Source organism: Granulicatella sp. zg-84 (assembly GCF_010892375.1).
Lineage (GTDB): Bacteria > Bacillota > Bacilli > Lactobacillales > Aerococcaceae > WM01.
On the sequence record NZ_WNJX01000006.1, the window covers coordinates 1 to 57,671 of the forward strand.

Genomic DNA, 57,671 nt, shown 5'->3' on the forward strand with positions numbered 1-57,671 from the left:
CCGTATGTACAGATACATTGTGTTGTTTAGCGATGTAGGTTTCTGAAATGGTTTCTGTTAAAGTATCCATTATCTTTTGTTTTAAACGGTTTGTGATAAAACAATGCTTATCCACAATAGGTGTTTCAGCTGTAAATGATGATTGACAGGATTTACAATAAAAACGTTGTTTAGTGAGTGATAAATAGGCGTTTAGTCCTGAAATTTGGCATAAAGACAGTCGCGATTGACGTGTCCCATTTTTTACAATGCCATTGGTTGCGTGACAATTTGGGCAACAATCTGGTGTATAGGTTAATTTACCGTATAAGACTAATGATTTTTTATGTCGAATGTCACACTCTGATACGTTTTCATGATCAAATGTGATGTTTTTATCCTTTAATTGTAGTAAGATTTCTGTTATATTAGACATAGGCAATTTCTCCTTATTATTTGGTCGTACTTTTAATTTAAGAGAAAATTGCCTTTTTGTCTACATAAAATTAGGGTTGTTGGCTTATGCCATCAACCCTAAAAATTATACAGCCTGTAAAAAAGCATTAGCACTTTTTTGTGCTATATTATCTCGTATTTTATATAAATTGTTTCTTTTTGATATTTTTTGTATGCGTTATCAGAAATGTGTTGACATCCTTTGTCACTAGTGGTACTATCACTTTATAAAGTTGTTCAACCAATTTTATATTTTGTTAGACAAATTATCCGAGTAATGACATTGAGAGAAAATGAGAGGAGGCACTATATTGTTATGTATCTAGACAATGTGATTTCATTGGATAATAAAAAACTTAGAGGAGAATAATTATGTCAAAATCTTTAAAAATGGTCTATAAAGTGGTAATTGCATTATTGGTTGTGGTATTAGCAGCGTGTTCTTCACAATCAAGTGAGAAAACGGATACAAAAATGATGTCTGATAAAAATGAAAAATCATCTGTACGAGTAGGCGTTGTATTTACGACTGCTGGATTAGGGGGAGAGTCGTTCAATGATTTAGTATTTGAAGGTGTAAAACGTGCTAAAGATGACTTAGGCGTTGAGTTTGATTATGTAGAACCAAAATCTGTTTCTGACCAAGAAATTACATTAGATGAAATGGCAAGTTCTGGTAAATATCAACTTGTTATTGCCGTAGGATTTGAACAAGTTGACGCTATAAAAGTCGTTGCTAAAAATTATCCAGAACAAAAATTTGCTTTGATTGATGCTCAAGTAGATTTACCAAATGTTTCTTGTTATGTATCACGTGAAGAAGAAGGTACTTTCTTATTAGGTGCATTGGCAGCGCTTGTAAAAAAAGAAGGCACTCTTAATATGTTGAATAAAGAAAAAGTAATTGGTTTTATTGGTGGTGTTGAAAGTCCTCTTATTAATAAATTTGCAGCAGGATATACAGCAGGTGCAAGATATGTTGATAAAGACTTAACTGTATTAGTTGATTATGCAGGTAGCTTCAATGATCCATCTACAGCAAAAGTTATCGCAGAAACAATGCACAGTAAAAATGCAGATATTGTTTTCCATGCAGCAGGTGCATCAGGTATGGGATTATTCCAAGCAGCTGAAGAAAAAGGATTTCTTAGCATGGGAGTTAACTCAAATCAAAATAAAATTAAACCAGACTATATTATGGCAAGTATGTTGAAATTAGCAAATCAAGCATCTTACGAAGTAATTAAAAGTGTTGTAGAAAATGCTTATAAACCTGGTATTAATACACTTGGTTTGAAACAAGAAGGTGTTGGTATTACATTAGATAAAAGTAATATCAAAGTATCTGAAGATATTGTGAAAACAGTTGATGACATTAAGAAAAAAATTATTGATGGTTCAATTGAAGTGCCTACTGCATTAGATAAAGTAGACAGTTTTATTGAGAGTCATCAATTAGGAAAATAACAGAACCTCTCGTGTAAAGGAGGAAATAAAATGGCTTATGCTATTGAATTAAGAAACATTACAAAACAGTTTCCCGGAGTATTGGCAAATGACAATATTACTTTAAAAGTTGAAGAAAATACAGTCCATAGTATTTTAGGAGAAAATGGTTCAGGGAAATCAACATTGATGAATGTTTTATTTGGATTACATAAAGCTGATCAAGGTGAGATTTATATCAATGGACAAAAAGCTGTCATTCACAATCCAGAGGATGCCTATAGATATGGTGTCGGAATGGTACATCAACATTTTATGTTGGTAGAACAAATGACTGCTTTGGAAAATATTATTTTAGGAAAAGAAGTCGGTAACTTTTTTATTGATAAAGAGCAATCTTATAAGGAAGTCAGTGCATTAGTTGAAAAATATGGTTTCCAATTAGATTTGAATGAAAAAGTTGCGAATTTATCTATCGGTATGAAGCAAAGGGTAGAAATATTAAAAACATTATACCGAGGTGCTGATACTGTAATATTAGATGAACCGTCTGCTGTATTGACCCCACAAGAAGTATTAGAATTATTCGATATGATTCGTTCATTAAAAGAAAAAGGAAAAACAATTATTTTTATCACACATAAACTTAATGAGATTATGGAAGTAGCCGATACAATTACGGTTATAAGACGTGGTAAAGTCATCACGTCTATTGATAAAAATAGTACAAATACGGAAAAATTAGCGAATGCTATGGTGGGACGCGATGTCACGATTATTCAGTCGGTTGAACAAGAGATACAAGGTGATGTCGTGTTAGAAGTGAATGCGTTACCACTATTATCTCATACGAATAAAACAGTGTCATTTTCTATTCGAGCAGGTGAAATTTTTGGTGTAGCAGGTGTTGAAGGAAATGGACAACTTCAATTAGAAGAGTCAATTGTCGGATTGATTAAATCATCAGAAAATCAAGTGATGTTTCATCAACAAGATATTGGTCAATTAAATCCGGCTTCACGGAAAAAATTAGGGATTGGATATATTCCATCAGATCGCTTTAAACGTGCTATTTTACCAGATTTTTCTGTTTTAGAAAATATTCTATTAGGTTTTCAAGATAGTGAGCCGTTTGTGAAAAATGGAGTTGTTCAAGAAAAAGAATTGTATAAGTATAGCAACGAATTGATCGAAAAATTTGATATTCGTTTACCAAATGCATCTGTACCAATTAAAACATTATCTGGTGGGAATCAGCAAAAAGTTGTTGTTGCCAGAGAAACGAGTAGACATCCTAAATTAGTAGTGGCTTGTCAACCAACTCGTGGATTAGATGTTGGTGCGATTGAGTTTATTCATGAAACATTATTAAAACTACGTGATGAAGGAAAAGCGATTTTACTCATTTCGGCTGAATTGACAGAAGTCATGAATTTAAGTGACCGTATAGGTGTGATGTTTGAGGGAGAATTCCAAGATATTTTAACGCGTGATGCATTTGATCAAGAGCATATTGGAAATCTTATGGCAGGAAATAAGAAAGTAGGTGAATCATCATGACTAAAAAAACATTTATGAAATATTCGATATGGTATGACTTATCAGTATCTTTATTTGCGATTGTTGTGGCATTAGTCATTGGTGCTATTGTTATTGCTGTTATGGGAGAAAATCCTGTTAAAGTTTATCAATCATTGCTAGCAGGAGCATTAGGTAGCCCTCGTGATATTGCCAATACAGTAAGTAAAACCATTCCGCTCATTTTTACAGGTTTAGCTGTTGCTGTAGGTTTTAGAAGTGGTGTTTTTAATATTGGGGCAGAAGGGCAATTAACTTTTGCTGCTATGGTATCTGTTATCGTTGCTTTAGCCATGCCAAATATGAGCCCGTTCATTGCTTTACCAATTATTTTTATCTCTGGTATTTTAGCAGGAGCATTGATCGGTGCTATTTCAGGTGTTTTTAAAGCTGTATTTCAAATAAACGAAGTAATTGTTGCGATTATGTTGAATTATATCGTTAAACATTTTACGTCATTTTTAGCAAACGGTCCTTTAAAAGCACCTGGTACTGTGGCACAAACAGAAATGATTGCTGAATCGTTTCAATTACCAAAATTGTTACCAAGAACACAACTAACAAGTGCTTTATTTATTGCTTTAATTGTTGTAGCAGCTATTTATATTTTATTATGGAAAACGAGTATTGGTTATAAAATTCGTGCCGTAGGTTCTAATAAATCAGCTGCACAAGCAGCGGGGATAAATAGTAAAGCAACTATGATTTTTGCTATGGCACTTAGTGGAAGTATCGCTTCTTTAGCAGGTATTACCGAAGTGTTAGGAAAGCAGTATCGTTTCATTGAAGGATTTTCTCCTTCGTTTGGCTTTACAGGAATTGCAGTTGCTGTTTTAGGGAAAAATAATCCTCTTGGTGTTATTTTATCAGCTTTCTTATTTGGTATTATGGATAATGGTGCTTTGAGAATGAGCCGTGAAACAGCTGTTTCAAGTAGTATTATAGTGGTTATTCAAGGTTTGGTTATTTTATTCATTTCAGCACCTAAAATTATTAGTTTTGTATCGAAAAGAAAGGAGATGATTAAAAAATGAATCATGTCACATTTGTACTCGATATTTTGTATCTTGCTATTCAACTATCTATTCCCATTGTATTAGGTGCTTTGTGTGGAACTATTGCGGAACGTAGTGGTGTTATTTTACTTGGTGTAGAAGGATTGATGTTATTTGGTTCTTTCTTTGGTGTATTAGGCGTATATTTAACAAATAATCCTTGGATAGGTGTCATAGCCTCTATTGTAATTGGTGGATTGATGGGATTATTGTATGGTGTATTTGTTTTACGTTACCGTGCCCAACAATCAGTTGTAGGTGTTGGTTTTAATTTTCTAGGAAGTGGTGTAACGGCTGTATTATTAAAAATGATATGGGATGCAGAAGGATTATCAACAACTGTTCAAACTGTTCCTACAGTTACTATTCCTATTTTGAGTGATATTCCGTTTATAAACCGTTTGTTCTTAGATCAAAGTCCATATTTGTACTTTATGGTTATCATTGTCGCAGCGACATATATTATCATGTATAAAACAAAAGTTGGTCTACGTTTACGAGCAATGGGAGAAAATCCTTATGCAGTACAAACTGCAGGTATTTCTGTAAATCGTTATCGCTATATTGCGTTGATGATAAGTGGAATGATTGCAGGTCTTGCCGGTTCTTTCTTATCTATTTCACAAAATAATTTATTTGTAACAGATATGGTTGCCGGAAGAGGATTTATGGGATTAGCGGCAAATATTTTTGGTGGATGGCATCCACTAGGCTCACTAGGTGCAAGTTTTATTTTCTCAACAGCGCAAGCAGTGCGTTTTAAATTAGTTGATGCAAGTATTCCAACGCATTTAATATCGCTTTTACCATATATGACGACATTATTTGTATTGTTAGTCGTTGGATTAAAATCAAAAACACCAACAGCTCCAGAGGGACTTGGAAAGTTGGTGGACTAAAGATTGAGTAAAACTAGACAATATATATACCTAATCACTGGACTATTGGTGATGAGTTTAGGAATAGCGCTTTTTCTAAAATCTGGGCTAGGAGCTAATCCGTTAACTACTTTTACTAATGGCGTTTCTTTAACAGTAAACATTAGTGTGGGAACTGCTTCTCAACTAATTATGTTATCGTTATTGATTGTTGTGTTTGCTTTAGATAAAAGCCGCATAGGAATAGGGACAGTGATAAACGGGGTATGTGTTGGCATATTTATTGATATGTTTATGAAATTACCACTTGAAGCAACTCATTGGAGTATACAGTGGATACTTTTGATAATAGCTTGTGTGCTATTTTCAATGGGGTTGGGCTTATATGTATCATCTAATTTAGGTGAAGGAACAGTCGATGCTTTTATGATTATTATTAAAAATAAATGCCATGTTCCAATAAAAATTGCTAGAATTATTTTAGATATGATTTTAGTAGGATTAGGATTTTTATTAGGAAGCAATATTGGAATCGGAACAATTATAGGTATGGTAACGACTGGACCAATAATGAATCAAACAATGAAATATATAAAGAAAAAGTGAGGTTATGATAATGGACGAAAACATGAAAATGTTACATATTGCATTAAAAAAAGGAGATGTAGGAGAGTACGCTTTTTTACCTGGTTCTCCAGAACGTGCATTAAAAATATCAAAATATCTTGAAAACAGCGAAAAAGTTGCACAAAATAGAGAACATACAACATATTCTGGATATTTAGACGGTGTAAAAGTAACCGTTACATCAACAGGTATGGGAGGCCCATCAACAGCCATTACAGTTGAAGAATTGGCTAAATTGGGTGTTAAAACATTTATACGTATAGGAACATGTGCTTCTGTTTCTCCAAAAGTGAAGAGGGGGGATGTTGTTATTCCTAATGGATGTGTTAAAATGGAAGGAACAAGTCTACATTACACACCAGTTGAGTTTCCAGCTGTTCCGGACTATTATTTATTGAAAGAACTTGAAAAGGCAGCAATTAAGTTGGGGTATGAATATAATATTGCACCGTCTATTACAAAAGATTCTTTCTACACACAAACAGAGCCTGAAACAAAACCAGTTAGCTATGAGTTAATTAATAAGTGGAATGCTTATGAGCGAAGTGGTGCAACAAGTACAGAAATGGAAAGTGCAACATTATTTTCTGTGACAGGAACAATAGAAGGTTGTCGTTCCGCAACAGTACTTGTTTCTGCGACTAATTATAAAAATTATAGTTCAGATGCAAAAACATATCCTGGTGATTTAGAAGAGCGTGCGATCTTAACTGCTATTGAAGCAATGAAAGAAGTCATTAAGGCAGATTCGCAACAAAAATAAAAAATACAGGAGTTTATATTATGGTAAAAGAACAAACAGAAGTATCTAAATCAAAAGTCCCTTTATATGTCAGTGCTTATGAAACATTATATAGTTTGATGGCAGATGGGCATTATTTACCAGGAGATAAACTCCCGAATGAAAACGAATTGGCTAAAATGTTAAACATTAGTCGAGGTACTTTACGACAAGCGTTACTTCTTTTTCAAGAAGACGGACTTATCATTAATAAACATGGCTCGGGTAATTATGTCACAGAAAAAATTGCTAAAACATCAGAAGGTTTAGAAAAAAAGACCGTTATTTGTGATCGCTTTTCGAGAGAAAAAGGAAAATGGACACTGACAAATATTTCTTATCAACCTGCAACTAAAATTATTAGTGAAACTTTGCGTATTGATAATGAAAAGTTGGTTGTTCTCTTTGAATTGATTTATTGTGTCGATGATAAGAAAATCAGTTGCATGGATATATTTTTACCGTATGATATTTTACAACATGAAAATATATCATTAAATAATTATGATGACATGCAAACGTTCATTTTTAATTATATTGCCCAAAAGACAAATGAGTCTTATGTTGATTTGCGTGTTATTGATGTTAGAAGTCGTATCGCAAAACGATTAGAGATTACAGAAGGCAGTTCATTGTGTTGTTTTTATGAAGTAATGTATACAGAAATGGGCATACCAACTGTTTATACAAAATCATATTGTGTACCGTCTGAATATAATTTTTATATTCATTCTAAAAGATAATATTCTTTTAAAAAGATTGAATTTTGATTTTATTATATTGAGAAAAATTTTGGTAGGAATGGATCATATTCATTCCTACTTTTTGGTGTTGATGGCTTCCAAAAGGAAGCTATCAACACCTTTTTATTATTTTATAGTGTTTATAAAGTTTTATTGAAATAGAGGCATAGAAGATTTTTTAATCATACGTTATTTTTCTTAGTGGGAGAAAAGTACAAAAAGATTTCTTGTTTTTATTAACTCATATTATTTGACAGAGAACTTTTTTATGTTTAGAAGATAGTTTCAAAGAATACGTTAAAAATACGACTATCCTATTTGTTTTTATTTTCCTTTCCTAATAACATAAGCTATAATAAACAAGCGTAGATGAAACAGTAAATAAAGGAGTTGCAAATATGAGCACAATTCAATGGTTTCCAGGGCATATGGCAAAAGCCAAGAGGGAAGCAATCGAGAAATTAAAATTAGTGGATATTGTCATTGAATTATTGGATGCCCGCATTCCTTATTCAAGTCGTAATCCGATGATTGATGAGATTGTGGGTGAAAAAAAGCGTCTTGTAGTATTAAATAAAGTTGACTTAGCTGATGACAAACTCACAAAAGAATGGGTATCCTATTTTAAAGAACGAAGTATTGATATTTTAACTATTTCTGCAAAAGACGGAAAAGGATTAAAACAAATTCAAGAAAAACTGAAAGACATGATGTCTGAAAAGTTTGAAAAATTACGTGCAAAAGGCTTGAAATCACGTCCGATTCGATTGATGATTTTAGGTATCCCAAATGTTGGAAAATCAACGTTAATCAATCGCTTTATTAAAAAAAATAAAGCTGTGACAGGTAATAAACCGGGAGTAACAAAAGGACAACAATGGTTAAAGTTAGGAACAGAATTTGAATTGTTAGATACACCGGGGATTTTATGGCCGAAGTTTGAGGATGAAAGTATTGGGAAAAAATTAGCCTTAACAGGTGCCATTAAAGATACGATTCTTCAACTAGAAGATGTGTCTTTATTTGCGATTGACTTTTTTGCTCGTTATTATCCTGAATCATTCAAAAAATCATTTGGTTTAACCCAAGAAAACTTAGACTTACCAAATGCAGAATTATTGATGTATATGACGGAACGTATGGGACTAAAAGACGATTACGATAAAGCAAATGAAAAAATTATTTTTGATATTAGAAGTGGCAAATTAGGTGGCTATACATTGGATCATGTATCGGATATGTTATTGGAAGAAGAGGATATGTAATGACAAAATGGACAACGTCGCAAATTAAGGATGCATTGAACAGTATACAACATAAACAGGATATACCTGTGGAATGGTATCAAGATGAGAGAAAAAGTGTTCAACAGGCGTTAAAAAGTTGGGAAGACAAGCTAGTAAAATTCAAGAAACTTCAAGAAAAATTAGATAGTATGCTATCTTTTGAAAAAGCATTGACAAAAAATGGATACAAAGCTATTGCAGGAATTGATGAAGTTGGACGTGGACCACTAGCAGGACCAGTTGTTGCAGCGTGTGTTATGATGCCAATGGATACCTTTATTTTATCAGTGAATGATTCAAAACAATTATCTGAGAAAAAAAGAGAGAAATTATATAAAGAGATTATGGCAAATGCAATTAGTGTTGGTATTGGCATTGTTGAACCGAATGATATTGATACATTAAATATTTATCAAGCAACAAAAGTAGCTATGCAACAAGCCGTTGATAAAATGTCAATAAAACCAGATTTCTTATTGATTGATGCGATGACATTAACAAATGATTTACCACAAGAAAGTTTGATTAAAGGTGATGCAAGAAGTTATAGTATTGCCTGTGCAAGTATTATCGCTAAAGTAACACGAGATAGAATGATGTGTGAGTATGCTCAACACTATCCACATTATGCTTTTGATAAAAATGCTGGATATGGCACAAAAGATCATTTATTAGGTTTAGAAAAATATGGTATAACGCCTATTCATCGTAAAAGTTTTGAACCGATTAAAACGATGTTAAACAACAATTTTCACCAATAAAGTGAAAATTGTTGTTTTTTGCATATATAGTATATAAAAAAGAAAAGGAGAAAAGAAATGTTTCAAGATGTACTTTTACTTTTTATTCATGCGTCTTACGGTACTTGGAAAGACGGTATTGATTTGGTGAAGTGTCTATTACACTATCAACATATACAAACAGCCATTTATCATGTGTTGGATAAACAGAAAGCACAGCAGTTTTTAGTTGATTTAAAGCAGATTGAACAGATTAGGGCAATGTATCAACAACATCAAATAAAAATTATAACGATTTTTGATAGTGTTTATCCGATAGATTTATTACGAACACGTAGACCGCCTCTCGTTTTGTTTTGTAAGGGACAGATTGATTTGCTTAAGGATAAAAAGATAGGTGTTTTTAGTTCTAGGTATTTTGATCACTATGGTGAACAAGTGCTTTCAAATGTGTTAATGAAAAGTCATTATGACGTATTTGTGAGTAGTTTATGCGACAAGCATATTGGTCAATTATATGAACAAACGTTAATAGCACATAAAAAATGTATTGCTGTTTTGGCAACAGGTTGTGATGTGTCCTATCCTTTAAAATATATTTTCTTACAAAGACGCTTACAAGAAAAGGGCTTGATTATTACAGAATATCCGTTAGGAACATTTTTTAATAAACAAGTATTAAAGCGACAAATGGAGTTAGTTGTAAGTTTGTCGGATAAAATCTGTGGTATTCAAACTTGTTCACATCATATTGCGGTTGAGTTTACACTCGAGCAAGGAAAATCTTTATTTGTACCACCGCATTCATTATTTTTAAAACAGGGTGATAATCAACTCATAAAAGAAGGTGCTATTCCATTATTAAGTCCAACAACATTAAACGAGGAATGAGAGTACCTATTTAGTTGTGTTTATGGTATAATTTTTTTATAAAGGACATTTTTGGAGGTTATTATGACACAAAATTTATATGATATTGCTAACGAATTGGAACGTGCTTTACGTGTATCAGAACCAGTGAATGCATTAAGAGAAGTAATTCAAAAAATTGAAGGAAATGCACAAGCAAAAGAACAGTTTGAAGCATTTAAAGCATTGACAGAAAAATTCCAAACAATGCAAATGACAGGTACACAGCCAACAGAAGAAGATTTAAAAGAAGCTGAGGAAGTATCTAAAAAAGCACAAGATAATGAATATATTATGGAATTGGTGAAAGCTGAGCAAACATTAAGTGTTCTTATGGAAGACTTAAATCGTATTATTACAAAACCACTTTCAGAATTATATCATCCAGAGAACGCATAGTTCTCTTTTTTCTTACAATATGGAACGGAAAGGTACTGTATGAGTATTCAATTTTTACACATTTCAGATATACATTTGGATAGTCCATTTCATCATATTCGTAATATTTTTCCAGAGTTGATGATAAAATGCCAAGAGGCGAGTAAAATATCTTTTCAATATTTGGTAACGTATGCTATTGAACAGCAGGTTGATATTGTGGTGATTGCAGGGGATAGTTTTAATAGTGTATATCCAAGTGTGTCTGCACAGTTATTTTTTAAGGAACAATTACAGCGATTAGTGGATCATCATATTCAAATTGTGCTATGCCATGGAAATCACGATTATGTACGTCTGCCTAAAATTGTTGCTTTGCCAGAGAAAGTGTATGTATTTGATGAACATGTTGAAACATTTGTTTTAACGACAAAATCTCAAGAAAAAGTAGCCTTTAGTGGTTTTAGTTATCATCATGTACATGTGCAAGATAGAAAAGTAACGCATTATCCAGTACGGTTTTCAAATGTTGATTACCACGTAGGTGTGTTACATGGTGCATTAGAAAGTATCGCAACAGAAAAGGGATTGTATGCACCTTTTTCTTTAAGTGAATTAAACAGTAAACACTATGATTATTGGGCATTAGGACATATTCATAAACGATCTATTTTACAAGAAAAGCCTCCTATTGTATATGCTGGTAATATTCAAGGATTAAATTGCAAAGAAACAGGAAAAAAGGGAGCATATCTTGTGACTTTAGACAAAGGCAAAGAGGCAGTACTTGAATTTATTCCTGCGGAAACAATTTTATGGGAACATGTGACACTTTCGTTATCTGAATGCTCTACTGTAGAAGATGTGCAATCTTTACTAAAAAAAGAGGAAATAACATCTTCACAGCAAACAAAAATTATATCGATCGACTTCATAGAGCATGCACATATTCCAGAAGAATTACGACAATTTTTACAAACAGATGAGGCATTACAAGTGTTATCACAAAACGCTATGTATATATATCGTTTAACATTTTTATCATCCCATACACATACATTAAATTTAAATGTATCCATGGAGAAAAAATGGGGGAACATACAACAATATGGTGTTGAAAATAAAGAGTATCAGACGGCTCTGCAATCATTGTTTAAAAATACAACGATAAGAACGCTCTTTCCTGATTTATTACATGATGATGTCTTTAAAGAAGAAGTTTTCTCAAAAGCAATAAATACTGTTGAACAGCAGATAAATCATTAAAGAGAAAGGAGGTAATTCATGCGTCTGTCAAAATTACATATATATGGATATGGGAAATGGAGTAATAAAATCATTGATTTAACGGAAGATTTGGTGGTTTTTACAGGTCATAATGAAGCGGGTAAGTCCACTTTACAATCGTTTATTAAGAGTATTTTATTTGGATTTCCAACAGCACGTAAAAAGGATATTAACCAATATATTCCAAAAACAGATACGCAATATGGTGGACAAATTGTACTAGAAGATACCCAATATGGAACGGTTATTGTTGAACGAGTTAGACAGTTAAAAGGTTCAGCCAGTGGCATATTAACAATAAAAAATGAAAAAGGTGATACACTTCCAGATAATGTATTAGATGATATATTAGGGAATGTCACACAAGATATTTATGATAGTTTTTATGCACTACAATTATCTCATTTACAAGAGTTGACAAAAGTAGATGCCAATGATTTAAATCGTTATTTTTTAACGATTGGTACAAGTGGTAGTGATACATTGTATCAATTAAGAGATATGTGGCTATCTAAAGCACAAGGATTGTATAAACAATCTGGAAGCAATCCATTACTCAATCAAAAATTAACATTATTGAAAAAACTAGATGAAAAATTACAATATTTACAAAATCAACAAGAAACCTATGCACAATTATTAGCGGATAGACAAGACGTTTTATCTTCTAAAGAAGAATTATTTCAAAAAGAAACAGCATTGAAACAAGATATTCAATCCATTGAAAAAGGACTTGCACTATATGGCATATTAGTAGAATCTCAACAAATAGAATTAGAATATGGACAGTTTAAATCAGTTTCGATACCGGAGCATGCGAAAGAAACATTGCAGAAGATTGATGAACAAATCGCTTATTATGATAAACAGCTTGGGACATTAAAACAACGTACAGTGAGTGCAACACAAGAAGTTGATTTAACTTGGTACAAAGAACAGGCACATTTGATTAAACAGACCATTCAATTATTGCCAAAAATTGAACAGTTTATGCAAGTATTATTAAAGTCTGATTATGAAAAAAGTGTGAAAGAAGATGCTTTGTTATTAGAATGTCAACGTTTTGATATAGATAGACTACCAAATGAGGCTTACCAAAAAGATGATACATTTGAAATGCTGTGTCAAGAAGAGGAAGCTATTTCACAAGAAAGAATCCCTTTAGAAGAACAAATAAAAACTCTTAAACAACGTTTGTTAGATAAACAAGATCGACTAGAACAACTTAGAAAATCACCTATTTCTAGACTGAAACAAGAAAAACCAAGTGCGATATGGTGGATAAGTGCTTTGTTTGGATATATTTTGAGTATAATTGCCTTTGTTTTTATGCCTGTTTATATTGGTATATTAGTAGCCGTTTTAAGTAGTGGACTAATAGCATATTTTGCGGTAGAGCAACGGCATTATTATCAAGCAAAAAAAGAGCAGGATACAAAAAAATACTATATTAACGAACAAATAAAAGAAGAAGAACAGCGTCTAAATATAGAGGTAACAGCTTTAAAAGATTTACAGAATGAATTGCGTTTATTGCAAGATAAACAACAAATCTTTGAGAATAAAGCTATATCATTTAAACAAGCCTATGCTATACCTGAAGTACTTTCTTTGAAGCAGTTAAAATCTCTTGACTATGCATATGACTTAAAACATTCTCTTGAGAATATTCAAGCTCAACAAGATATGTATCATCAACAAGTTCAAAAATGGTTAGCTTCTTTTTCATTTTATGAACAACAGTATCCATTACTCGAAACAGATTTAGATGATGTGTCGCATTTAAGACAAGTATTAACAAATTTTAAAAAATATGTTGATACAATGAATATTGTCGTTGCAAAAGAGCATCAAAAATCAGAACAACAAAAGCAATTAGCTTATGATATAGCAACTTTAAATCAAGAAATCACACTTTTAAAAACGAATCGTCAGCATTTATTGGATGAAGTAGGTGTAAAAGATACAGCAAGTTTTTATGAAAAAGTCATGTTGTATGAAAAAGCAAAACGTTTTTTAGATAGACAAGTACTTTTACAAGAGCAATTACAATCTTCGACGGTGGATTTAAGTGTCTATGCAGATAAACAAGCTATTGAAGAAAATCTCCAACAAAAACAGGTATATTTAAACGACATAATACGTCAGCAAGCTGATGTTTATAAACAGTTGGCATCTGTTGAGGAGAGCATGAAGCGATTAGAAAAGGATGGGGAGTACACACAAGTTTTACAAGAATATACATCGTTAAAAGACGAGGTGTATGACTTGATGAGTGAGGTTGGAAGTTATTTGTTGTCAGCAAGATTCATTGAAATGTTGTTGAGTGTTGGTACTTCGGGACATTTAGATGATTTATTAGTTGAAGCTTCGAAACTATTTGCAAAGCTGACACATCAACGTTATGTTGCATTAACCTTTGATAAAGAAACAATTCGAGTGGTTAAGGCAAATAGCGATGTTTATTTATTACATGAATTATCGCAAGGAACTTTGGAACAATTATATGTTTCTCTACGATTTGCTTTTATTCGATATATTTCAAGCCGCTTATCCTTACCTGTTTTGATTGATGATAGTTTTGTGAATTTTGATAAAACAAGATTGACTGTTGTATACGAGTTATTAGAAGATTTGTCAAAAACAAATCAAGTCTTGTATTTCACATTTGATACAGATATAGAAAATCAATTAAAAGAAAAGGTACAAATAGAAAGATTACACGCATAGATGGGAGGAGTGTGTGATGACGAAAAAATTATATGATTATGTTGTTGGGGAAGACATGAATTTACCTGTTTTGATTAAAGCGGCAGATGTTCGTTTAACCAAAATGGATAAAGAATACATAGCTTTTACCTTTCAAGATAAAAGTGGACAAATGGATGCAAAATTTTGGGGAGCATCAAAAGAAGATATTGAGGCATTTCAAGTGGGTAAAGTTGTTTTATTGATAGGACAACGTGATGTCTATAAAAATACCCCCCAAATAAAAATAACAAGTTTAAAACTAGTAGAAAATGCTCGCGTGGAGCATTTTATGGAAAGAGCCCCTATGGATGTGTTAGAAATAGAAGAAGAAATGAATGTGGCTTTGTGTTGGATAGAAGACGCTATTATGGCACGTATTGTACGCTATATTTATCAAAAATATAAGCAAGTATTTTATGAATACCCGGCTGCTAAAAGACATCATCATGCTTTAGTCGGGGGATTGAGCTACCACACTTTGTCTATGCTTCGATTGGCAAAATCTGTATCAGAACAGTACCCAGAAATTAATTTATCATTATTAGCAGCAGGTGTTGTCCTACATGATATTGGTAAAGTTGTTGAATTATCAGGTAGTGTTGGAACAGACTATACATTAGAAGGAAATTTGATTGGGCATATTGTCATTATGTCAGATGAAATTACAAAAGCGTGTATTGAGTTAAATATTGATGATAAAAAAGAAAGTGTTCTATTATTAAAACATATTGTATTATCGCATCATGGTAAATTAGAATACGGCTCTCCAGTTGTACCTAAAATACTAGAAGCAGAAGTATTACATCATTTGGATATGTTAGATGCAACATTAAATATGATGACAAATGCTTTAGAGAAAACAGAAGCAGGGCAATATTCTGATAAAATCTATGGTTTAGATAATCGAATGTTTTATAAACCCAAATGATGCGTTGATAATATATCGAGTTAAAAAGAGTGAACTAGCAGCGACTAGTTCACTCTTTTTAGTATAAAGGAAGTATAAATAAAATTTGTTATAATCTAAATTACTGTGTATATCAAAGAAATAACTAAACAGATACAATACTGCTTTTTCTATATAGCTATACAGGAATAACATCGATGAAAAGATAGTTATTCTAAAAGGTTTAATCCCTTGATATGACTGTTTTTTGATGTTTTTATTTTATAGTAAATCTTCTTATGATACGCTTCAAGTTTAAGACATGTTTTGATAGTTACAAAAGGTAGCCTTTATATTAGTTGTTTTTTATCAATCCATAAAAATATTATCTGTAATACAATAAAAACACTTGTATAGGCAAAGATATATGGCATAATAGAGATTGAAAGCGTTGTAAGGAGGATTGTATCATGAAACGATTATTTGATATTGATCAATGGCATATTATTTCAAATAAATTAGAAAAAGAAGATAAACGTCTACAAGAAAGTTTGACGTCTATTGGAAATGGTTATATGGGTATGCGAGGTTTTTTTGAAGAGGGGTATTCAGGAGATACGCATTTAGGAACTTATATAGCTGGTGTGTGGTATCCAGATAAAACACGTGTTGGTTGGTGGAAAAATGGGTATCCGCAATATTTTGGGAAAGTCATTAATGCAACAAATTTTTTAGCTATAGATATTAGTATTAATGGTAAGCCTTTGGATTTAGCAGTGGATACTATTGAAGATTTTAGTTTAGATTTAAATATGAAAAATGGTGTATTAACACGTTCATTTACGCTAATAAGAGAGGATGCAAAAGTACGGTTTTCATTTGAACGTTTTTTGAGTATTGTGCAACAAGAATTGGCACTTATTTCTCTAAATATAGAGGTATTATCAGATAATGTAAACATAGATATAGCATCTAAATTAGTAGGTGATGTATGTAATGAAGACAGCAATTATGATGAACATTTTTGGGAAAGTGTTTCTTATGGTGTCGAGCCATTATATCTTCAAACGAAAACAACGCATAATCCATTTGAAGTACCTCGTTTTACAGTTTTAACAGCGATGAAAAATGAATGGTCTACCTCTTTTGCGACAGAATATGATGCGACTGATTTTTCTGCACATGAGATATGGCGAGGTATGTTGCATACTGGAAATACATTAAAGTTGATAAAATATGTGTCAGTTGTAACAAGTCGAGATGTTGCCGAAGAAAATCAGCTAGATGTATCTCAGGCTATTTTAGAAAAGGCAAGCCGAAAAGGATACAATGTATTAAAACAAGAACATGAACAAGCATGGAAAAAACGTTGGGAAAAAGCAGATGTGCAAATTTTTGGAGATGATGAGGCACAACAAGGCATTCGTTTTAATATTTTTCAACTATTTTCAACTTATTATGGAGAAGATTCACGATTGAATATTGGTCCAAAAGGATTTACTGGAGAAAAATATGGAGGGGCTACTTATTGGGATACAGAAGCCTATATTATGCCGATGTATTTATCAGTAGCAGATGAGCGTGTAACAGAAGAATTATTAGTGTATCGTTACAACCAATTAGACGGAGCGTATCATAATGCTGCACAACAAGGACTACAAGGTGCGTTGTATCCAATGGTAACATTTACCGGAATAGAGTGTCATAACGAGTGGGAAATTACATTTGAAGAAATTCATCGTAATGGAGCTATTGCTTGGGCAATTTATAACTACACCAATTATACAGGAAACACACAATATTTATTGAATAAAGGAATTGATGTTTTAGTTGGTATTTCAAGATTTTGGGCGGATAGAGTACATTATTCAAAACGGCATGAACAATATATGATACATGGTGTGACAGGTCCAAATGAGTACGAAAATAATGTGAATAATAACTATCATACAAATAATATAGCGAAGTGGACCTTGTCGTATACACTAGAAACAATAAATCAGTTGACACAAGATAAATACAACGCATTAGCATTGACGAAAGAAGAAATGAATAAATGGCAGGATATTGTCAATCGTATGTATTTACCTTATGACGAAACATTGGGTATTTATATCCAACACGATACATTTTTAGATAAAGATTTAACGCCAGTTTCTGAATTGAAACCAGAAGATAGACCTCTCAATCAAAAATGGTCATGGGATAAAATTTTACGTTCGCCATATATTAAACAAGCAGATGTTTTACAAAGTATTTATTTCTTTAATGATACATATACATTTGAGGAGAAAGAGCGTCATTTTAATTTTTATGAACCTTTAACGGTACATGAATCATCGCTTTCTCCATGTGTCCATGCTATTTTAGCTGCTGAATTAGGCAAAGAGAATAAAGCTGTTGAATTATATGCACGTACAGCACGCTTAGATTTAGACAATTATAATCATGATACAGAAGATGGGTTACATATTACGTCTATGAGCGGTAGTTGGTTATCCATTGTACAAGGCTTTGCTGGTATGCGTGTATATAAGAACATGTTAAGTTTTCATCCTTTTGTTCCGAAAAATTGGCAAGGCTATTGTTTTAACATTAACTTTAGACAACGATTATTACACATTTCTGTGGATAAAGAGTACATTACTGTTAAACGTGTTAAAGGAGATGCGCTATCTATTTGTATAAAAAATGAAATCGTTCGATTAGAAGATACTATACGTATTTTATTGTAGTTTGTTAAAGAAAGGGAAGTACAATGATAAAAGGACTTATTTTTGATTTAGATGGTGTCATTACAGATAGTGCAGAATATCATTATCAAGCGTGGAAAGCATTAGGGCAAGACTTAGGCATTCCATTTGATAGAGCATTTAATGAGCGATTAAAAGGAATTAGTCGTATGGAATCTCTTGAATTAATTTTAGAGCACGGTCATCAGTCGGAGCAGTATACACAAAAACAAAAGGAAATATTAGCCGATAAAAAGAATATACATTATTTATCTTTTGTTGAGAAGATGACAGAAAAAGATGTTCTACCAGGTATTCGCGATTTATTAAAAGAGGCAAAACAAAGACAATTAAAAATAGCATTGGCATCTGCTAGTAAAAATGGGCCGATGATTTTAAATCGTTTGGGTGTGCAGTCCTATTTTGATGTCATTGTTGACCCTTCGTCTTTAATACATGGTAAACCAAATCCAGAAATTTATATGAAAGGTGCAGATATGCTTGGATTGCAGCCAAGTGAGTGTATTGGATTAGAAGATGCACAAGCAGGTATAGAAGCGATACATCGTGCAGGGATGTTTGCTGTTGGCATTGGGGATTTCATTGTATTAAAAGAAGCAGATTATATCGTATCAGATACAAGTCAATTACAGTTAGATAAATTATTAGAAAATGCTAGAAAATGACTGAGAGAGGAAAAAAGAATGGAATTAGCATCTTTATATCATAGACCAGAAAGTGAATATGCTTATTTATATACAAAAGATACCATGCACATACGTTTTAGAGCCAAAAAAGATGATGTTAAAGATATCGTGATTTTTTATGGAGATCCGTATTTAATGAGTGAAACGATTGATGCATTACAAAATAAATCTATGAGAAAAATAGCTTCTACTAAGTTATATGATTATTTTCAAGTCAGTGTATGTGCCCCTCATAGACGTTTAGCATATTTATTTGTTGTGACTTCTGTGAATGATACACGGTACATTTATAGTGATAAAGGTGTGAATATTTATTCTGATAAAGGATTACAAACGATTTCTCATTATTTCAGATTGCCTTATTTTCATGAAAAAGACATGGTTAAAACACCTCAGTGGGTAAAGGAAACGGTTTGGTATCAAATTTTTCCAGAACGTTTTGCCAATGGTAATCCTGATTTATCTCCTCAAAATGTGCTATCTTGGGATAGTAAAGAACACCCTAGTCGTACCGATTTTTTTGGTGGGGATTTACAAGGTGTTTTGGATAACCTAGACTATTTAGAAGAACTTGGTGTCAACGGATTATATTTTTGTCCGATTTTTGAAGCGAGTACCAATCATAAATATGACACTATTGATTATATGCAAATTGATAGACATTTTGGTGATAAATCTTTGTTTAAAACATTGGTTGATACTGCTCATCAAAAAGGAATGAAAATTATGCTAGATGCAGTTTTTAATCATCTCGGTCATCACTCAAAACAATGGCAAGATGTTTTAACGCATCAAGAACACTCTAAATATAAAAATTGGTTTCATATTTTACGATTTCCAGTTGGACAAACAGAAATTATAGATATTGAAAATACAAAAGATTTAGAGTATGATACCTTTTCTTTTAGTGCCAATATGCCAAAGTTAAATACAGCTAATGAAGAGGTACAAAAATACTTATTAGATATCGCAACATATTGGATTCGTGAGTTTCACATTGATGCATGGCGATTAGATGTTGCCAATGAAGTAGATCATCATTTTTGGAAGAAATTTTATGAAGAAGCAGTTGCCTTAAATGAAGATTTTTATATTTTAGGAGAAATTTGGCACTCTGCTCAAGCGTGGTTAAATGGTGATGAATTTCATGCTGTGATGAATTATGCTTTTACAGATAGCATTAAAGAAGGTATTCTCACTAAAAAAATAGCACCAGAAGAGATGATAAGTCAACTTCAAGAGCAAATGATGATGTACCGCCAACAGACAAATGAAGTGATGTTCAACTTATTAGATTCCCATGATACACCTCGTGTATTAACTGTAGCAAAAGGAGATAAAAAGCGCGTGATGTGTGCTTTGGCATTTATGTTTATGCAATTTGGGACACCATGTTTGTATTATGGTACAGAAGTAGGAATGACGGGGGAAGGAGATCCAGATTGTCGTAAGCCAATGTGGTGGGATACAGCCAAACAGGATAAAAAAATGTTGAATTTTACCAAACAGTTAATTCACTTTAGAAAGAGTTACGCTGATGTATTAGGAACAGGAGATGTTCAGCTTACATGTGAACATCATCTTGTGACGATAACACGAACATGTGGAAAACGTATGCTAAAAGGTTATTTTAATTTAAGTGAAAATCAAATTGCTTTAGAATGCACGTCAGTTTTTTCAACACAAGAAAAAAAGGGTATCTTATCTCCTAATGAATGTACTATAGAATATGCTGTCTTTTAAAGGATTTATGTCAAAAGTGCATTTTTATGTACATCAAAACCGTTATTTAAACCATTACTTTCATGAAAAACAAAAAAGAAAAGTCTATGCAATCGTATTTTTGCGATTTATGATATAATAAAGCTATCTTAATTTTTGGAGGAAAAAGTATGAAACTAGTAGATAGAAAAGATGTTAACCAAGCACATACATGGGATATGAGCTTGTTGTATCAAACAGATGAAGCCTTTCGAACAGAGTTAAAAACATTTGAGAAAGATATTGAAACATTTAAAGAAACATTTGAAAATACATTAAACACAATCGAACAAATGGACTTAGGTGTGAAAGCGTACGAAGTGTTGCTTGAAAAACTTTATCGCTTATCTCACTATGCGGAATTACCAATGACAGTAGACCGTTTCAATGATACTGTTGTGGAAAATGCCACATTATTTGAAGCAGTTGCTTCTAAATTTGCAGCCTATACAAGTTTCTTTGAAACAGAATTATCTGGATTAAATGACGATATATTAGATACATTTGTTGCTGAAAAACGTTCAGATTTAGCGTATTTCTTTGAAAAAATTAAACGTGCAAAAAAACATACATTGTCTAAAGATGTTGAACAAATCATTGCAAGTTATGAAAGTCTACCGTCCTTTTATAACTTATACGAAGTGACAAAATTTGAAGATATGCAATTTGATTCGTTTGAAGTAGACGGAAAAACATACGAGAATAGTTATGTTTTATATGAAAACTTACATGAAATGGATAATAACACATCTGTGCGTCGCCAAGCAGCAAAAAGTTTCTATAAAACATTGCGTGCGTATCAAAATACAACAGCCAATGAATATATTTCACATATTAAACGTGAAAAAATGTTGGCAACAGCTCGTGGTTATGAAAGTGTGATTGACTATTTATTAGATAAACAAGATGGAAATCGTGATTTATATGACAGACAAATTCGTGTCATTATGCAAGAATTAGCACCACATATTCGTCGTTATATTAAACTTTTAGCAAGAGAACATGGTATTTCTGATATGCAATTTGCTGATTGTAAAATCAATTTAGACCCAGAATTTGAAGTAGATATGACAATCGAAGAATCTCGTGATTATTTGAAAAAAGCATTAGGCCTTTTAGGACAAGACTATGTGGCGATGATTGATGAGAGCTATGATAAACGTTGGACAGATTTCCCACAAAATATTGGAAAAAGTACGGGTGGATTTTGTGCAACTGTTAAAGATGTGGCAGCATTCATTCTATTATCATGGACAGGTAAAATGAATGAAGTATTTGTCTTAGCACATGAATTAGGACATGCATATCACTTCATGTCCACTGGTAAACACCAATCTATTTTAAATTTTGATTGTCCATTATATTTTGTTGAGGCACCATCAACATGTAATGAAGTTATTGTATCGAATTATCTATTAAGTACAAGTACAGATGCACGCTTTAAACGATGGGTTATTAGTAATATGATTAGTCGTACATATTTTCACAATATGGTAACGCACTACTTAGAAGCTGTATACCAAGATCGTGTATACAAAAAAGTTGACAATAACGATATGCTAACAGCAGATGTATTAAATCAAATCAAGAGAGAGGTTTTAGAAGAATTTTTTGGTGATAGTCTTGTTGTTAATGAAGGTGCTGAATTAACATGGATGCGTCAACCACATTATTACATGGGATTATACCCATACACTTACTCAGCAGGTTTAACAATTGGAACAGCTGTTGCCAATAAAATGAATGAACAAAGTCAAGTAGATGCATGGTTAAACACACTAACAAAAGGTAGCAGCATGTCTGCACTTGAATTAAGCCAATTAGGTGGTTGTGATGTATCAACAGAACAACCATTAAAAGAAGCGATTGCTTATGTTGGACATTTAGTTGATGAATTATACCGTTTAACAGATGAATTAAAATAAAACAGAAAACCAGAGTGAACCGATAGTTCACTCTGGTTTTGTGATATTAGGATAAAATTTATAGCCTATCAAAGAATTGTTATAAATAGTATTTTTGGTTTTTAGAACGCATAAAAAAACATTTATTATATGTGGATTTATTGTTAGAAATATGATTGTAATGGGGGTAGGGTGCATTTACACATTTTTCTTTAAGTTGTATAATTATCATACAGAAAACACTCCAGTATTTTTATTTATTTTGAGAAGGGGATATTTTATAAATAGTTGTTATATCGTTTTATATAAGTTATTGAGTTTTAAACGAATAGTTGGTTAAATAGAGGGTATGATATAAAAATAAAAAGTAAGGAATGTTTTCTGTATATCTATAGGGCGTATCTTTCCCTATCCTATAACCATACGAAAAAACACCAATTATTTTATGAAATAATTGGTGTTTTTTCTTATTTTTTCATTAAAGGGACAATATATTTTTTCATAGAAAAATATAGAATAGGTGCAATAATTGCTGTAATGGTTGAGGTAATGAATGTATTGGTCATACCGATAAGTGTGGCGATAAACGTCGTTCCATTTCCGATAATAAAGGCATTTGTGATATATTTTCGAGTGAAAATCACAATGATTTTAGTTAAGCCTGCAATAAAAGCTAGTAGTGTTACATTTGTTAATGTGTCTTTTTGGTGAAGTTGACGATAACAAATACCCAATACAGCAACAACAATTAAAGATTCTAGGACTGTAAAGACAACAGAGTTGGCATAGCCACTTAATAAGTCGAAAATACCAAAACCAACAGATGCAGCAATCATAGCACTTTTTGTTCCAAGAATAAAAAATGTCACTACAACAAGAGCATTTCCTAAGTGCACCATGACTTTTGGAGCAATTTCAATTCTAAATAAATAAGTACCAATAAAAATAATAGCAGCGAATAAAGCTGTTAAAATAAGTTGTTTAAATTCTTTATTTTTCATGCGAGTATCCTTTCAGTAATTGTATATGTTTAGATAAATTTGGTAGTTGTTTTTCAAAGACGATACCATAAAGTGTATTTTTTTTTGAAGATAGTGTATCATCTAAGCAGGCAATAATGAAATCGAGTGTCGTTTGTACAGCTTGATGAATAGGGATATGTTGAATTAGTAATGAGCTTATTAGTGCTGAGCAAATATCTCCAGTTCCTGAAAAATAATGTGGGATATACTTTGTATCGCAGTATCCATATACGCCGTGATGTAAATAGGCAACACCGATTTTACCTTGTTCAAAGGAGATACCTGTTAAAATCACAGTTTGTGTTTTTTCATTGGATAGAGCATGTAAAATATTTAAAATATCCTCTTGTGTATATTGGTCAGGAATTGGTTTATTCAATAATAGACAAGCTTCTGTTAAATTGGGTAAAATAATATCTGCTTTATCGCATAACGATTTCAATACCATTGGATAATCATGTGGAAATCCACTGTACAATTTACCATTATCTGCCATAACGGGATCTACAATTAGTAAGTCTGTATCTGGTAAATGGTCTAAAAATAGTTTGACTTGTTCTTTATGACCAAAATAACCAGTTAGAATAGCATCAAAAGTTAAGTCGATATTTTTTTTCCAGTGATGTAAAATGTCTTCTAAATCTGATGTTAATATGTGTTTATAAACATTTGGAAATCCTGTATGTGCAGAAAGTAAAACCGTAGGTAATAAATGCGTTTCAATCTGCGTTGTTGCTAAGATAGGTAGCGTAACAGAAATCGCCACTTTTCCAAGACAGGATAAATCATTTACAACGAGTAATTGTTTCATGAATTGCCCCTTTCTAATAAAGATGTTGATTTATTTTAACAAAGTTTATCACAAAAATCTAATGTTTTGGAGTATAATAAATTAAAAAGGTGACAAAGAAAGGAAGTTATCAAATATGTATGTAACAAGATTATTGAAAAAATATTTATTATTAGGAGAACAACCAATACTTCACGAAATGGCTCCTAATTTTAATGGCGTGACAAGTAAAGGTGATGCTATTTCTTTAGAACAATTAAAAGGAAAAGTGACGATTATTAGTGTTATTCCAAATATCAATACACCGGTTTGTGACATGCAAACAAGAGCATTTAATAAACAAGTTAGTGAATTAAACGATGTTACACTCGTTACAGTTGCGAAAAATACACCAGAAGAATTTAATAATTGGTGTGCATCAAAAGGTGTCGATATGATTATGTTACCAGATATTGAAAAAAACTTTGGTATGGCGTATGGTATTGTTATGGATGAATTAGACGTGTTGGCACGTTCTGTATTTGTCATTGATAAAGAAGGACGTTTGGCATATATAGAAATTGTGCCTAAAATGACACAAGAACCAGACTATGAAAAAGCTTTAGAGGTTGCTAAAGAGTTGGTAGGATAAATATGAAGAACAGACCATAGAGATTATTCTATGGTTTTTTCATATTCAATAGGATATCGTCTAGGATACTTTTTTTCATACATAAAATATGGTATGATTATAGATACAAAAAAAGAAAGTGATAATAGTTTATGATAAATGAAGAAACGTTTAAACGCATTAAACAATTAACCGAATTACAAGCAACAAGTGGATTTGAACATAATGTTAGAGAATATATGAAAACACAACTTGCACCATTAGTAGATAAAATCGAACAAGATGGTCTAGGTGGTGTTTTTGGTGTGAGAGAACATCAAGATAAACAGGCTCCTAGAGTGATGTTTGCTGCGCACATGGATGAAGTAGGTTTTATGGTGACACATATTACAGATAGAGGTTTGTTTAAAGTGACATCTTTGGGAGGTTGGAATCCTTATGTTGTTTCTGCACAACGCTTTACACTGCAAACAAAACAAGGTGATTATACCTGTGTTTCTTCATCAGTTCCTCCGCATTTATTAAGAGGTACAAACCAATCTGGAGATATCTCTATTGACAATATTTTATTTGATGCCGGATTTGAGTCTAAAGATGAAGCAATTGCTTATGGTGTAAGACCGGGAGATACGATTGTGCCAAAAGTTGAAACAGAATTATTGGCGAATAAAAAACGGATTGTATCAAAAGCATGGGATAATCGTTATGGATGTGCTGTATTATTAGATGCTCTTCAAACAGTAAAAGATGATACATTAAAAAGTACCATTATTGCTGGAGCAAATGTGCAAGAAGAAGTTGGCTTAAGAGGTGCAAAAGGGTCTACTGTTTTATGCCAACCGGATGTTTTTTTTGCGGTAGATTGTTCACCAGCAGATGATTTACAAACAACAAATGGTACATTTGGGCATCTTGGAAAAGGAACGTTATTACGTATTTTAGATCCCGGTTTTATTTTGTTAAAAGGAATGAAAGAGTATTTATTGGATACGGCTGAAACACATGGTATTCCATATCAATACTTTGTTTCTAAAGGTGGAACAGATGCTGGTGCAGCTCATCAAATGAATACAGGGATACCAAGCGCTGTGATTGGTGTTTGTGCAAGATATATTCATACACATCAAACAATTTTCGCTATTGAAGATTATGAGGCTGCTAAAGAAATGATCGTACACATTATGAGAACATTTGATAGCAGTACACTTGATACAATTAAACGAATGAATGGGTAAGGAGAATATGATGTTTTTAGCATTTTATAATAAAGAACATGTTGGAGATACGCTTTTATTAGTTCGTAAGGAAACAGATGAACCAGTAGACTTTGAACGTGTAGACGATGTGACACGTGTGTTTATCAAAGAAACAAATGAAACAGTAGCTTATAATATTTTCAATATATCTGAGAAAATGACACTTGAAGGGCATGGACAAGTCTTACTAAGAGATGATCAAGTTGTGATGTTGAATGAGCTATTATCTAAATATCAATGGGAAACTATTACCGTAGATAATACACCTAAATTTGTGATAGGACATGTGGATACATGTGTTGATCATACTGATTCAGATCATCTACATGTAACAACTGTGTCTGTTGGGCAAGATAAACCATTACAAATTGTATGTGGAGCACCTAATGTAGAAGTAGGACAACGTGTAGTTGTCGCAAAAGTTGGAGCAGTGATGCCAAGTGGCATGATTATTTGGGACGGAGAACTACGTGGTATTGCCAGTCAAGGTATGTTATGTTCTGCTAGGGAATTACAGTTACCAAATGCACCTGATAAAAGAGGTATTTTAGTGTTAGACGAGGGAATAGTTGGACAGCCTTTTCCTTTGGTGTAGGAGGAGAAAATGATTGATTTTCCAAATTATTTAATCCATAATGGGTATCCTAGATTAGAAAAGCGTCAAATGAAATCTGAAATCGTTCTATCAAAACCATTTCAGCATGTGCGAGATGAACAAGCAAAACAACGATATGAAAAGAAGCGTGACGACGAATTAAAGCAATTAGAAAAACGTCAATCACGTCCATTTGTGAGAAGTGAAGTGCCGTCTTTGTTAAAAGGTATGGAGAAAAAAACGCCAGTTGATTATAGAAGTCTTTATGGGCGTTTATCTGTTTCAGAGGAAGATTTGTTGCTCTTTGCAGAAAATAGTCGACAGTTATATCATGATTTGTCGAAGTTATCACAATTATTAGAAGAAGAAACACAGAGTCATCCAGACGTGAATAAAAAAGCAAAAAAAGTACAAAAACGTGGTTTAAATCGTTCTATAAATGGTATTTTAGAGCAAGAAAATCGTGATATAGCGTATTTATCGAACCGTGTAGAAAGAGAGAATATATATGACTGAAGAGAAAATTTATCATTTCACGGGGATAAAAGGATCTGGAATGAGTGCTCTTGCACTCGTTTTAAATGGAAAAGGGAAAAAAGTTCAAGGTAGTGATAAAACAGAATATTTCTTCACACAAAAAGGATTGGAAGACCAACGTATTCCGTTATATGATTTTTTACAGGCAACCTTAGACAATCAACATATAGTTATTGCTGGAAATGCGTATACGGATGATCATGAAGAATTGGTACAAGCAAGAGAAAATGGAGCGGAAGTCATTCGTTATCATACATTTTTGGGAGATTTGATTAACCAATATACGAGTGTTGCGATAACTGGTTCTCATGGAAAAACAACTACAACTGGATTATTATCTCATGTTTTAAAAACATTGAAACCAACAAGTTATTTAATTGGAGATGGTACAGGTTTTGGAGCAAATGATGCAGAATATTTTGTGTTAGAAGCATGTGAATATCGTCGTCATTTTTTGGCATATCATCCAGATTATGCCATTATGACAAATGTGGATTTCGATCATCCTGATTATTATAAAAATATTGATGATGTATTTTCTGCATTTGAAGCATTTGCCAAGCAAGTAAAAAAAATAGTCGTTGCATGTGGCGATGATGCTTATTTACCACGTTTAAAATCATTAGGTAATGTCATGTACTATGGATTTAAAGAAACTAATGATTTTATAGCGAGAAATATTGAACGTGCACAAGACGGGTCAAAGTTTGATGTGTATGTCAAAGAGCAATTTTATGGAACGTTCCACATTCCAACGTATGGATTGCACAATGTTTTAAATGCATTAGGTGTGATTTCATTATGTTATTTAGAAGGTTTTAAAGCAGAAGATGTGGCAAAAGCTTTATTAACATTTTCTGGTGTAAAACGTCGTTTTTCAGAAAAAATTGTGGGTAGTATGACTATTATTGACGACTATGCACATCATCCATCTGAAATTGCCGCGACACTAGATGCTGTGCATCAAAAATATCCAGATAAAGAAGTGATTGCGGTATTTCAGCCACATACGTTTACACGTACCGTTGCACTTTTAGAACAATTCGCTCATGTTTTATCAACAGCAGATAAAGTTTATTTATGTGATATTTTTGCCTCTGCACGAGAAACAGTTGGCGATGTTACTGTTCAAGATTTAGCAGATAAAATTACAAAAGATGTCCAAATTTTGCATAAAAACAATTTATCTTTGTTATTAGATTATAAAGATGCAGTTATTGTTTTTATGGGAGCAGGCGATATTAACAAAATTGCGAATGATTATACGAATTTATTAGGTCAATTACAATTAAATAAAAATTAAACATTTAAAATATACGGTACCGTTATATGTATACGGTACTGTTTCTTTATAGAAGGGAGACAACAATGTCAAAGAATAAATTACTGTTAATTGATGGAAGTAGTTTAGCTTTTCGTGCATTTTATGGACTATCTTATTTAGATAAATTTAAAACAAAAACAGGACTACATACAAATGCTCTATATGCTTTTCATACGATGCTCGATAGTATGATGAAAAGAGAAGAAGCCACACATATATTGGTTGCATTTGATGCAGGTAAAACAACATTTAGAACAGAGATGTTCACAGAATATAAAGGTGGGCGTGATAAAATGCCTGAAGAAATGGCTGAACAATGGCCATATTTTCGTGTAATGCTCGATGCCTTGGGTATCAAACATTATGAGTTATTGAATTATGAAGCAGACGATATTATTGGAACACTTGCGTCAATGGGTGAACAGGAAAATTTTGAAGTTGTTGTCGTTTCTGGAGATAGAGATTTAATCCAACTAACAAGTGAGCATATTCGTGTGGATATTACTAAAAAAGGTTCGGAAGTATATGCCTATACGCCTCAAGTTGTGATGAATGATATGGGAATTACACCGAAACAGTTGATTGATGTAAAGGGCTTAATGGGTGATTCTTCGGATAATTATCCGGGTGTTACAAAAGTTGGTGAAAAAACAGCATTAAAACTCATTCAAGAATATGGTAGTGTTGAAGGTGTATATGATCATGTACAGGACATGAAGACCAGTAAGTTAAAAGAAAACTTGATTACAGATAAAGAAAATGCTTTTTTAAGTAAAAATTTAGCACGTATTTTAACTGATGCACCGATTGATGTTACGTTAGACGACACTTTATATCGTGGGAAAAATATTCCTGCTTTAGAAAAGTTTTATAAAGAAATGGAATTTAAACAATTTTTAAGTCAATTAGATGTGCAAGAAGAAAAAATTGATATTGTTGATAGTGCTTATGAATTTGTAGAAGAAGTTACATCGGATATGGTTTCACAAGACGGTGTTTTTTATATTGAGCTACTGGAGGAAAATTATCATACCGGTACACCAGTAGGAATTGCTTGGTCAAATCAAGGTCGTATTTATGTGTCGCGATGGGAAACATTATTAGCGTCCTCTTTACTACAAAACTGGTTAATGAGTTCACATCCAAAAATCGTATTTGATCGTAAAAAAACAGAAGTAATGTTAAGAAGATATGGATTAAACATTGATTGTATGGCTTTTGATATTTTATTAGCAGCTTATTTATTAAATACAAATTTAACAAATTCGGATATTTCTCAAGTTGCATCGGAATATTACCATACAAGTGTTAAAAGTGATGAAGTTGTTTATGGAAAAGGTGTTAAATTAGCTATTCCAGAACCAATAATTTGGCAACAGCATTTGGCTCAAAAAGTAGATGCACTACAAGCATTGTATCCAATTTTTGATACATTATTAAAAGAACAATCATTGGATGCGTTATATTATGATATGGAAATGCCTTTAGCACATGTACTGGCTCAGATGGAATGTTTAGGGATTAAAGTGAATGATACGACTTTGTTGGATATGAAAGATATATTAGAAGAACGTATCGTTACTTTAGAACAAGAAATTTATGACTTGGCGGGAGAAGTATTTAATATTAATTCACCTAAAAAACTTGGTGAAATCCTTTTTGAAAAACTTGGTCTACCAGCTAGCAAAAAAACAAAAACTGGTTATTCAACAGCGGTTGATGTATTAGAAAAATTATTGTACGTACCAATTGTTGAGAAAATTTTGGATTATCGTCAAATTACAAAATTGAAATCAACGTATGTGGAAGGCTTATTGAAATATATTTCGGATGTGGATCAAAAAGTTCATACACGTTTTGTTCAAACCTTAACACAAACAGGACGCTTAAGTTCAACCGACCCTAATTTACAAAATATTCCCGTCCGTATGGAAGAGGGACGACGTATTCGTAAAGCTTTTGTACCTAGCCATCCAAACTGGAAATTATTATCGGCAGATTATTCACAAATTGAATTGCGTGTGCTCGCACATATTGCTGATGATGAACATATGAAAGAGGCTTTTGTATCTGATGAGGATATTCATACAAGTACGGCGATGAGAGTGTTTGGGGTTGCAAGAGAAGAGGTTGACGATGCCATGAGGCGTCAAGCAAAAGCAGTTAATTTTGGTATTGTTTATGGGATAAGCGATTATGGATTATCTCAAAATTTAAATATTACAAGAAAAGCAGCTAAAGAATTTATAGATCGTTATTTTGAAAAATATCCAAATATACAAAAATATATGCATGATATTGTTGCTTTGGCAAAAAAACAAGGGTATGTAGAAACATTAAATCATAGACGTCGTTATTTACCGGATTTATCGTCTAGTAATTTTAATATTCGTTCATTTGCTGAACGTACAGCAATGAATACGCCTATTCAAGGAAGTGCTGCCGATATTATTAAAATAGCGATGATACGAATGGCACATGAAATGGAGAAACGACATGTTCAGTCAAGAATGCTGTTACAAGTACATGATGAGTTGATTTTTGAAGTGCCTGAAGAGGAAATTGAAATCATGCAAAAACTTGTGAAAGAGGTCATGGAGAACGCTGTGTCATTATCTGTTCCGTTGAAAGTGGATTGTGAAATAGGGGACACATGGTATGATGCGAAATAAATGAGAAAAAAATGATAAAACATATTGACATTTCTCATTGTATACGTTATAGTGATGTTAATTTCATAGATAAACGTTGAAAAGATAAGTAAAAGCATGATGCATATTAAAGAGAGCTTTTGGTTGATGAAAAAAAGCAATGATAGTGCTTCGAAAATGGTCTTGGAGTAAGATATATCTAATAGGTATATCCGTCATGTGTACGATATAACACAACAGTATGATTGTACTGGTAAAGGTGTGTGTTGTAAAGCATACATGAACGTAGAGTGGTAACGCGATAATCCGCCTCTAGTATTTTAAAATACTAGAGGCTTTTTGTTTATCTGACATGAAATAAGTGTATGTAAGAGGTGATGATAGTCTGATACATTAGAAGAGATTGAAACATGGGAAAAAGACTTGTTATAAAAAAGAGGCCAAAGCTGACCTCTTGTATTTATTTCATATCTTTTGAGCTAACCATAATGTCGTCAATTAAACCGTACTCTTTTGCTTCTTGTGCGGTTAACCAATTATCACGATCAGTGTCTTTTGCGATTTTTGTTATTTTTTGACCTGTATTTTTTGCTAAAATTTTATTTAAACGTTCACGTGTAAATAAAATATGTTTTGCAGCAATTTCGATTTCTGTTGCTTGACCTTGAGCACCACCTAATGGCTGGTGAATCATAATTTCTGCATTTGGTAATGCATAACGTTTACCTTTTGCACCAGATGAAGATAAAAAACTTCCCATAGAAGCTGCTAAACCAATGACAATGGTTTGCACATCTGCTTTAATAAAGTTCATTGTATCATAAATGGCTAAACCGGCTGATACGCTTCCTCCTGGTGAGTTGATATATAAATAAATATCTTTTTCAGGGTCTTGTGCTTCTAAAAATAGTAATTGTGCAATAACAGAGTTTGCTACATCATCATCAATAGGGCCACTCAACATAATAATACGGTCTTTCAAAAGTCTTGAATAAATATCGTAAGCACGCTCGCCACGTGATGATTGTTCAATAACAGTAGGCACTAAATTCATTTCTTTCCTCCAAAGATTGTTTTTACTTAGTATAAAAGTATCTTGCGGGTTAGTAAAGTAAAATGTCTTTTATAAATTATTAGAATAGAAAAAGGAGAATATATTATGATAAAACAAATTAAAAAAAGTTTCACAGTTGCTTTAGCAGCATGTTTATTAGGAGCTTGTGGACAAGCTCCACAAATACAAAGTAATCAAGAATCAACAACAAAAGAACCGACAAAAGTAAAAATTGCAGTTGTCGGTAGTCCATCACACGATATTTGGAATTTTGTCGCTGAAAAAGCTAAAAAAGAAAATATTGATTTAGAAGTTATTGAAATGAATGATTATGTTCAACCAAATGTGGCACTATCAGAAGGGTCTATTGATTTGAATGCATATCAACATCGTGCATATTTAAAACAATGGAATACAGAGCATAAAGACGATTTAAAAGAAATAGGTTTAACCATTATTACACCACTATATTTCTTCTCTAATAAAGTAAAATCATTAAGTGATTTACCTGAGGGTGCTAAAGTTGCTATTCCAAAAGAAGTAGCTATTCAAGGTCGTGCGTTAGTTGCCTTACAAACAGCAGGTGTTATTAAATTAAAAGATGGTGGTAGTACAAAATCTTCTTTAACAGATATTGAAAGTAATCCAAAAAATATTGAGTTTTTAGAAGTTGAATCTGCCCAAGCAGTGCGTACATTAGATGATGTACACGCAGCAACAATTGGAGGTTCTTTTGCAACAGATGCAGGTCTATCTATTAAAGACAATATTTTCACAGATGCAGATTATTTAGATACAATTCCAGCAGACCGTTACAATATTATTGCAGCAAAAGAAAAAAATGCAGATAATCCTGTTTATAAAAAAATTGTGGAATTATTCCAATCTGATGATGTTGTTGAGAAAATGAATGAAGTAGCACCAGGTCAATATTATCCCGTTTGGAAAACAAATAAATAGTTTTAAAGTATAAAAAATATGTGAAACACCACTTGAGTGTCTTGAATACTCAAGTGGTGCTTATTTTTAAAATGTGCTATGCTTAGTGTAAGAAAGGTGGATTATTTATGGCAGAAAAATTATTTTCATTAGCACTTGAATTACAAAGTTTAGCACAAGCAGGCTTATTTTATGGAAAAGATATTTTTGATTTAGAAAGATATGAGCGTATTAAAGATATTTCTCTAGAAATTTTATCAAATAAAACGTCTTATTCTTTAGAAAGAGTAAGTGATTTATTTTTAACAGAAAAAGGTTATCAAACACCTAAAGTAGATGTGCGTTCAGCTGTTTTTCAAGAGGATACTATTTTATTAGTTCAAGAGAAAACAGGTCTGTGGTCTTTACCGGGCGGGTGGTGCGATATTTTATTAACGCCTACTGAAAATGCCATAAAAGAAGTAAAAGAAGAGGCAGGATTGGATGTGAAGATAGATAAGTTGGTTGCCGTTTTAGACATGGCAAAACATCATCAAAAGAAGAATATTTTTAGTGTTTATAAATTCTTTTTTACGTGTGAGGTATTAGGAGGGGAGTTTATAAGTAACAGTGAAACATTAGCTAGTCGCTATTTTAAGTTAACAGAATTACCAGAACTGGCTGAGTCAAAGACGACAGTTAAAGAAATTGAGATGTGTTTTGATGCTTATCAAAATAGTGATTGGAAAGTAGTTGTTGATTGATTATCACATATTGATTTAAAGAGTATAATATAAAGGACCTCGAAGCATTTACTTCGAGGTCCTTTTGTTTTATTCGTATAGTGCATTGACACGTGCTTGTACAGCCTCATCACTTAAATATTCTTCATAAGTGGTAGATAATCTATCGACAACACCATTTGGAGAAACTTCAATAATACGATTTGCAATTGTATTGATAAATTCGTAGTCATGTGATGTAAATAGAAGAGAACCTTTAAAGGCAATCATACCGTCATTTAAAGCAGTAATAGATTCTAAGTCTAAGTGATTTGTTGGGTCATCTAAAATCAATACATTTGATTTTGATAGCATCATTTTTGATAACATACAACGTACTTTTTCTCCCCCGGATAAGACGTTTACTTCCTTCATTACGTCCTCACCAGAGAAGAGCATGCGACCTAAGAAACTACGTAGGAATGTATTATCGCTTTCTTCTTGTGGAGCGTATTGACGTAGCCACTCTAAAATAGATAAGTTTGAGCTAAATTCTTCCGTTGTATCTTTTGGTAAGTAAGCGCGGCTTGTTGTGACACCCCATTTGAATGTACCACTATCTGCTTCCATTTCACCCGTTAAAATTTTAAATAATGTTGTTGTCGTAATATCTTTTCTACTTAAAAAGGCAACTTTATCGTCTTTTGATAAGGTGAATGAAATATTATCCAATACTTTTTCGCCATCAATCGTTTTTGATAAGTTTTCAACAATCAATAAGTCATTTCCGATTTCACGATCAATCGTAAAGCCAACAAAAGGATACTTACGAGAAGACGGTTGAATATCGTCCAGTGTAATTTTTTCCAACATTTTTTTACGAGAAGTTGCTTGCTTGGATTTAGAGGCATTTGCACTAAAGCGTGCAATAAAGTCTTGTAATTCTTTAATTTTTTCTTCTTTTTTCGCATTCGCATCAGCAGCTAATTTTGCGGCTAATTGACTTGATTTTAACCAGAAATCATAGTTTCCGACATATAGTTGGATTTTGCCGAAATCAACGTCAGCCATATGTGTGCATACGACATTTAAAAAGTGACGGTCATGAGAAACGACAATAACAGTATTGGGAAAGTCTAATAAAAAGTCGGACAACCAGTCAATAGATGCTTTATCCAAACCATTGGTTGGCTCGTCTAGTAATAAGACATCAGGTTGACCAAATAATGCTTGTGCCAATAAGACTTTTACTTTCTGAGGTTCAATTAACTCAGCCATTTTTTTATTGTGTAAATCTTCTGTAATACCTAATCCTTGTAGGAGAATAGACGCATCACTTTCAGCTTCCCATCCATTTAATTCAGCAAATTCGCCTTCTAATTCACCAGCACGAACACCGTCTTCTTCTGAAAAATCTTCCTTTGCATATAAGGCATCTTTTTCTTTCATAATATCATATAGACGTTTATTTCCCATAATGACGGTTTCTAAAACATCGTATTCTTCAAAGCCGTAGTGATTTTGGCTTAAAACTGATAGTCGCTCATGTGGGTCTAAAAAGACATCACCTGTTGTTGCTTGAATTTCTCCTGATAAAATTTTTAAGAATGTTGATTTTCCTGCACCATTCGCACCAATAACCCCATAACAGTTACCAGGTGTAAAAGTGATATTTACGTTATCAAATAATTTGCGATCTGAAAATAGTAAACTAACGTTTGATACTGTAAGCAAATTTTTTACCTCATTTCATTATAAATTCTTGCCTATTTTATCATATATAGACTCAAAAGTTAAATATAGTCCTTTAAAGTATTCAATAATTTTTCTGTTGTATCAACGACTTTTCCATTTAATTTCACAAGACCTACTGTATATAGATTGATGTATGAAAATTGCGATTCAGCAATATCTTGTAATGCATCTAATTTTTGTTGATTTATTGCCCCTTGCTGACGGCTATCTGTGTATAAGGCAATAATTGGAATGCCTGCTTGATAAGCAACACCGATTTCACTTGCCACACCAACATCAATGCTTGCACCGTCTAAAACAGCAACCATAATATTGCTGCTTAATAATTGTTCTGTATCAACTTTAGCAATTAGCTTAGAATCGGCGTACGCACTTTTATCGTTAATGTCTGCTTGTTCTTGTGGTAAATAAATATCTAGTGTTGGAAATTGTTGGCGAATTAAACTTACCACATAGCGATTGTATTGTTGTTCCATTTCTGAAAATAAAGGACTAGCAAAATAAATTTTTGTCATATTTGTTTCCTCCAGTGTTATCATTTATAGATATTTTAAAGTCATCAAAAAGTCTATTTCCATCTCTCATTGATGATGTATTACGTATAGCATAATGTAAAAAGTCTTTATTATCAACTAATTAGAGTAGATAATAACTGGATTTTTGTTAATCAATATAGAAGAACAAAAAACAGCTCTTTATATTACGATTTTGTTACAAAAATAACAGAAAGATATAAAAATAATACATTTTAAAGACAGAATGAGTTTAAATGTAATTTTTTAGTAACATAAATGTATTCTTGCTTTGATAGAATGAGATTAAGTAAAGGAGTGACCTATGTTAAAAAGAAAATCAAGACGATTTTTCTTGTTCATTGGATTTTCTTTTTTTGTAAGCAGTCTTTATATAGCTTATGCTCAAGAAGATGCTTCAAAAGAGCAGATTGAAAAGCAATCAAAAGATATAGAAATACAAATTGAATCGCTTGTGACTTCACTACAAGAAAAGCAAAATAAAGTTTCTCAGTTAACTGAAGACATTGAAACAAGTAAAAAACTATATCGAGAAACGGAAAGAAAAATTATTGATCAGGAAAAAATCGTTGAATCAAGAAGGTTACAAGCGAAAGATAGACTAAGAGAAATACAAATTCGAGATGAAGTCAATGATATTTTGTATATTTTGTTATCTTCTGAGAGTATTACTGATTTTTTTGAACGGTATCATTTAATGGCACAGTTACAAGATGCGGCGAATAGTCGTTTGACGTCTGCACAACAATCTTTTAAAGACTTACAACGTTTAAAAGCGGAGCATAAAGATCAAATTATTCAATTAAATGCTCAAAAGAAAGAGTTGGAAGAAGAAACGGTACGCTTAAGCGAACAAAAAGAAGTTCTGTCAGAAAAAATTGCTAGTAATAGCGATTATTTAGATAAATTGGCAGAAGAAAAATATCGTAAACAACTTGAATTAACTGAAATGTTTGAAAAAATGATGCAAGAACAAAAACAAGTGACTGTTGCACAAGTGACAACACAATCTGTACAGGAGAATAAAGAAAAACCAGCAGAAACAACGACACAAACGCAACAAACAACACAAGTATCGACAGCAGAAAATACCTTTGTCGGTCGAACGTTGACAGTACATGCAACGGCTTATTCTTATAATGAACCAGGATTAACACATCATACGAAAATGGGAATTGATTTACGTATCAATCCTAAAGTAATTGCTGTTGATCCAAGTGTTATTCCATTAGGATCTTATGTTTATATTCCAAACTTTGGTGTTTATTTAGCAGCCGACGTTGGAAGTGCAATTAAAGGAAATAAAATCGATATTCATATGGTCAGTGTTGAGGATGCTATAAAATTTGGCAGACAAAATATAACTGTGACTATTTTAAAAGATAAACCTTAAGAAACTGATGATTGAAAACCACATTTGTCAAAAATGTGGTTTTTTTGCATATATAATTAGTAGGAGGGGAAAATGCTTATTGCGAAAAATCATCGACATCACTATTGCCAAGCAAAACTGGCAACTAAAGAAGAGGACTATTATTGTCCAAGTTGTTTACAAGAAGTAGTATTAAAAATTGGTAAAGTAAAAACACCCTATTTTGCACATAAAAAAGTATGCTCACAAAACTTGTTTAGTGAAGGGGAAACGATAGAGCATGTACAAGGTAAGCAGTATTTATACGATTTGTTGTCTAAGCATAGTTGTTGTCCAGTACTAGAGCCGTATATCAAAACCTTAAAACAAAGACCAGATATTTTATTTTTTTATAAGCATCAACAATATGTGATTGAATTTCAATGTAGTTTTATCTCAAGTGAAAAAATACGTCAACGAACAGAAGGATATGTTAAAGAGGGATATCATGTTATTTGGATTGTAGGGAGAAAATTGTTTTTATCTCATAATCTTTTTTTCGCTCAAACCACACCTGTATTAAGTTTATTTCATTTAAATACTCAAACAAAAAAATTATATCAAAAAACAGTAGGCTATACACATGCTATTACTCTTGTTGATTTATTAAGTAATCAGTCAAAACGGTATCAATTAAATGTTCGACAAACACCAAATCAGTATAGTAAAAGATGTCTGTCAAAAGCATGTTTACGTTATTTATATGAGAGGCGTATTGCTGTATGCTATTTACCGTCGGTATTATTCATACAAAAAAAGCATTATTTAGGATTGGCTACTTCTTTTATCGAGGTTCTTATTTATGTTTTTTGTAAAATTCAAAAAGATAAAAAAGTAACATTTTATATTCTTTTTCAATATTTAGTGTGGCTTGTTAAGCATGATATTATTCGTTTAAAAGAAATGCCTTTAATTGATAAACATACATTTATTTATCAGTTTATGTATGATGCATTATTTGTATTGGAAAAAATAAATTGTATTACTTGTATGCAAGATAGTGTCTTTATCAAAAAACAGTGAAAAATTTTCTTTGTTTAAATTTAATAATTGCCATTATGATGAAAATCTACTATGATAGAGTTATCATATATTTTGGAGGTCATTTTATGACAAAATTACTTGTTTTTGGGCACCAAAATCCAGATACAGATACAATTTCATCTGCGATTGCCTATGCATATTTATTAACACAAAAAAATCATGAAGCAGAACCAGTTGCTTTAGGAAACCCAAATGAAGAAACACAATTTGCTTTAGAATATTTTGGTGTGAAAGCGCCACGTGTGGTAGAAACAGTATCTAATGAAGTGGATACGGTTGCCTTGGTTGACCACAATGAAGCACAACAAAGTGTCAAAGACTTAAAAGATGTAACAGTATTTTCTGTTGTGGATCATCATCGTATTGCCAATTTTGAAACAGCAAATCCATTGTATTACCGTGCTGAACCAGTAGGCTGTACAGCTACTATTTTGTATAAATTATTTAAAGAAGATGGTATTGAGATTCCATCTCACATTGCTGGATTGATGTTGTCGGCAATTATTTCAGATACATTATTATTTAAATCACCAACATGCACACAAGAAGATATTGATGTTGCACATGAATTAGCGGCATTATCAAAAGTAGATGTTAATGTATATGGTTTAAATTTATTAAAAGCAGGAACAAATTTATCAAGCAAAACCATTGAAGAATTATTAAACTTAGATGCAAAATCATTCCCTATGGGAAGTACAACAGTACGTATTGCACAAGTGAACACAGTTGATGAAAATGAATTATTAGTGAAACAAGATGTATTAGAAGCAGCAATGGATAAAGAAAATAAAGAAAATGACTATGATTTATTTGTTTTAGTAATCACAAATATTTTAACAAGTAATTCAGTTGTTGTTGTTTCAGGAGAACCACAGGAAGCTGTTGAAAAAGCGTTCAATGTAACATTAGCAAACCATACTGCTGTATTAGAAGGTGTCGTATCACGTAAAAAACAAGTTGTCCCAGCTTTAACAGAAGTTTTAGGATAATAGGTTTGATGTTTTATTGATACTCGTTATCGATAGAGATAATATCGTGTGTTGGGGAGTGAGCAAAAAATGCTCACTCCCCATATTATAAAAATGGTATAACAAAGGAGAACGGGTTTGAACGTTGAAAAATTATCAAAGAGATTAGAGTTAGTTGCCAACGCTGTGCCAAAAGATGCAAGAGTAGCAGATATAGGTTCCGATCATGCTTATTTACCTTGTTATTTAGCGTTAAATGAGCAGATTACGTATGCTGTGGCTGGAGAAGTTGTTGACGGACCTTTTCAATCAGCGTGTCTACATGTGAAAGAACAAGGTTTAGAAGAGAAAGTATTTGTTCGTTTAGCAGACGGTTTAGATGCTATTGAAGAACTCGACAAGATTGATACAGTAACTATTTGTGGTATGGGTGGCGATTTGATTTCTAAAATTTTAGAACGTGGTTATATAAAAGGGCAATTAAAAACAGTAAATACTCTTATTTTACAGCCAAATATAGGGGAACAGCATGTCAGAAAATGGTTAATGGCACATCAATACAAAATTATTGAAGAATATATTATAGAAGAAAACAAAAAAATTTATGAAGTTATTGTGGCGACGGTATCAAAAGATGATATAGAGTACTCGTTAGAGCAATTACAATTTGGGGTATTTTTACCAGATCGTAAAGAAACAGCTTTTGTACAAAAGTGGATGTTAGAATTGGATAAATATGAATCAGTTATAAAACAATTAAAGCAAGCAAAAACAGATGAGTCAGAGAAAATTTTATTGTTTAGAGAAAAGCAACGTGTCATTAAGGAGATGTTAGGTAATGCCCACAGTAAGTGAAGTGATAGAGGTTATTGAAACATTAGCACCACGTTATTTAGCTGAGAGTTGGGATAATGTGGGGCTACAAATCGGAAGAAGAGATGTAAAGGTAAAAGGGATTTTATTTACTTTAGATGTCACAATTGAAGTTGTGGAGGAAGCCATAGGTAAAGGTGCCAATTTAATAATTGCACATCATCCGATTATTTTTAAAGGTGTCAAATCTATTTGTTCGGATAACGATAAAGGGATGCTCTATTTAAAATTGATAGAGCAGGGTATCAATGTTTATGTTGCACATACCAATTTAGATAATGCCAATGGAGGCATGAATGATTGGTTAGCACAGTCATTAGGATTGCAGAATATTTGTGTGATGGATGTCATTGGCACATTGGAAAATGGACAAGAGTATGGTACTGGTCGTGTCGGAATGTTCGAAAATCCAATGACATTGGAAGAATTAGGCAATCTTGTAAATGATGTGTATATCACACATGGTGTACGTTTTGTCGGTGACAAAAAAACACGTATTCAAAAAGTTGCATTATGTGGAGGCTCAGCCATGGATTATTATGAAAGTGCCCTTAAACATAAAGCAGATGTATATATTACAGGTGATATTAAATATCATCAAGCCCAAGATTTATTAGCAGAGGGACTTGTAGCGATTGATGCTGGGCATTATATTGAAAGTATTTGTAAAGATAAATTATTTGCTATCTATAAAGAATGGGTTAAAATGAATGAGTATGATATACCATTATATATTTCACAAGTGAATACAGACCCATTTGTATTTTAGAAAGAAGGAAAAAAGATGACAGAAAAATTAGTTGAACGTTTTGTAACATATATTAAGTTTGATACGCAATCAGATGCATATAGTCAAACAGTTCCGTCTACACAAAATCAAGTAGAGTTTTCAAAAACAGTGTTAATGCCAGAACTAGAAGCATTAGGCTTGTCAGATGTTAAATATCATGAAAGTAATGGATTTGTGACGGCTTTATTACCAAGCAATACAACTAAAAAAGTGTCAACAATCGGCTTTTTAGCCCATGTTGATACAGCAGACTTTAATGGAAAAAATATCAATCCACAATTTCATCCAAACTATCATGGAGAAGATATTGTATTAAATGCAGAAGAAAATATTGTTTTGCGTGTATCAGAGTTTCCAAACTTGGCAAACTATAAAGGACAAACATTGATTACAACAGACGGTACAACATTATTAGGTGCTGATGATAAAGCAGGTATTGCTGAAATTGTCACAGCGGTTGATTATTTATTACAACATCCTGAAATTGAGCATGGAGATATTAAAATTGCATTTGGTCCAGATGAAGAAATTGGTCGTGGTGCTGATTTGTTTGATGTAGCTGACTTTGCAGCCGATTTTGCCTATACAATGGACGGTAGTCGTGTTGGTGAATTGGAATGGGAAAGTTTTAACGCTGCACAAGCAACAGTAAAATTTAAAGGAAAAAATGTGCATCCTGGTACAGCAAAAGGTGTTATGATTAACGCAATGACATTGGCAACAGAATTTGATAGACGTTTGCCGAATAAAGAAGTACCTGAATTAACAGAAAAACGTGAAGGATTTCATCATTTAATGGGTATGTCTGGTACTATTGAAGATGCCACATTACTTTATATCATTCGTGACCACGATAGAGAAAAATTTGAAGCAAAAAAACAATTATTTGATACATTGGCAAAAGAAATGAATGCCGAATTAGGATTAGATAATGTATCTGTTTTACTAGAAGACCAATATTATAATATGGGTGAAATTTTACAAAAAGATATGACACCAGTTCATTTAGCTCAAAAGGCAATGGAAAACTTAGATATTCCAGTTATCATGAATGCTATTCGTGGTGGAACAGACGGTTCAAAATTGTCCTTTATGGGATTACCAACACCAAATATTTTTGCCGGTGGAGAAAACTTCCACGGTCGCTACGAATTTGTTGCGGTGGAATCTATGCAAAAAGCGGTCGATGTCATTGTTGAAATCGTACGCTTAAGTGTTGATTTATAATATAGTAAATTTAATAGTATTCACAAAAGCTCGGCATCAACGTTTTTTATACGTTGATGTCGAGCATTTTCTTATTGAAGTAATTTTATCGTTGAATAGGAAAGAGTATTGTTGATTATGAAAATTTAATGTGTTGAAATGAAATCAAATTTTAATGTTTATTTTATTTTCTTAATCTTTTTGACATATTATAAATATTAAATAAAAATTGGGAGGGATATGATGATTTTCAAAAAAATGAGTCGTGTATGTTTGATAGTGATTCTTTTTTTGTCTTGTTTTGGGAAAATAATTTATGGACAAGAAACACAACCAGTTTTACAACAAGATGAAAAATTTATTACTGCTTTAAGAAACATTAAAGAAAAAAATAGACTGAGCATAAAAGGAGGCGATAAACGTGTACGTGTCATCATTCAAACAGATACTGTTGCTGAAATAGATGGTGGTACAAAAGAACGGTACGAGACGATTAAGTCAGATATTAAGAAAATAACAAATAATGACATTGTGTTTCAAAATGATTTTTCTTATTTAGTATCAGGGTTTAGTTTAGATGTTTCTGAAAAATATGTAGCATCTTTATCATCAATCAAAGGTGTCAAAAAAGTGTCAATCGCTAGAACTTATTATCAAATGATGTCGAATGCTGTAGGATTGACACATGCTCAACAAATATGGCAAGACAGACATTATAAAGGTGAAGGCATGGTTGTGTCTATTATCGATTCTGGGATTGATATTACGCATAAAGATATGCGTTTAAGCGATCCTAATCGTGCAAAAATCCAAACGGTAAAATCTGGTTTTACGATAAAAGTACCGTATGGTTATAACTATGCTGATGGCAATGATATTGTCATTGATAATGATGCGGTTGGAAAATCGATGCACGGCATGCACGTTGCAGGGATTGTTGCAGCCAATGCCACAGATGAAGATATGGCATCTGGAAATGGTGTACGAGGTGTAGCTCCAGAAGCACAGCTTTTAGCGATGAAAGTTTTCTCAAATAATAGTGATGTAGGTACTGCTTATGAAGATGCGATTGTATCTGCTATTGAAGATTCTGTTAAGCATGGTGCAGATATTATCAATATGAGTTTAGGAACAGATAATGGATTTGCTTCAGAAGATGATCCAGAGCATATTGCAATAAAAAAAGCAAGAGAATCAGGTGTACTTGTGGTAGTTTCTGCTGGGAATGCAGCATTGAGTACTACGGAAGACGATCATAGTCGAATACCGTTAAATACTTTAGGTTTAACAGATAATGCAGCCGTAGGTTCTCCGTCAACAGCAGAGCATGCATTGAGTGTTGCTTCCTCTAATAATGCGACTGAAACAGGCTATTATGGTATGTTAAATGATACGGAATTTGTGTATACAGTGGCAACAAATGCTAAAGCATGGGATAAAGCAAGAGAGTATGCTATTGTTGATGTTGGATTAGGAAGTGCTGATGATTATACAGATAAAGATGTAACAGGTAAAGTTGCTTTTATCACAAGAGGAGATATTACTTTTAGTGAAAAATTTAGTGAAGCTATCAACCATGGTGCTATTGGTATTATTATGGCGAATAATGTTGAGGGTGAATTTGGTATGGCGGGAGTAGATAATTATGCTATTCCGTCTGTCATTGTTGATAAAGCAACTGGAGAATTGTTAAAACAAAAAATCAATGACACAACATCGAAAGTTAAAATTGATTTCCATAAAAATGATTATACAGGATCTAATGAAGTATCTAGTTTTACGTCTTATGGGCCAAGTCCTGAATTAACTTTTAAGCCAGAAGTTATGGCACCAGGAGGGCATATTTATTCAACTTTAAATCATAATACATACGGTAATATGTCTGGTACATCAATGGCAGCGCCACATATATCAGGATTACTAGCGTTGATGTTAGGTGCTTTAAAACAAGAAGGTATTACTGTTGATGATGTGCAACGTTTTTCAACATTATCACTTATAAACACAGCAACACCATTAATTGATACAGCAGGAAATACGGGATTACCAGTAAGTCCAAGACGACAAGGAGCTGGATTAGCTGACGTTGATAATGCTCTTAAAAATAAAGTGTTAATAACAGAGGAAACAGGAAAAGCTACAAAATCGTTAAAAGAAATTAGTGGTGTTGTATCATTTACGTTGACATTAACCAACTATAGCAATCAAGATAGAACATATACACTGGATGCTAGTCCTGTTTTGACAGAAACAACAGCAGAGGATACAAAACAACTTAGAGCGATACCACTGACACAAGCAAGTGTGTCAACGGATAAACAAATAGTGACGGTACCTGCTAATAATGCGACAACAGTCCAAGTGACATTAGATGTGTCACAAGTATCTGGTAATCAGTTTGCACAAGGATATGTGTATTTTAAATCAGATCAACAAGGTGTAGATTTAGTTTTCCCATATATGGGATTTGTTGGTGATTGGGGTGCAGAACCGATTTTAGATAAGCCAAAATCAGAAACGGGTAGCGTATATGACACATTAGGACTTGTTAGTGGGGGTTCTTATTTAGGCTCTGCATTTGATGTCATGACATTCTCAGAAAAAATAAATTGGGATAAAGTTGGCTTTTCACCAAATGATGACGATAATTATGATAGTATAAATTTAATATTGGGTTTACTTCGTTCGGCAAAAACATTGGATGTGGATGTTGTGGATCGACAAAGTGAAAAAGCCGAGAGTTTAATACATCTGACTACGGCAAAAGATGTAAAAAAACCATTGTATAAGGATAAAAGTTTGGTTGCTTTTACGAATGGATACTGGGACGGCAAAGTTTTCAATGAGAAAACTGGTAAGTATGAAGCCTTAAAAGACGGGCAATATTATATGCGTATTGCGGCAAGTGTTGGATCTAATCTTACAAAACAGCAATATACATATTTACCATTTAAAATTGATACAACAAAACCGACATTAGAAATTCTTTCAAAAGAATATGAAGGAGACGATTTTGTTATTAAATTTAAAGCGGTAGATAATGACGGTGGTATAGGACTTGCCGAGGACGGTGTGGGTGCGTATGTTGATAATGAAGAGAAAACAACACTGTATGACGACGATGATGGAGAAGAAGATGGTGTTTATACATATCGTGTGCCACGTACGTCTTTACAAGATGGAAAACCTCATACGATTACAGTCGGAGCGATTGATGAAGTATTTAATGTAAAAACAGAAGTGATTGTTTTAGATGAAACATCTGTTGTTTTTTACAATGCAACGAATGAAGTAATTGGTGCGAAACATAAATTTTTATCAGAAGATAAAGCGACCTATAGCTTGAAAGGGCATGTTGGTAAACAAGTTGCCGAGTTATTTATCAATGGGCATAAAGCAGTCATTGATGAGGATACCTTTACAGTTGATTTGCCTTTACATGAGGGAGAAAATATGGTGACTTTTGTTGGTAAAAATGCAAAAGGTGAAGTTATTGTTTCATCAAATGAGGATACACAGTTTACGTTAACAAAGGATACTGAACCACCAACTTTAGCGATTACGTCCCATGATGTGAATGTGTTACAGACATTAACATCGAATAAAATAACAATTACAGGAAAAGTTACCGATAATACAAACAATCCAATTTCTGTAAGAGCAGGATTTACGAATTTTACAGTAAATCCAGACGGAACATTTACAGGAGAGGCGACGGTCGACTGGACGAGAGTTTTAAAAATTGTGGCTAGAGATAGTGCAGGAAATGAGACATCTCTTTCTTTAAATACTGTTTTTGAAGATGAGGATAATGCTCCTTTCAATGTTTATATGACATCTGGTGTCAGTGCATTTAACTATATCAATGCTGATAGTAAACTTGTGGAGCCAAATGATTTACTCGTTTTAGAGGGACATGTAAATAAAAAAATTAGTCACTTAGTGATTGGTGGACAAGTTGTTCCGGTTGATAAAGGATTGAGATTTAGTCATCGCTATCCATTAAAAGAAATCAACAATCATATTTCGATTCAAGCGATTGGATTGGATGGTCAAACGATTTATGAAGGTAGTTATGCCGTTTATTACGATAAAACAATGCCAAATATCACATTAAACGGTCCGGGAACGATTGATAACGAGACAATTTATACAAATAAAAATCCTTATCCCTTAAAGGCGACAGCTAGTGATAATGGACATGGTTACCGTTTGTTTATCAATGGGAATGAGGTATTAAATTATGATCACATAGCAAGTAACGGTGTACTCGATAATGAGCAGTCTAAAGAATATGCTGTTGATTCAACAAATGGCAATACACTATTTATTGAAATGGCAGATAATTTCGGCAATCATTTCACAAAACGCTATCAGTTTGTATATGATAATATTAAACCAGAAGTCAGTGTAACAGGATTAGATGAAAACCAAGAAGTACAAGTATCTGGTACTCTACAAGCAAATGCAAATGAAGAGGCAATCATTGAAATGAGTATTGATGGGCAAGCATATCACGGTGAATCTTTAAATACTCCGGGAGAGTATACATTGACGGTGAGAGCCACAGATAGAGCAGGGAATGTAACAGAAAAAACATATCCATTTAAAGTGATTGTTCATTACAGTTTTAACGATAGTTATACCGTTTATAAACCATTTAATAAAGACATTGATTTAACTAGTGTGATTAACGTAACGGATAGTCTAGGAAATTCAAAATTATTAAGTCATATCCGTGTCTTATCAACGCAACCGCTAAAAGCTGGTGAAAATCTATTAGAAATTGAAGCTACTCTACCAAATGGAAAAATAGTGAAAACAACGGTGAAAGTAGACGTGGAAGTCGACTATCACGCAATCGTTAAAGAGAATGCTGCAGTATATGATACGTCAGCTATTAATTATCATGACTTAATTCCTGTTGTAGATAGTTTCGGAGAAGAATCAGCAGCACAGTATCGTGTACTGTCTATTAAACAAGAAAAAGACAAACGAGTGATAGAAGTTGAGGTAATATACGCAAACGGAAAAGTAGAAATTAAAACAGTTACCGTAACAATTCTTAAACAGCATACTGGTGGTGTTGAATTTGCTCCAATTATTGAAAATGTAAAAGAGAATAGAAATCAAACACAAATAGATGATAAAGCAAAACAACAACGTGTTTTACCAAAAACAGGACAAGCTGATATAAATGTCGGAATGATAATCATTATTTTTGTGCTATTACCTATTGTATGGAAAGTAAGAAAAGATTAGACATAGAAAAGAAGCTATTCACATAACAGTTTGACAAGAAATCAAAAAGACTTAGCATCAAGGGTTTTTATCAGTTGATGCTAAGTCTTTTAATGTTGGAGATACTTTTATTAAATTAGATAAGATATATCATCATAGGATAAAATGTATCGTTGATGATGTTGATAGATATAGAAAAACACGTTATCAACATGACGATGAAAATAGTTTTTCTAATGTTGTTTATTATTAAAATCAAGAACTTCAATATTGTACTGTTTTAGAGATAAAATATGTTGTTCAGAGTCTTCTTTATAGCCATCATTACTTAAAATAATAAATAAATTTTCTTGTCCTTGATAATTTAATTGACGCTTTTCGATTGTATCTAGCCAACTCACAAGAATATTAGTCACTTGTTGAGAGTTGCGTTTATTATGGATTTTAACAAACTATGATATTTACATAGTCATATATTTATTGGAATAAAAAGTTAGACAAGAGTAGTCTATATAGGTAAGAGTAAATGAGTATTTGTGAGTACATGTTGATTTTACTTCTTAATAAATAATTTGAACAGTCCTCCTACGCTTATGATTTCGTTGTGAGAGATATGGTACTCAATTATTAAAAGTGGTGAATTGACAGTTTAAAATGTCAATTCACCACTTTGATTTTAATTAAATACCATGTGTTAAGTCTTCGACTTCAAGTACATCAAATGATTTTGCTGTGAGTTTGTTTGTTAATTTTTGAAGTTGTTGCTTTGTAAAATTTGGTGGGAACATTACCATAATACGTTTTCTAAGTGTAAATTCTTCACGGTCGAGTGTAATTAGTCCGGTAATAGTTGTAAATTTATAAATGATTTTTAAAATTTTATCTAGTCCAGTTACATTATCTGGTACGCTAATTGTTAAAGCGTAGCTAGATTCCGTCATTTTCCAAGATTGTGACAATAGTTCGTACATATCTGTATGTCGAATAATACCTAAGAAATGATGTTTATCATTTAAGACGCTAATATAGGGTAAATCACCCAATGTGAAAAAAAGTTTAAAAAAAGCATCTGTATTTTTAACGAATTTTGTAGCGTTTTTCAAGAGTGTTGTAACAGGTTCGTCAAGGGAACCCCCTTGGACAAGATGTCTATAAATATGGTACTTATAAATGTTGCCACGATATAAGGTACTCGATGGATCAAGAATAGGTATACACCGTTGATTATGATCTTCCATAATATCTAAGGCAATGGCAATGGTATCTTTTGTAGTCACTGTATGTACAGCTTCTTTTGGTATCATAATAGATTGAATAATCATAAATATCTCCTTAAATGTCGTATCTTCATCATAACAGATTTTTTCTATTGAAACCACAAAAAATAATTGACTTCTTTCACAAACACGTGTATTATTTGTTCTCATGAGAACTAAAAAACATTAGTTAGGAGGAGGTATTATGAAAGAGAAGATTGATTTAAAAAAATTAGGGCAACAAATAGATGTTTTTTGTCAGTCTGTTGCGAAAAAACACAATATTGAACATTTAGGTGGCCCGCAAGGACATGTTGTTTTCTTTTTAAAAGAAAGAAAAGATGAAAAAACCAATATCAAAGATATTCAAGAACTTTTACATATACAAAAATCAGTTGCGAGCAATTTGATTAAGCGTATGGAAAAAAATGGTTTTATTCGTGTGGAGCAAGATGAAACAGATAAACGCTATAAATATATTGTGTTAACAGACATTGGCGAGGAAAAAGCAGATTATGTGAAACAATTCTTTGATGAATTTCACAGTACCTTACTCCAAGGAATTTCTAAAGAAAATATTCATATCGTTTTAGAAACATTAAAGCAAATTGAATATAATTTAGAATGTGCCAAAGATAAATTTTAAACATGATGTTCTAATATGAGGAGGTTACAATGATTAAACTATTTAAACGTTTAACAAAAAAAGAAATACTTATGATATTACTAAGTACCTGTTTAGTGGCTTTTCAAGTATTTCTTGAATTAAAAATACCAGAATATATGTCTGATATTACAAAATTACTACAAACAAAAGGGACAACAACTGCCGATATTTTCAATCCCGGTAGTAAAATGATAGGTTTATCGCTTGTTAGTTTACTTGCATCTGTTACTGTAGGATTTTTAGCTGCTAGAGTTGCCGCTAGTTTTACCGCATCATTAAGACGTGATATTTTTAATCGTGTTATGGACTATTCACAAGCCGAAATTCAGCAGTTTTCTATTCCAAGTCTATTAACACGTACGACGAATGATGTGACACAAATGCAAATCATCATTGCATTAGGATTACAAGTGACGACAAAGGGACCTATCATGGCCATTTGGGCAGTTACAAAAATTATTGGTAAAAGTACAGAGTGGATGCTTGCTACAGTTGTAGCTGTCTTTGTATTAATTTTAATGTTGCTAGCGTTGATTACACTGGCATTTCCAAAACAATCGCTTATCCAACAGTTAACCGATAAATTAAATGGATTGACACGTGAAAAATTGATGGGACTAAGAGTTGTACGAGCGTACAATGCACAAACATACGAAAATAAAAAATTTGAAAAAGCAAATGATAATGTGACACGTACAAATATTTTTGTTAGCTCTATTATGTCATTGATGCAGCCCGTGATGACATTGATTTCTAGTGGATTGACATTAGCGGTTTATTTTATTGGTGCACGTTTAATCAATGACGCAGCTATGCCAGATAAAGTAACTATTTTTAGTGACATGGTTGTATTTTCTTCATACGCTATGCAAGTTGTTATTGGGTTTATGTTAATGACAATCGTATTTATGATTTTACCGCGTGTCTTAGTTTCTGCTAAACGTATCAATGCTGTGTTAGAGTTATCCTCTAGTATTCAGTATCCTACACACTCTAAAGAAACAAATGGACAAGTAGGAGATATTGTATTTCGTGATGTTAGTTTTAAATATTCTCCAGAGGCTGAACCGGTTATTGAGCATATTTCGTTTTCAGCTAAAGCGGGAGAAACCGTAGCGTTTATTGGTTCTACGGGTAGTGGAAAAAGTACACTAGTCAATTTAATTCCTCGCTTTTACGATGTGACAAGTGGTGCTATTGAAATTGACGGTGTGGATATTCGTGAGTATTCTCGTAATGATTTGTATCAAAAAGTAGGATACATTCCACAAAAAGCTGTTTTATTTAGTGGTACAATTAACCAAAATTTAGATTTTGGGTCTAGTCAAGAAACGCCATTAAGTCAAGAAGCAATGTGGGAAGCTTTAGAATTAACACAATCAAAACATTTTGTAGAAGAGAAAGAAAATGCTTTGTTTGCCTCTGTTTCGCAGGGAGGAACGAATTTTTCTGGTGGGCAACGTCAGCGTTTAGCAATTGCCAGAGCATTGGCTAGAAAGCCTGAAATTTTAATTTTTGATGATTCATTTTCTGCTTTAGATTACAAAACAGATCGTATGTTAAGAGAAACATTGGCAAAACAAACAGCTTCAATGACCAAATTGATTGTCGCACAACGTATTTCAACCATTATGGATGCCGACCAAATTATTGTATTGGATAAAGGACAAGTCGTTGGAAAAGGAACGCATGAAGAATTATTGCAATCAAACGAAGTGTATCAAGAAATTGCTTACTCACAATTATCGAAGGAGGAATTAGCACATGGAAAATAAAGAAAAAGAACGTTTATTTGTACAAATGGCACCTTATGTTAAAGGTTTTAAAATTCCTTTTATTGTGGCAGTAATTGGTGCAGTCATTGCGAGTACGATTACTGTTATTGGACCAGATAGAGTAAGTGAGATTACGAATGAAATTGCTAAAGGGATTGTCACAGGGATTGATATGGATAAAGTTAGTTCTATTGCCATGTCATTAGGTATTTTATATGTGATTAGTGCGGTATTGTCTTATATGCAAGGGGTTATTGTGGCGACGATGACACAAAAATTAACCAATCGTTTAAGACGTGCTATTAGTGTAAAATTGGATAAAGTACCACTAAAATATTTTGATAGCCATGTACAAGGAGATACTTTATCTCGTGTGACAAATGATGTGGATACTTTGGGACAATCACTAAGTCAAAGTTTAGGTGGATTATTATCATCTGTTGTCTTACTATTTGGTAGTATTTTTATGATGATGAAAACAAATGTATTGATGGCGTTGACTGCTATTTTTACTGTTGTATTAGGACTTGTCGGTGTTATCTTTTTAATGAGTAAATCAAGAGGGCTCTTTTATCAACAACAAAAGAACTTAGCTGCCGTCAGTGGTTATGCTGAAGAAATGTACTCTGGGCACCATGTCGTGACAAGTTATAATGGATTATCCCAAACAAAAGAAACATTCGAGTCATTGAATGATGCTTTATATCAATCTATTTGGAAGTCACAATTTCTATCTGGAATTATGATGCCATTGATGATTTTCTTAGGAAATTTTGGATATGTTATGGTTTGTGTGGTTGGTGCAATTTTAACATTAAATGGTGACATCACCTTTGGTGTAGTAGTCGCATTTATGTTGTACGTTCGTATTTTTTCACAGCCTTTATCACAAATTGCACAATCTTTAAATGTTCTACAATCTGGGCGAGCAGCCATGTCACGTGTCTTTGAATTTTTATCAGAACCAGAAATGGCGGATGAAACAGATAAAATCAATCAATTAGACAATGTGAAAGGGCATGTTGTGTTTGAACACGTATCATTTGGATACGATAAAGAAAAAACGATAATCCATGACTTTTCAGCTATTGCTACAGTGGGGCAAAAAGTCGCAATTGTTGGGCCAACAGGTGCCGGAAAAACAACTATTGTCAATTTATTAATGAAGTTTTATGAAATTGACAGTGGTTCTATTCAGATTGACGGTGTCGATATAAAAGATATGACAAGAGAAGCTGTTCATGACTTATTTAGTATGGTTTTACAAGATACGTGGTTGTTTGAAGGAACCATTAAAGAAAATTTAATCTACAATCAAGAAAACATTACAGATGAACAAGTGAAACAAGCCTGTCAAGCAGTTGGTGTACATCATTTTATTAAAACATTGCCGAAAGGTTATGATACATATTTAGATGATTCCATTTCTTTGTCAGTCGGTCAAAAACAATTATTAACGATTGCTAGAGCATTACTAAAAAATGCTCCATTGTTAATCCTAGACGAAGCAACAAGTTCTGTAGATACACGTACCGAGGAACTTATCCAAAAAGCAATGGATAAACTAATGGAAGGACGTACATCCTTTGTTATTGCTCATCGATTATCAACCATTAAAAATGCAGATTTAATTTTAGTTATGAAAGATGGCAATATTATTGAACAAGGCAATCATGATGTTCTAATGGCTCAAGGTGGGTTCTATGCTGACCTATACAATAGCCAGTTTGAAAATGAGTAAGAAAGTATGGAAAGGGGAGTGAACGTTTCATCGTTCACTCCCCTATTTGCATTCTTTAAAATTCAATAAATGGTATTAAAACAGCTTGGTATCAATAATGATACTAAGCTGTTTCTTGATATATTTTATTTAGGCTTTTTTGCTTTCTAATAATTCTGCGATTTGTACAGCATTACTTGCGGCACCTTTTCGGATATTATCTGCTACACACCAAATGTGGAAACTGTTTGGTTGAGAAATATCACGGCGAATACGTCCAACAAGTACGTCATCTTTTCCAGTAGCTTGTAGAGGTGTTGGGTATTCATTTTGTGTGGTGTTATCTATTACGATAACGCCAGGTGCTGTTTCTAAGATACGACGAATATCCTCTGGAGTTGTGTCTTTTTCAAATGTCACATTGATGTCAACAGAATGTGAGTTTAATACAGGAACACGTACGCATGTTGCCGTGATGGCTACATCGTCTGATAATCCTAGAATTTTTTTCGTTTCATTCATCATTTTAATTTCTTCTTTTGTATAGCCGTTTTCTGTGAATACATCAATATGAGGTAGTACATTATTATAAATAGGATGTGGATAGTTTGTTGGTGCAATGCCTTTTTCTCCATTTACTAAATCATTAATACCAGCTTGTCCAGAACCAGATACAGCTTGATAAGTTGTGTAAGCAACACGTTTTATACCAAAAGCGTCGTGTAATGGTTTTAATGGGACAACAGATTGAATTGTTGAGCAGTTTGGGTTTGCAATGATTTTGCGGTTTAATGTTGGGGTATTGCATTCAGGAACAACTAAATCAATGCTTGGATCCATGCGCCATGCACTTGAGTTATCAATGACAATAACACCGTCTGCTTCAGCAATAGGAGCATATTTTAGAGAAGTTCCTCCACCTGCTGAAAATAAGGCATAGTCAATATCTTTTTTAAAAGATTGTTCTGTTAATTCTTCGACCACAATATCTTTCCCACGGAATTGTAATGTTTTTCCAGCAGATCGTTTTGATGCCATTAAATATAAATGATCCACTTGTAAGTTGCTTTGTGCAAGACGTTCAATCATTTTTGTTCCCACAACGCCAGTTGCACCTACAATTGCAAAATTTGCCATATATTCTCTCCTTAAATTTTCATTTACTTTAGCATTATAACATTAAAAAAAAGCCTGTCAAATAGGTATACAAGTTGTTTAAGACGAATGTTTATGATAAGGTAAGTAAGTGAGGTCATTTATGTATTCAAGAACAATCAAATTATTAGAAAATTATAGAAAAAATGATATTTTTCCTGGATATAGTGTCGCTTTTTTGGATAAAGAAAAGGTACAAACGTTTGTCCAGGGATATACACATGATAAAGAGCCCCTAAAAGACAGTTTGATGTATGATTTAGCCTCTTTAACGAAAGTGTTTGTCACTAGTTTTTTATTACTTCAATTATTAGAAAAAAATCAAATAGATATTGATGATAAAGTATCCATGTATTTACCGAATATGGTTGAAAAAGAATTGACCATTCGTCATTTAGTGACGCATACATCAGGATTAACAGGTTATATTAAAAATCGACATTTATTAACAGGTGATTCACTTGTTGAAGCGCTATGTCGGTATCAAAAAAGTGATACATTTGGAAAAGTATTTTATACGGATACCAATTTTGTCTTAGCTGGAAAACTGGTGGAGGCTGTCTATAAAAAGCCCATTGCTGATGTGTTTGATGAGCAATGTATTCAAAAACTAGCATTAAAAAATATAGGATACGGTCCTTTTGAAGCGTGCCGATGTGTGCCAACTGAAGTATTGTCTGAGCGAGGGATTGTGCATGATCCCAAAGCGCGCCAGTTGAAAAGACAATGTGGTAGTGCTGGATTATTTGCAAGTTTAGAAACGGTAATTGCTTTAGTAAGGTTATATTTGAATAAAGGAGCATACAATGGTGTTGGAGTATTATCAGAGCATTCAGTAGAGCATTTAGCAAAAGATTGGACAGAAACAAAATGTCATACCCGCTCTTTAGGGTGGCAGTTACAAGTGTATCAGGGAAAAACATGGATAAAACATACGGGTTTCACAGGAACATTAGTCATGTTTGAATTGGAAACACAAAAAGCTATGATTTTTTTATCCAATCGGATTTTAACATTGCAAGATACACCCCTATATAATGAGTTAAGAGATTTACTGATAGAGTGTTATTTAGAGGAAGTAGGAAATCATGAATAAAATAGAAAAAAATCAAGTTTACACGGTAATATGTCAAGATTTGACACATGAAGGAATGGGAGTATGCAAAATAGATGGATACCCAATCTTCGTTGATAATTTATTGCCAGAAGAAGAAGCGATTATTAAAGTTATTAAAGTAAACAAAGCCTATGGTATTGGTAAATTAGTCGAATTGAAAAAAGAGGCGATATACCGTGTACCTATTTTAGACAAAAAAGGAACATGGACGGGAACAATGCCCTTACAACATATGGCTTATGAACACCAATTATTATTTAAACAAAAACAAGTGAAAAATGTTATGTACAAAATTGCTAAGATGTCAGATATAGATGTTCGTCAAACGATTGGTGCAATACATACGACAAAATATCGCAACAAAGCACAAATTCCAGTTAGAAACATCAATGGTGTATTAACAACAGGTTTTTTCAGAAAAAATAGTCATGAATTTGTACCCATGGAAGATTTTGTTATTCAAGACCAACGCATTGACGATATTATTTTAATTGTACGTAACTGTTTGAGAGAGCACAGCATCAGAGCTTATGATGAACAAGCACACAAAGGTATTGTACGCCATATTATGATTAGACGTGGAATACATACAGGAGAGGTACAAGTTGTTTTGATAACAAATGGGAAAAAAGGTGTGACAAATGAATTAGTTGCAGATATTGTAGATAGAGCACCAGACGTCAAGAGCATTGTTCAAAATATCAATACAAAACGTACCAATGTTATTATGGGTAACGAACAGAAAATATGGTATGGAAAAGACTTTATTTTAGATACTTTACTGGATAAAACATTTGCAATTAGTTCAAAATCCTTTTATCAAGTAAATCCGGAACAAACAGAAAAACTATACCAAGAAGCTATAAAAGCAGCTCATTTAACACAAGAAGATTGTGTGATTGATGCGTATTGCGGTATCGGAACGATTGGCATTTGCCTAGCCGATAAAGTTAAACACGTTTATGCTATGGAAATTGTTGAGGATGCTATTGTTATGGCAAAACAAAATGCTCTAGCTAATCATGTGCACAATATGACGTTTGAAGTCGGTTCTGCCGAAACAGTGCTATCTAAATGGGTGAAAATGTGGGAGAGAGTAGATAGTGGAGATAATATGGTAGGTGAGAGAGAAACGAATAATGGAGGAACTGTAGTTCATAGGGAAAGTTTAGACGATAAAAGTAGGTTAAATGGAGAGGGAGGTTTAGAAAATAGGGGTAGATTAATCGGTCGGGAAGAGATGGAGAATGAAGGTAAGTTGAATAGTGGGGGAGGTTCAGAAATTAAAAGTGAATTAAACGATGGGGGAGAGATAGACAACGAGAGTAGGGTAAATGATGGAGAAGGGATAGACAATGAGAGTAGAGTAAACGACGGGGGAGAGATAGAAAATACAGGTATGATAATCTTAGGAGAAGTTACTCAAATAAAACAAAGTGCGTTAAGACCAACAGTTCTTATTGTTGACCCCCCTCGTAAAGGATTAGATAGTAGTTTCATTCATACCTCTGCTAAGTTAAATCTTAGCCGTATTGTTTATGTGAGCTGTAATCCAGCCACAATGGCACGAGATGTTGCTTTGTATGGTGAGTACGGGTATGTTGTGCAATATGTTCAGCCGGTGGACATGTTCCCTGGGACGAGTCATGTGGAGTGCGTAGCTCTGCTCGTAAAATCTTAGAATCCTTTGAACGAAAGGGATAGTAAAACGCCTTGACATCAAGGTGTTTTGTCGTATGGTGGGTAAGTATCAGAGTGAGAGTTGAAGTTGAAGTGGTGGGATTGAAAGCTTGA

47 protein-coding genes and 1 other annotated feature are annotated in these 57,671 nt (G+C 33.0%); of the genes, 38 read left to right on the forward strand and 9 right to left on the reverse strand.

Annotated features, from left to right (window positions below):
• On the reverse strand, positions 1-415 hold a 415-nt coding region (locus GMA06_RS02270; protein WP_163561551.1), incomplete at its 3' end, for a helix-turn-helix domain-containing protein.
• A gap of 392 nt (positions 416-807) precedes the next feature.
• Between GMA06_RS02270 and GMA06_RS02275 the strand changes: the two genes are divergently transcribed.
• From GMA06_RS02275 to pepF, 18 genes are all read left to right on the forward strand, one after another.
• Complete coding sequence (locus tag GMA06_RS02275; RefSeq protein ID WP_163561552.1) at positions 808-1,902, forward strand: BMP family ABC transporter substrate-binding protein; 1,095 nt, start codon at positions 808-810, stop codon at positions 1,900-1,902.
• A gap of 30 nt (positions 1,903-1,932) precedes the next feature.
• Positions 1,933-3,441, forward strand: a complete 1,509-nt coding sequence (locus tag GMA06_RS02280) for an ABC transporter ATP-binding protein (RefSeq protein ID WP_163561553.1) — start codon at positions 1,933-1,935, stop codon at positions 3,439-3,441.
• Positions 3,438-4,493, forward strand: a complete 1,056-nt coding sequence (locus GMA06_RS02285) for an ABC transporter permease (protein WP_163546289.1) — start codon at positions 3,438-3,440, stop codon at positions 4,491-4,493. The genes GMA06_RS02280 and GMA06_RS02285 overlap by 4 nt, the downstream gene beginning before the upstream one ends.
• Positions 4,490-5,413, forward strand: coding sequence for an ABC transporter permease (locus GMA06_RS02290; RefSeq protein WP_163546290.1), 924 nt, complete (start codon positions 4,490-4,492; stop codon positions 5,411-5,413). The genes GMA06_RS02285 and GMA06_RS02290 overlap by 4 nt, the downstream gene beginning before the upstream one ends.
• A 3-nt stretch (positions 5,414-5,416) precedes the next feature.
• On the forward strand, positions 5,417-5,998 hold the full coding sequence (locus tag GMA06_RS02295) for a YitT family protein (RefSeq protein WP_275896927.1): 582 nt from the start codon (positions 5,417-5,419) through the stop codon (positions 5,996-5,998).
• Positions 5,999-6,020: 22 nt separating this feature from the next.
• Complete coding sequence (locus tag GMA06_RS02300; RefSeq protein WP_205422907.1) at positions 6,021-6,782, forward strand: nucleoside phosphorylase; 762 nt, start codon at positions 6,021-6,023, stop codon at positions 6,780-6,782.
• Positions 6,783-6,802: 20 nt separating this feature from the next.
• Positions 6,803-7,543 carry a GntR family transcriptional regulator gene (locus GMA06_RS02305; RefSeq protein WP_163546293.1) on the forward strand — a complete coding sequence of 247 codons (741 nt, stop codon included), beginning with the start codon at positions 6,803-6,805 and terminating at the stop codon, positions 7,541-7,543.
• A 398-nt stretch (positions 7,544-7,941) separates the two neighbouring features.
• Positions 7,942-8,808, forward strand: coding sequence for a ribosome biogenesis GTPase YlqF (ylqF, locus tag GMA06_RS02310; protein WP_163561555.1), 867 nt, complete (start codon positions 7,942-7,944; stop codon positions 8,806-8,808).
• A complete protein-coding gene (locus GMA06_RS02315; RefSeq protein ID WP_163561556.1) occupies positions 8,808-9,590 on the forward strand; it encodes a ribonuclease HII in 783 nt (260 codons plus the stop codon). The genes ylqF and GMA06_RS02315 overlap by 1 nt, the downstream gene beginning before the upstream one ends.
• 57 nt (positions 9,591-9,647) lie before the next feature.
• A complete protein-coding gene (locus tag GMA06_RS02320) occupies positions 9,648-10,460 on the forward strand; it encodes a DNA-processing protein DprA (protein WP_163561557.1) in 813 nt (270 codons plus the stop codon).
• A gap of 63 nt (positions 10,461-10,523) precedes the next feature.
• Positions 10,524-10,877 carry a YlbF family regulator gene (locus GMA06_RS02325; protein ID WP_163546297.1) on the forward strand — a complete coding sequence of 118 codons (354 nt, stop codon included), beginning with the start codon at positions 10,524-10,526 and terminating at the stop codon, positions 10,875-10,877.
• Between the two features lie 39 nt (positions 10,878-10,916).
• Entirely contained in the window at positions 10,917-12,122 is a 1,206-nt protein-coding gene (locus GMA06_RS02330; RefSeq protein ID WP_163561558.1) for a DNA repair exonuclease, read from the forward strand.
• Positions 12,123-12,140: 18 nt separating this feature from the next.
• Positions 12,141-14,873, forward strand: a complete 2,733-nt coding sequence (locus GMA06_RS02335; protein ID WP_163561559.1) for an AAA family ATPase — start codon at positions 12,141-12,143, stop codon at positions 14,871-14,873.
• Between the two features lie 16 nt (positions 14,874-14,889).
• Positions 14,890-15,822, forward strand: coding sequence for an HD domain-containing protein (locus GMA06_RS02340; protein WP_163561560.1), 933 nt, complete (start codon positions 14,890-14,892; stop codon positions 15,820-15,822).
• A 428-nt stretch (positions 15,823-16,250) separates the two neighbouring features.
• Positions 16,251-18,515, forward strand: coding sequence for a glycoside hydrolase family 65 protein (locus GMA06_RS02345; RefSeq protein WP_163561561.1), 2,265 nt, complete (start codon positions 16,251-16,253; stop codon positions 18,513-18,515).
• 23 nt (positions 18,516-18,538) lie between these two features.
• The gene (gene pgmB / locus GMA06_RS02350; protein ID WP_163561562.1) at positions 18,539-19,198 is read left to right on the forward strand and encodes a beta-phosphoglucomutase; all 660 of its coding nucleotides are present in this window, start codon (positions 18,539-18,541) and stop codon (positions 19,196-19,198) included.
• A gap of 18 nt (positions 19,199-19,216) precedes the next feature.
• Positions 19,217-20,962 (forward strand): glycoside hydrolase family 13 protein, encoded by a 1,746-nt coding sequence (locus GMA06_RS02355; protein WP_163561563.1) that lies wholly within the window; start codon positions 19,217-19,219, stop codon positions 20,960-20,962.
• A gap of 149 nt (positions 20,963-21,111) precedes the next feature.
• On the forward strand, positions 21,112-22,905 hold the full coding sequence (gene pepF / locus GMA06_RS02360) for an oligoendopeptidase F (RefSeq protein ID WP_163546304.1): 1,794 nt from the start codon (positions 21,112-21,114) through the stop codon (positions 22,903-22,905).
• A 446-nt stretch (positions 22,906-23,351) separates the two neighbouring features.
• On the opposite strand, the gene GMA06_RS02365 is transcribed toward pepF, so the two are convergent.
• Both GMA06_RS02365 and GMA06_RS02370 read right to left on the reverse strand, forming a co-directional pair.
• The gene (locus GMA06_RS02365; protein ID WP_163546305.1) at positions 23,352-23,885 is read right to left on the reverse strand and encodes an ECF transporter S component; all 534 of its coding nucleotides are present in this window, start codon (positions 23,883-23,885) and stop codon (positions 23,352-23,354) included.
• Positions 23,875-24,717 carry a pyridoxamine kinase gene (locus GMA06_RS02370; protein ID WP_163561564.1) on the reverse strand — a complete coding sequence of 281 codons (843 nt, stop codon included), beginning with the start codon at positions 24,715-24,717 and terminating at the stop codon, positions 23,875-23,877. Before GMA06_RS02370 ends, GMA06_RS02365 begins: the two co-directional genes overlap by 11 nt.
• Positions 24,718-24,832: 115 nt before the next feature.
• On the opposite strand from GMA06_RS02370, the gene tpx reads away from it, so the two are divergent.
• The 6 genes from tpx (at position 24,833) to polA (ending at position 31,690) form a co-directional block, all read left to right on the forward strand.
• Positions 24,833-25,327, forward strand: a complete 495-nt coding sequence (gene tpx, locus GMA06_RS02375; RefSeq protein WP_163561565.1) for a thiol peroxidase — start codon at positions 24,833-24,835, stop codon at positions 25,325-25,327.
• Positions 25,328-25,461: 134 nt separating this feature from the next.
• Positions 25,462-26,541, forward strand: a complete 1,080-nt coding sequence (gene pepA, locus GMA06_RS02380; RefSeq protein ID WP_345940866.1) for a glutamyl aminopeptidase — start codon at positions 25,462-25,464, stop codon at positions 26,539-26,541.
• 7 nt (positions 26,542-26,548) lie between these two features.
• Positions 26,549-27,157: a YtpR family tRNA-binding protein gene (ytpR, locus tag GMA06_RS02385; protein WP_163561567.1), complete on the forward strand. Its 609-nt coding sequence runs from the start codon at positions 26,549-26,551 to the stop codon at positions 27,155-27,157.
• A 9-nt stretch (positions 27,158-27,166) separates the two neighbouring features.
• Positions 27,167-27,673, forward strand: a complete 507-nt coding sequence (locus GMA06_RS02390) for a hypothetical protein (RefSeq protein WP_163561568.1) — start codon at positions 27,167-27,169, stop codon at positions 27,671-27,673.
• On the forward strand, positions 27,666-28,997 hold the full coding sequence (gene murC, locus GMA06_RS02395; protein WP_163545625.1) for a UDP-N-acetylmuramate--L-alanine ligase: 1,332 nt from the start codon (positions 27,666-27,668) through the stop codon (positions 28,995-28,997). Before GMA06_RS02390 ends, murC begins: the two co-directional genes overlap by 8 nt.
• A gap of 65 nt (positions 28,998-29,062) precedes the next feature.
• Complete coding sequence (gene polA, locus GMA06_RS02400; protein ID WP_163561569.1) at positions 29,063-31,690, forward strand: DNA polymerase I; 2,628 nt, start codon at positions 29,063-29,065, stop codon at positions 31,688-31,690.
• 67 nt (positions 31,691-31,757) lie between these two features.
• Positions 31,758-31,986 (forward strand) — a binding site (T-box leader).
• 143 nt (positions 31,987-32,129) lie between these two features.
• Here the strand turns inward: polA and clpP are convergent.
• Positions 32,130-32,723 carry an ATP-dependent Clp endopeptidase proteolytic subunit ClpP gene (gene clpP / locus GMA06_RS02405; RefSeq protein ID WP_163545627.1) on the reverse strand — a complete coding sequence of 198 codons (594 nt, stop codon included), beginning with the start codon at positions 32,721-32,723 and terminating at the stop codon, positions 32,130-32,132.
• Positions 32,724-32,828: 105 nt separating this feature from the next.
• Here clpP and GMA06_RS02410 point away from each other — a divergent pair, with 105 nt between their 5' ends.
• Both GMA06_RS02410 and GMA06_RS02415 read left to right on the forward strand, forming a co-directional pair.
• The gene (locus GMA06_RS02410) at positions 32,829-33,683 is read left to right on the forward strand and encodes a MetQ/NlpA family ABC transporter substrate-binding protein (RefSeq protein ID WP_163561570.1); all 855 of its coding nucleotides are present in this window, start codon (positions 32,829-32,831) and stop codon (positions 33,681-33,683) included.
• 107 nt (positions 33,684-33,790) lie between these two features.
• Entirely contained in the window at positions 33,791-34,405 is a 615-nt protein-coding gene (locus GMA06_RS02415; protein WP_163561571.1) for an NUDIX hydrolase, read from the forward strand.
• A gap of 69 nt (positions 34,406-34,474) precedes the next feature.
• On the opposite strand, the gene GMA06_RS02420 is transcribed toward GMA06_RS02415, so the two are convergent.
• Positions 34,475-36,097: an ATP-binding cassette domain-containing protein gene (locus GMA06_RS02420; RefSeq protein WP_163561572.1), complete on the reverse strand. Its 1,623-nt coding sequence runs from the start codon at positions 36,095-36,097 to the stop codon at positions 34,475-34,477.
• A gap of 59 nt (positions 36,098-36,156) precedes the next feature.
• Positions 36,157-36,633, reverse strand: a complete 477-nt coding sequence (locus tag GMA06_RS02425) for a nucleoside 2-deoxyribosyltransferase (protein ID WP_163561573.1) — start codon at positions 36,631-36,633, stop codon at positions 36,157-36,159.
• A 322-nt stretch (positions 36,634-36,955) separates the two neighbouring features.
• Between GMA06_RS02425 and GMA06_RS02430 the strand changes: the two genes are divergently transcribed.
• From GMA06_RS02430 to GMA06_RS02460, 7 genes are all read left to right on the forward strand, one after another.
• The gene (locus tag GMA06_RS02430) at positions 36,956-38,044 is read left to right on the forward strand and encodes a 3D domain-containing protein (RefSeq protein WP_163561574.1); all 1,089 of its coding nucleotides are present in this window, start codon (positions 36,956-36,958) and stop codon (positions 38,042-38,044) included.
• A gap of 72 nt (positions 38,045-38,116) precedes the next feature.
• Positions 38,117-39,085 (forward strand): competence protein CoiA family protein, encoded by a 969-nt coding sequence (locus GMA06_RS02435; protein WP_163561575.1) that lies wholly within the window; start codon positions 38,117-38,119, stop codon positions 39,083-39,085.
• 86 nt (positions 39,086-39,171) lie between these two features.
• Positions 39,172-40,098, forward strand: a complete 927-nt coding sequence (locus tag GMA06_RS02440; RefSeq protein WP_163561576.1) for a manganese-dependent inorganic pyrophosphatase — start codon at positions 39,172-39,174, stop codon at positions 40,096-40,098.
• 117 nt (positions 40,099-40,215) lie between these two features.
• Entirely contained in the window at positions 40,216-40,932 is a 717-nt protein-coding gene (locus GMA06_RS02445; protein WP_163561577.1) for a tRNA (adenine(22)-N(1))-methyltransferase TrmK, read from the forward strand.
• The gene (locus GMA06_RS02450) at positions 40,916-41,719 is read left to right on the forward strand and encodes a Nif3-like dinuclear metal center hexameric protein (RefSeq protein ID WP_163561578.1); all 804 of its coding nucleotides are present in this window, start codon (positions 40,916-40,918) and stop codon (positions 41,717-41,719) included. The genes GMA06_RS02445 and GMA06_RS02450 overlap by 17 nt, the downstream gene beginning before the upstream one ends.
• A 15-nt stretch (positions 41,720-41,734) precedes the next feature.
• Positions 41,735-42,967 carry a peptidase T gene (gene pepT, locus GMA06_RS02455; protein ID WP_163561579.1) on the forward strand — a complete coding sequence of 411 codons (1,233 nt, stop codon included), beginning with the start codon at positions 41,735-41,737 and terminating at the stop codon, positions 42,965-42,967.
• Between the two features lie 222 nt (positions 42,968-43,189).
• Positions 43,190-48,208: a S8 family serine peptidase gene (locus GMA06_RS02460; protein ID WP_163561580.1), complete on the forward strand. Its 5,019-nt coding sequence runs from the start codon at positions 43,190-43,192 to the stop codon at positions 48,206-48,208.
• Positions 48,209-48,420: 212 nt separating this feature from the next.
• Here the strand turns inward: GMA06_RS02460 and GMA06_RS02465 are convergent, their stop codons facing one another.
• Both GMA06_RS02465 and cbpA read right to left on the reverse strand, forming a co-directional pair.
• On the reverse strand, positions 48,421-48,630 hold the full coding sequence (locus GMA06_RS02465) for a DUF1829 domain-containing protein (protein ID WP_345940867.1): 210 nt from the start codon (positions 48,628-48,630) through the stop codon (positions 48,421-48,423).
• 237 nt (positions 48,631-48,867) lie between these two features.
• Positions 48,868-49,509: a cyclic di-AMP binding protein CbpA gene (gene cbpA, locus GMA06_RS02470; protein WP_163561582.1), complete on the reverse strand. Its 642-nt coding sequence runs from the start codon at positions 49,507-49,509 to the stop codon at positions 48,868-48,870.
• A 139-nt stretch (positions 49,510-49,648) separates the two neighbouring features.
• Between cbpA and GMA06_RS02475 the strand changes: the two genes are divergently transcribed.
• The 3 genes from GMA06_RS02475 to GMA06_RS02485 are packed head-to-tail and all read left to right on the forward strand — an operon-like array spanning position 49,649 to position 53,626.
• The gene (locus tag GMA06_RS02475; protein WP_163561583.1) at positions 49,649-50,089 is read left to right on the forward strand and encodes a MarR family transcriptional regulator; all 441 of its coding nucleotides are present in this window, start codon (positions 49,649-49,651) and stop codon (positions 50,087-50,089) included.
• 29 nt (positions 50,090-50,118) lie between these two features.
• Complete coding sequence (locus tag GMA06_RS02480) at positions 50,119-51,885, forward strand: ABC transporter ATP-binding protein (protein WP_163561584.1); 1,767 nt, start codon at positions 50,119-50,121, stop codon at positions 51,883-51,885.
• Positions 51,875-53,626: an ABC transporter ATP-binding protein gene (locus GMA06_RS02485; protein WP_163561585.1), complete on the forward strand. Its 1,752-nt coding sequence runs from the start codon at positions 51,875-51,877 to the stop codon at positions 53,624-53,626. Before GMA06_RS02480 ends, GMA06_RS02485 begins: the two co-directional genes overlap by 11 nt.
• 129 nt (positions 53,627-53,755) lie before the next feature.
• Here GMA06_RS02485 and GMA06_RS02490 read toward each other — a convergent pair whose 3' ends face one another.
• The gene (locus GMA06_RS02490; protein WP_163545642.1) at positions 53,756-54,742 is read right to left on the reverse strand and encodes an aspartate-semialdehyde dehydrogenase; all 987 of its coding nucleotides are present in this window, start codon (positions 54,740-54,742) and stop codon (positions 53,756-53,758) included.
• A 121-nt stretch (positions 54,743-54,863) separates the two neighbouring features.
• Between GMA06_RS02490 and GMA06_RS02495 the strand changes: the two genes are divergently transcribed.
• Positions 54,864-55,856 carry a serine hydrolase domain-containing protein gene (locus GMA06_RS02495; RefSeq protein ID WP_163561586.1) on the forward strand — a complete coding sequence of 331 codons (993 nt, stop codon included), beginning with the start codon at positions 54,864-54,866 and terminating at the stop codon, positions 55,854-55,856.
• The gene (gene rlmD / locus GMA06_RS08465) at positions 55,849-57,558 is read left to right on the forward strand and encodes a 23S rRNA (uracil(1939)-C(5))-methyltransferase RlmD (RefSeq protein ID WP_240328824.1); all 1,710 of its coding nucleotides are present in this window, start codon (positions 55,849-55,851) and stop codon (positions 57,556-57,558) included. Before GMA06_RS02495 ends, rlmD begins: the two co-directional genes overlap by 8 nt.
• Positions 57,559-57,671 lie beyond the last annotated feature (113 nt).

What these genes read in the sequence shown, in the direction of transcription:
- GMA06_RS02485 (WP_163561585.1), top strand. Translation starts at nt 51,875, where the DNA reads ATGGAAAATAAAGAAAAAGAACGTTTATTTGTACAAATGGCACCTTAT.
- GMA06_RS02415 (WP_163561571.1), top strand. Translation starts at nt 33,791, where the DNA reads ATGGCAGAAAAATTATTTTCATTAGCACTTGAATTACAAAGTTTAGCA.
- clpP (WP_163545627.1), bottom strand. Translation starts at nt 32,723, where the DNA reads ATGAATTTAGTGCCTACTGTTATTGAACAATCATCACGTGGCGAGCGT.
- GMA06_RS02275 (WP_163561552.1), top strand. Translation starts at nt 808, where the DNA reads ATGTCAAAATCTTTAAAAATGGTCTATAAAGTGGTAATTGCATTATTG.
- polA (WP_163561569.1), top strand. Translation starts at nt 29,063, where the DNA reads ATGTCAAAGAATAAATTACTGTTAATTGATGGAAGTAGTTTAGCTTTT.
- rlmD (WP_240328824.1), top strand. Translation starts at nt 55,849, where the DNA reads ATGAATAAAATAGAAAAAAATCAAGTTTACACGGTAATATGTCAAGAT.
- GMA06_RS02440 (WP_163561576.1), top strand. Translation starts at nt 39,172, where the DNA reads ATGACAAAATTACTTGTTTTTGGGCACCAAAATCCAGATACAGATACA.
- GMA06_RS02475 (WP_163561583.1), top strand. Translation starts at nt 49,649, where the DNA reads ATGAAAGAGAAGATTGATTTAAAAAAATTAGGGCAACAAATAGATGTT.
- pepT (WP_163561579.1), top strand. Translation starts at nt 41,735, where the DNA reads ATGACAGAAAAATTAGTTGAACGTTTTGTAACATATATTAAGTTTGAT.
- GMA06_RS02300 (WP_205422907.1), top strand. Translation starts at nt 6,021, where the DNA reads ATGAAAATGTTACATATTGCATTAAAAAAAGGAGATGTAGGAGAGTAC.
- GMA06_RS02280 (WP_163561553.1), top strand. Translation starts at nt 1,933, where the DNA reads ATGGCTTATGCTATTGAATTAAGAAACATTACAAAACAGTTTCCCGGA.
- GMA06_RS02425 (WP_163561573.1), bottom strand. Translation starts at nt 36,633, where the DNA reads ATGACAAAAATTTATTTTGCTAGTCCTTTATTTTCAGAAATGGAACAA.
- GMA06_RS02390 (WP_163561568.1), top strand. Translation starts at nt 27,167, where the DNA reads ATGATTGATTTTCCAAATTATTTAATCCATAATGGGTATCCTAGATTA.
- pepF (WP_163546304.1), top strand. Translation starts at nt 21,112, where the DNA reads ATGAAACTAGTAGATAGAAAAGATGTTAACCAAGCACATACATGGGAT.
- GMA06_RS02490 (WP_163545642.1), bottom strand. Translation starts at nt 54,742, where the DNA reads ATGGCAAATTTTGCAATTGTAGGTGCAACTGGCGTTGTGGGAACAAAA.
- GMA06_RS02285 (WP_163546289.1), top strand. Translation starts at nt 3,438, where the DNA reads ATGACTAAAAAAACATTTATGAAATATTCGATATGGTATGACTTATCA.
- GMA06_RS02345 (WP_163561561.1), top strand. Translation starts at nt 16,251, where the DNA reads ATGAAACGATTATTTGATATTGATCAATGGCATATTATTTCAAATAAA.
- GMA06_RS02335 (WP_163561559.1), top strand. Translation starts at nt 12,141, where the DNA reads ATGCGTCTGTCAAAATTACATATATATGGATATGGGAAATGGAGTAAT.
- GMA06_RS02290 (WP_163546290.1), top strand. Translation starts at nt 4,490, where the DNA reads ATGAATCATGTCACATTTGTACTCGATATTTTGTATCTTGCTATTCAA.
- pgmB (WP_163561562.1), top strand. Translation starts at nt 18,539, where the DNA reads ATGATAAAAGGACTTATTTTTGATTTAGATGGTGTCATTACAGATAGT.
- GMA06_RS02410 (WP_163561570.1), top strand. Translation starts at nt 32,829, where the DNA reads ATGATAAAACAAATTAAAAAAAGTTTCACAGTTGCTTTAGCAGCATGT.
- GMA06_RS02330 (WP_163561558.1), top strand. Translation starts at nt 10,917, where the DNA reads ATGAGTATTCAATTTTTACACATTTCAGATATACATTTGGATAGTCCA.
- GMA06_RS02320 (WP_163561557.1), top strand. Translation starts at nt 9,648, where the DNA reads ATGTTTCAAGATGTACTTTTACTTTTTATTCATGCGTCTTACGGTACT.
- GMA06_RS02365 (WP_163546305.1), bottom strand. Translation starts at nt 23,885, where the DNA reads ATGAAAAATAAAGAATTTAAACAACTTATTTTAACAGCTTTATTCGCT.
- GMA06_RS02355 (WP_163561563.1), top strand. Translation starts at nt 19,217, where the DNA reads ATGGAATTAGCATCTTTATATCATAGACCAGAAAGTGAATATGCTTAT.
- ylqF (WP_163561555.1), top strand. Translation starts at nt 7,942, where the DNA reads ATGAGCACAATTCAATGGTTTCCAGGGCATATGGCAAAAGCCAAGAGG.
- GMA06_RS02495 (WP_163561586.1), top strand. Translation starts at nt 54,864, where the DNA reads ATGTATTCAAGAACAATCAAATTATTAGAAAATTATAGAAAAAATGAT.
- GMA06_RS02450 (WP_163561578.1), top strand. Translation starts at nt 40,916, where the DNA reads ATGCCCACAGTAAGTGAAGTGATAGAGGTTATTGAAACATTAGCACCA.
- GMA06_RS02430 (WP_163561574.1), top strand. Translation starts at nt 36,956, where the DNA reads ATGTTAAAAAGAAAATCAAGACGATTTTTCTTGTTCATTGGATTTTCT.
- cbpA (WP_163561582.1), bottom strand. Translation starts at nt 49,509, where the DNA reads ATGATTATTCAATCTATTATGATACCAAAAGAAGCTGTACATACAGTG.
- GMA06_RS02480 (WP_163561584.1), top strand. Translation starts at nt 50,119, where the DNA reads ATGATTAAACTATTTAAACGTTTAACAAAAAAAGAAATACTTATGATA.
- GMA06_RS02305 (WP_163546293.1), top strand. Translation starts at nt 6,803, where the DNA reads ATGGTAAAAGAACAAACAGAAGTATCTAAATCAAAAGTCCCTTTATAT.
- GMA06_RS02460 (WP_163561580.1), top strand. Translation starts at nt 43,190, where the DNA reads ATGATTTTCAAAAAAATGAGTCGTGTATGTTTGATAGTGATTCTTTTT.
- tpx (WP_163561565.1), top strand. Translation starts at nt 24,833, where the DNA reads ATGTATGTAACAAGATTATTGAAAAAATATTTATTATTAGGAGAACAA.
- GMA06_RS02315 (WP_163561556.1), top strand. Translation starts at nt 8,808, where the DNA reads ATGACAAAATGGACAACGTCGCAAATTAAGGATGCATTGAACAGTATA.
- GMA06_RS02370 (WP_163561564.1), bottom strand. Translation starts at nt 24,717, where the DNA reads ATGAAACAATTACTCGTTGTAAATGATTTATCCTGTCTTGGAAAAGTG.
- GMA06_RS02340 (WP_163561560.1), top strand. Translation starts at nt 14,890, where the DNA reads ATGACGAAAAAATTATATGATTATGTTGTTGGGGAAGACATGAATTTA.
- murC (WP_163545625.1), top strand. Translation starts at nt 27,666, where the DNA reads ATGACTGAAGAGAAAATTTATCATTTCACGGGGATAAAAGGATCTGGA.
- GMA06_RS02435 (WP_163561575.1), top strand. Translation starts at nt 38,117, where the DNA reads ATGCTTATTGCGAAAAATCATCGACATCACTATTGCCAAGCAAAACTG.
- ytpR (WP_163561567.1), top strand. Translation starts at nt 26,549, where the DNA reads ATGATGTTTTTAGCATTTTATAATAAAGAACATGTTGGAGATACGCTT.
- GMA06_RS02325 (WP_163546297.1), top strand. Translation starts at nt 10,524, where the DNA reads ATGACACAAAATTTATATGATATTGCTAACGAATTGGAACGTGCTTTA.